The sequence below is a fragment of the Herbaspirillum sp. ST 5-3 genome, from assembly GCF_004804275.1.
In the GTDB taxonomy this organism is placed as follows: domain Bacteria; phylum Pseudomonadota; class Gammaproteobacteria; order Burkholderiales; family Burkholderiaceae_D; genus Noviherbaspirillum.
Genome location: NZ_STGI01000001.1, coordinates 172,892 through 227,717, shown reverse-complemented (window position 1 = coordinate 227,717; position 54,826 = coordinate 172,892). Strand labels below are relative to the sequence as shown.

The following is a 54,826-nucleotide window of genomic DNA, read 5'->3' as shown; positions in this document are numbered from 1 at the left end:
CGGTCGAAGGCGGCCAGCTCAGGAAACCGAAGAAAGCCGCCGTCAGCGATGACGCGGGCGCGAAGAAGCTGCCGATACTGCAAGGCAGCAACCTGCCTTATCCCACGCTGCCGACCACGGAAAAACCCTTCGGCATCCTGGTGACGGGCGTTGGCGGCACGGGCGTGATCACCATCGGCCAGATCCTGGCAATGGCAGCGCACGCCGAAGGCAAGGGTTGCTCCGTGCTCGACATGAGCGGCCTAGCACAAAAGGGTGGGCCGGTGATGTCGCACGTGCGCTTGTCCGATCATCCGGATGAAATCCATTCGACTCGCGTCGGCACCGGCGCGGCCGATCTCGTGATCGGCTGCGACCTGATCGTCACCGCCAGCCGTGACGCCGTGTCGCGCATGGGCGAGGGGCGTACCTACGCGGCCGTCAATTCGACCGGCACGCCGACGGCTGCCTTCGTGAAGAATCCGGACTGGAAACATCCCGGTGCGGCGGCGGAGAACGATATCCGCACGGCTTGCGGCGACGGACGCGCGGACTTCATCGATGCGGGCAAGATTGCCACCGCGCTGATGGGCGACAACATCGCAACCAACATGTTCATGCTCGGCTATGTCTGGCAGAAAGGCTGGGTGCCGCTGTCGGAAGCCGCGGTGATGAAGGCGATCGAACTGAACGGCGTCTCGGTCGAATTCAACAAGCAAGCCTTCGTGTGGGGCCGCAATGCCGCGCACGACTGGGCTGCGGTTGAACGTCTCGCGAAGATGAACGATACCGCCGCGCAAGTGATCGAATTCAAGCGCGCGCCCTCGCTCGATGCGATGATCGACATGCGCGTCGATTATCTGGCGAAGTATCAGGATGCAGCTTACGCACGGCAGTATCGCGACTTCGTCGAGAAGGTGCGCGGCGCGGAACGCAAGGTGGTCGATCAGAAGCCCCTGCGCCTGACCGAAGCCGTCGCCCGCTACCTGTTCAAGCTGATGGCCTACAAGGACGAGTACGAAGTCGCGCGCCTGCATGCCGACATGGCGTTCAAGGCCAAGATCGAGGGCATGTTCGAAGGAGACTACAAGCTCAAGTTCCATCTCGCGCCGCCCTTGTTTGCGAAACGTGATGCGAACGGGCACCTCATCAAGCAGGAGTTCGGTCCCTGGATGATGAAAGCCTTCGGCGTGCTCGCGAAATTCAAGTTCCTGCGTGGCGGTCCATTCGATATTTTCGGCCATACCGCGGAGCGCAAGACGGAGCGTGCGCTGATCGGGCAGTACCGGCAAACAATTGAAGCGCTGTTGCCGAAACTGACGGAAGGAAATATCACAAAGGCTGCAGCGATCGCCAGCATTCCGGAAGACATCCGCGGCTTCGGTCACGTGAAGGAAAAGAACCTGAAGGCAGCCAGGGAGAAGGAATCTGCGTTGCTGACCGCATTTGATGCGCCAAATGCACCGAATGCAACGGTGAAGACCTCCCAGCAGGTTGCCTGAACCGGTTTAACCAGGCACAACCGCCATCCCGAACCCAAGCGGGATGGCGGTTTTTTTATTAGTCCGGACAAGCAAATGCAGCTGCAAATACTTCGCGAATGGATCGCCTCTGATCCGCTGCGCATGCGTGCGTTGCGCATCGCACGCGAGCTCGCCTTGCCCGACTGGTGCATTGCGGCAGGCTTCGTGCGCAATCTCGCCTGGGACAGGCTGCACCGCTTCGAAATTCCGACGCCGCTGACCGATATCGATCTGATCTACTTCGACCCCGAACGCGCGAGCAAGGAACACGAGCGCGAGATCGAGGTGCGCCTTGCGGCAATCGACAGGGAGCTGCCATGGTCGGTGCGCAATCAGGCACGTATGCATACACGTAACGGCGACGAGCCTTACAAGTCCACCATGGACGCAATGAGGTATTGGGTCGAGCTGGAAACAGCGATCGGCGCGAGGCTCGATGCGGGTGGGCGGATCGAGATCATCAGCCCGTTCGGCCTCGACAGCCTGTTCGCGAAAAAGGTCACCCCCAACCGAAAACACTACAAGCCGGCGGAGTTCTCACGAAGGCTGACGAAGAAGAACTGGCTCTGGATCTGGCCGGGGCTGAAAGTCGATGTGTGAGAGTGTACGCGCGCACCGTGCCGAAGCACGTGGCGCGCTGTGTCGTTGCGGAGCATCAAAGCCGGCATCAGGCATCCAGTAACTGGTAGCGCAGCGCCGAGAGTTCGATATGCGTGAGGATGACGGCGCTCTTCAGTTCGTAATTCATGCCGTCCGCGGGATGGATCTTGTTTTGCGCCTGGTCGCTGATGCGCGCCAGATCGTCGACACTCTGCCGCACACCACGTGCATCCCGCGATTTCAGCGCGCGTTGCGCCTGGCTGGAACGCTGGCCGAGCTGATGCACATAATCTTTCAATTCTTCCGGCACGCTGCTATCGGAGTGGCAGGCACGCATGGCGTGATAAATGGTGCGGTCGATGAAACCGAGCCGCTGCCGAATGTCTTCACTTTGCACGTTCATTCAAGACTCCTGTTCGAACCTTGGTCAAGGATCAATCGGTAAGCTCTGATGAAGTCTGAAATCGATTCGGTCAAGGTCCGAGGAATCAGAGAAACAGTGAAGGCTTCGTCAGAGCGCTGGTTTGATGATTTGTTAACAGCGAAGTTCCTGATGAAAAAATGTTCATTGTGGTGGACGTTCTTGGTCAATGCGCTCCCGGAATACAGTGATTCGGTCAGCCGCATCGTGGTGCTGAAAGACGCGGAAGGCCTATTCTGCACCTCGCTTCGTCCGGGATCAATTCGCACTGCACAATGTCTAACAGCCAATTGGGCAGAGGGAAATTGGTGCGCTGCGCAATGCGACCGCCTTGCCATACCGCGCGATGGGGACAGTTACATGGATGGGGATGTTTTGACGGAAATCGGCGCGTTCCCCTGGGCGGGTGAACTTTCCGGCGGCCCGTATATCGGCTGCGCGGGATGGAACTTGTCGAGTGCGGTGCAGGAATATTTTCCGAAAGAGGGCAGTCATCTGGAACGCTATGCAGCCGTCTTTCCTGCGGTCGAGATCAACACTTCGTTCTACCGTCCGCACCGTCCGGCGACGTATGCGCGCTGGCACGACAGCGTGCCGGATGCGTTTCGCTTTTCAGCAAAGATTCCGAAGGAAATCACGCATGAACTGAGCTTGCGAAACGTCGAGCCGGCGTTGAGGAAGTTCATCGGTGAAGTGAGCCACTTGGGCGAGAAGCTGGACCGTCTGCTGGTACAGCTCCCGCCCCGATTGCAATACGATGCGTCGACGGCCGAGCGGTTTTTCCATGCCTTGCGCGAGTTGACCCCGGTATCGATCGTCTGCGAGCCGCGTCATGCGACCTGGTTTTCCGATGCGGCTGCCGCGACCTTGGCCGGGCATGATATTGCCTATGTGACTGCCGACCCGCCGGTCGCTCCACCGCCGGAATGCGCGCACGCCGCACGCACGATCTACCTCCGGCTGCATGGTTCACCGCATGTCTATCATTCGGCCTATTCCGAGGAAGAACTGGATCGGATTGCGGATGGTATCGAGCACGATACGCTGGCCGGCAAATCCGTGTGGTGCGTCTTCGACAATACCGCCAGCGGCGCGGCTGTACCAAACGCATTGGCCTTGCTCGGTCGCTTGCGTCGCGCTCTGGCCTCAGGCGCCGGGCGCGTTGGCGCTGCTGCCGGCGCTCTTGACCACGGTCACCGTGCAATCCGCTTGCGCAACGACTTGCGATGACACGCTGCCGAGGTAGCGGCGCAACGCCGAGCTGCCGCGTGAACCGATCACGATGTGATCGACGTCATTGATCTTGGCGTAATCGACGAGCGCGGCTGCAGGATCGGGCGCCTCGAGTACGTGGAAGGTAATCTTGTCGTGCGGGATGGCAAGCGGGCGCGCCCAGTGTTTCAGTCCCACCAGATGCTTCACATGGAGATTGCGCCCTTGCTTGTCGACGAATTCGTCCATGCCGATGCGATTGGTTTTCTGCACCGTCACGCACGCGAGTCGCGCGCCCGGTTCGGTCTGCAATACGCGGCGCGCTGCGAGGCGCAACGCATCGGCCAGCGCTTCCGAATTGTAATTGAGGTCGATCGCCACCATGATGATCGGCGCGCGCATGAGTTGCTGCGAGGCGGATTGTTGCGGCATCGGCTCCATGCCGATTGCATGGAACCAGCGGCGCGTCACCGTCAGGAAACCGTCACGCGCCTGTTTGTAGGCCCGCTCGGTGAGTTGTACCTGCTCGGGGTTCTGCAGGTCAAAGGCAAGTTGCGCGGCAGTGTCATGACGTGCGGCCGGATCGACTTCCAGACAGCGCAATATGATTTCCTGCAACCACAGGGGAATCTTGTCGTTGAGCGCGTGCGGCGGCGTCGCATCGCGATACAGACGGCGGCGCAAACCGGACACCGAGGTCGGATTGCCGTGCGGCCGCTCGCCGGTCGCAAGGTGATACATCAGCACGCCGAGCGCGAACAAATCGCTGCGCGGATCGTTGCGGATATGCAGCACCTGTTCCGGCGAAATGTAGGGGCCGGTGCCCATCGGCAGGCGGAATTCCTCGGCCAGCAAATCGGGCAGCTTGTCATGGCGCGACAGACCGTAATCGATGAGGATCGCTTCGCCGGTCTCGCGGAACATGATGTTGCTCGGCTTGATGTCGAGATGGATCACGTTTTGCCGATGCAAGTCGTGCAGGGCAGAGGCCACCTTGATGCCGATGTCCACCACTTCCTCGATCGGCAAAGGCGCCTCGTCGAAGCGCGAGCGCAGCGATTTTCCCGAGATCAGTTCCATCACGATGTAGGGCTGACCGGTGAAGTCGCCGGCGGAAACATAGCGCGGTACGTGGATGCCCTTGAGCTTGGGCATGATCATCTGCTCGACTTCGAAACCGACGATCGCAGCCGGATCGTTGTGATCGCCGAGGATGGGGATCTTCATCAGCAGTGGTTCGGGCGGTGCGTCCTGGTCGGCATCGACGCGCACCACGCGCCAGAGCGTGGCCATGCCGCCCTTGTGAAGCCTTTCTTCCAGACGGAAATCGTCAATCACCATCCCCGCTTCCAGACGGTTATGACTCATGGCTAACGTCCGTGCTCAAGCCGGTTGCCGACGCTTTGCGGTAGTCCCGCCTCGCGAATCTTGGCGGCCGTGGTTTCGTAATCGTAAGGAACGCGGAAGTAGATCAGTTCATGCGTGACGTCGTCGAACAAGGCGTAGCATGCGGCCGGATTGCCATCGCGCGGCTGTCCGACCGAACCGGGAATGACCAGCCAGCGGCGCTGCGTCCCGAGCGGAATGCTGCTGTCGCCAGTCGGGACGAAGGACGAGACCTTGCCGGTCGGCGACAGGTTGTACAAGGCGGGTTCATGCACGTGGCCGCAAAAGGTGATGCGGCAGCGCGTCGCGTACATGCTCTTGATCGCTTCCAGCGTGCCGGCCACGTATTCCCAGCTGCGCGGCTCGGCGGCGGTCGCATGCACGAACAGGCAGTTGTTCCATTCATGCGTCAGGGGCAGCCATTCGAGAAATTTCAATTGCTTCTCGTTGAGTTGCGCCCGCGTCCATTCGACCACCTCGCGCGCCTGCGGATTCATGTGCTTGCTCGGCGCCTGCGTGACCGCAACGTCATGGTTGCCGAGCACTGCGAAGGCGCCGCGCTCGACATAGTCCATCACGGTGTCGACTACCCAGCCCGGATCGGCACCATAGCCGACCAGGTCGCCGAGGAAGGCGTAGCGTTGTGCCTTGCGCTCCTCCGCATGGGCAAGGCAGGCGGCCAGGGCTTCGCGATTGGCGTGGATGTCGGTGAGTACGGCGATCAGCATGGAATTCTTCAGAAAGAGATGTCTATTTTGCAAGCGGGCTTGCCGATACCTGCATCGTACTCCTCGATTCTTTGAGTTTGCTTACACTAGCCCAGCGTCATGATCTCGTTGGCATGCCGCAGCCGTTGCGACAGCAGCACCGCGATGTTGCGAAACAGCTTGGACGAAATGTCGGGCAGCGCAGCGATGTTGTCGCCGTCCAGCCGCAGCACGCGGCAATGATTGATCGCCTTGACCGATGCGGAACGGCTGCGGCACTCGATCAGGGACATTTCGCCGAAACACTCGCCCGGACCAAGTTCCTGCAACAGTTTCTGCACGCCGAACGAGCGCTTGTAGATGCCGGCCTTGCCCGACAGCAGAACAAACAGGTGGCGATCCTGTTCGCCTTCGCGAATCGGATACTCGCCGGCGCGGCATTCGACCAGTTCGGCCTGCTCGAGCAGTCGCGCGAGTTCCGCTTGCTCCAGGCCGCGAAACAAATCAAGCTTGAGCAAAAGCTGGTAAGTCTCGGGTGCGCAATGGACGGACATTGTTTCCCCTAGTTCCCGACGAATTGACGATAACCGCGTGCGCGCAACTCGCACGCCGGGCAGCTGCCGCAGCCATAACCCCAGTCATGCAGCGCGCCGCGCTCGCCAAGGTAGCAGGTATGCGTGTCACTGCGGATCAGGTCGACCAGCGCCTGTCCGCCCAGATCCTGCGCGAGACGCCAGGTGGACGCCTTGTCGATCCACATCAGCGGTGTCTCGACCTTGAGGCGGGTCGCCATGCCGAGGTTGAGCGCAACCTGCAAGGCTTTCATCGTATCGTCGCGGCAATCCGGATAGCCGGAGAAATCGGTTTCGCACATGCCGCCGACCAGCACATCCAGGCCGCGCCGGTAGGCCACGGTGGCCGCGACCGTCATGAACAGCAGGTTACGTCCAGGCACGAAGGTATTCGGCAATCCGTTGTCCTGCATCGCTATTTCCACGTCACGCGTGAGCGCCGTATCGGAAATGGTCGACAGCAGGGACAGGTCGATCATGTGATCTTCGCCCAGCCTGGCATTCCAGTCCGGCGCGAGGGCGCGCATCTTTTGCAGCAGGGTAGGGCGGACGGTCAGCTCGATCGCGTGCCGCTGGCCGTAGTCGAAGCCGATGGTTTCCACGCGCCCATAGCGGGCCAGCGCCCATGCCAGGCAGGTGGTGGAGTCCTGGCCGCCGCTGAACAGCACCAGTGCACCGTTGGAAAAAGTCATGTGAATACCGGATATCAAGGTTGCGGCACATCCATGCCGGGAGACAAGGGATTGTAGCCTGCGCGCGCGAGGGTGGGAATCCGTTGTGTCAGGAGGACTTCTTGCTGACGTTCTCCAGCGTCTGTTCGATGTAGTCGCCATCGCTTTCGGTATAGCGAATGCGCGCCGGATACCATTCCTGCTGCGGCGCCAGCCAGATGTCCAGTTGCTGGTCGCCGGAATCGGGCTCCTGCACGCGCGTCACGTGCAGCGTGTTGAGCGTGCCGAGCGCGGTCTCGATCTTTTCCTGCTTCAAGACCTTGAAGGTCCATGCATGCGCCTCGCTCCTTCCTGCCACGGAAAAGGTCCACTCCGATCCCGGCTTGAATTTTCCGTGCGCGGCGCGCGCGATGGCGATCAGTTGCCAGACCGCGCTGCTGCGGTCCTGCTCGCCGCCACTGAGCGGGTAAGTCTCCTCGGAACCGGAAAAGCGAATCACGCCGGCGCTGCGGTCGAACGAGGTGGTGGTCGCGCCCTTGCGAAAGCGTTTCTCCGTAAAGCTGGTCGGCGCCAGGCCGTAGTCGTCGATGACGCCTTCGCTGCGCGCATCGAGAATTTTCCCGACCAGCATGGCGCGCGCCTCATTCGCAACAGAAAATTTCTTGTCCGCAGCCTCCCATTTGACGACCGCCTCGCCTTCCACCGGAAAGCCTTTTTGCCGCGACATGATCTTGTAGCTCAAGTCCACGGATGGAGGGATGTTGACGTGGTATTTGACCGCATGGCCGGCCGCCAGTAGCGGAACGGAAATGCCAAGAGCGAGAATCGTGGCCAGGGCCTTGTGCAAGAGAGGAAGCTTCATGAATCTTTCAGGTAAAAATCGGTTTCAGTGTGCCAGGGGCGTGAGGGATGACAAGGCCATGTCAAGGAAGTCGCCGCTGGCATAGGTGTAGCGTACCTTGACCGGATACCATTCCCGGTGCGATGCCAGCCAGATATCGATTTTCTGGTCGTGCGATTCCGGACGCGGCGCGCGCACGACGTGCCAGGCGGCGAGCTTGCCGTAAGGCGTCTCGATTTCCTCTTCGCCGATCACCTGGATGCGCCAGGTATCCGCGTCGCGCGCGCCCGCGACTACCACGTCCATCTCCGCGCCGGGCTGGAACTGGCCGGGATCGCCGCGCCCGATGCTGGCCAGTTGCCATATGACGCTGGCGCGGTCCTGTTCGCCGCCCTTGTATGGGTAGACGGCCTCGGATGCGGAAAAACTGATCTTGCGCTGTTCATGCTGGAAATGGGTGCTGGTCAAGGACTTGCGCCACGGCTTCTCGCTGTACAGCACTGGCGCGATGCCGGTATCGTTGATCGTACCTTCGCTGGTGAAGTTCAGCACCGTGATCTTGAAAATGAGCGAGATGCTGGCTTCGCCCGTCACGCGATAGTTTCCGCCTGTCGACTCCCAGCGGAATGCGCCGCTGCCATACCACTTCTGCTCGTCACGCAGCGCGAACACGTCATAGGTCAGTTCGGCGGACGGCGGCGGGTCGACCTTGTAGGGCGCGGCTGCCTGCGTTTCGTTTGCGGGCGGAGCCGGTTCGGCACTCGCCTCGGGAGGCGGCGTCTGCGGCGTGTCGGCCGCCACGGTTTCGCTTGCCGCGTCTGGCTGAATGTCCGCCGGCTCGGATACGACCGGCGCCGGCACGGACTGCGCATCCTGGACCGGTGGCGGTGCGGTGCGGTGACGGCGCTTCGGCTTCGGTTTCGGTTTGACGATCCCCGGTGACGGCGGGGCAATGATCTTCTTCGGCTCGGTCAGCAGCGCCGTCGTGATCACGGTTTGAGTCTCGTCGCGCCAGGACGGCATGCCGATGTGGCCATTTGCCCAATTGAACGCCAACAGATGCAGCAGCAGCGATGCAAGCAGAATGACAACCCAGCGCCTGGATCGGACGTCGGCGGATTGCGGTTCTGTCATGGGGGAACGAATGAAAGCCATTCTGCTAGTGTAACAACCTCTGGCGGCCGATTGCAGAGGGATGAAATAGTTGCTTCAGGGCAATGCATCGGCCTTGCGCGGCAGCTTCAACAATACAGTCTCGAGCGGGCGCATTTTTGTGGGAGCGCAAGACGGAACCTATATCATTTTGACCACTCCACCTAATCTGCTACTCTCAGCGATATTTCGAGACTTGGAGAGAAATCATGGTGAAGCCGACAATGCCCAACATCCCGGGAATGGGAGCGATGACGGACACGATTGATTTCGTCAAGAACCTGTGGGGCAGCATGGGCGTCCCGGGCATGAACATGGCCAACATGAACATTCCGGGCATGCCGGGCATGAATATCCCGGGCATGGTCATGCCAAGCTTGTCCGTCGAAGAAATCCAGAAGAAGATCACCGACCTGAAGGCGGTTGAATCCTGGCTGAATCTCAACATGAGCATGCTGCGCAACACGATACAGGCGCTGGAAGTCCAGGCGGCCACGCTGTCGACGCTGAAATCGATGGGTGACAGCTTCACCGCGAGCATGGCTTCCGCCACGCAGCCGCATGCGCAACCGGCCGCCGCGCAACCCCAGACCAATGGCAGCAACGGCGGTGGCGCTGAACATGGAACGGAAAAACTGCATGGCGCTCCGGAGCCGACCAGCAAGGATGAAAACGATGCCGCCGCACTGACCGCACCGCTGGTCAATGCAGCTGCCTGGTGGAACATGTTGCAGGATCAGTTCAAACAAGCAGTAGGTAATGCAATGACGGCCGAAGTACCCGCTCCTGTCGCCGCAACCACCGAAAAGGCGAAAGCGAAACCGAAAGCAAAAACCGCCGGCGCAACAAGCCCTTCGACCACGACCGGTACGGCACGCAAGCGCAAGACATCAAGGTAAGCCGGCGTTCGCAAGTCGATTTATCGTTGCGGCGGCGCCGATGCAGGCGCCACTTTCAGATGGCTTGCCACCCACAGGCTCGCGATGCCGCACACCACCGCAATGTAGCCGACAATGTTGTAATGCTCGACCTGGCCTTGCGCATTGCGGCTGATGATCAACCCGGCCACGAGCGAGGCCAGCCCGGAAGAAAGCATCTGCACTGATGATCCGAGGCTCATGAAAGTGCCGCGCACTTGCGGCGCGGCGACTGCGGTCACCATTGCCATGCCCGGCACGACGCGACCCGGCACCAGAATGAAGAACACGGTCGAGTTCGTCAGCACCACCCACCACGGCACCGGTACAAGATGCGTCGTCACCAGCAAGGGGACAAAGGCGGCGGCCGCCACCCAATGGAAGGTACGCAGCTTGCCATGTCGGTCAGCCATTCGCCCGATCAGACGCGACGTGAAAAAGGTGGCCGCGCCGCCGACCAGATAAATGACCGTAATGAAACTCTCCGTCATGCCGACATTCGCGGTGTAGTACAGCGCGATATACGGAATCACGGTGAAGCCCGTCATCATCAGGAGCGAGACGAACAGATAAGCCTTCAGGTGCTCGGGATTCTTCGCAACCGCGTAAATCTGCTGGAACACGTTGCCTTCCCGCTCGCGCTCCAGATGTGCCGTCAGCGGCGGCAGCAGGCGATATGCGATGAAAAGGAACATCGCGCACAGCACCACGATAAAGAAGAAGGGAGCGCGCCAGCCCAGCGCGGGAATATGTTCCGCTAAAAACAGGCCGAGCGGCACGCCGGCCACCGTCGAGAGCGAGAACGCCGCCATGATCGTTCCCATCGCCTGCCCGCGCCGCTCGAACGGCACCACGTCCGCCACCATGGTCTGCGTCATGCCGCTCATGATGCCGCCGAAAGCACCTGCCAGCGCGCGCGCCACGAGCAGGGCGGCGTAATTGGGGGCCAATCCGCAAGAGAGGGTCGCCAACATGAACAAGACATATAGCGTGAGCATCAGCTTGCGACGGTCAAAGCGATCCACGTAGGTTGCCGCCAGCAGGCCGGAGGCCGCGGCCGTGAAGGTGTACGACGACAGCAACAATCCGAATTCCTGCGTGCTCAGATGCAGTACCCGGATCAATTGCGGCCCGAGCGGCATCATGATCATGAAATCGAGAATGTGCGTGAACTGAATGCCGGCGAGCGCCAGCAGGAACAGGCGTTCGTTCTTGACCGGCGTGAAGGAGGATTGCGCAGGGGCGGGTGGATTCATGGGCTTGCCACGCGGTGGCGCTTGGACCGTGGTTATTTTGTCGGTGAAGAATACTTCAACTGACGGCATCCTGCTTCGGCCAACGCAGCAGCAACAGCAACAGCACCAGCGCAGCGGTCGCGAACACGCCGCCGGCCTCGAAGGTCGCAGCCGGCCCCAGCCCGTCCCACAGCAATCCCGCCAATACGCTCGCCAGCAGCATCGCCACCCCGCTGCCAAGATTGAACAAGCCATATGCCGTACCCCGCAGTTCGGGCGGCGCGGTGTCAGCGATCATCGCCGCGAGCAGGCCTTGCGTTGCCGCCATATGCAGTCCCCAGAACACCAGGCCCGCCCCGATCCACGCCAGGCCGCCGTCATAGGCGAGCAGCATATCGGCAACGATCAGTGGCACGATTCCCACTGTCAGCAAGGTATGGTGGCTCATCTTGTCCGCCAGTATTCCCAAGGGATACGCGCCAACGGCGTACACGACATTCATCAATACCAGCACCAGCGGCACCAGCGCCAATGCCAGGCCGCCTTGTTGCGCGCGCAATACCAGGAATGCTTCCGAGAAGCGCGCAAGCGTCAGTGCCGCGCCCGCGGCTACCACCCACCAGTACGTGTTCGGCAGCAATTTCAAGGCTGCCCGCGATACAGGAAAGGCGACCTTTCCCGGCGGCCGTGCTCTTGCAGGCTCGCGTACCCCGAATGCGAGCAGCAGCACGGCCAACATGCCGGGAATGACCGCCACCCAGAAAACGGCACGAAAATCGTTGGCCCATAACAGCATCAAACCCATTGCCAGCAGTGGCCCGACGAAAGCACCCACTGTATCGAGCGACTGGCGCAAGCCGAATGCGGCTCCGCGCACTTCCTGGGGCGTCACATCGGCGATCAAGGCATCGCGAGGCGCGCCGCGTATGCCTTTGCCGATGCGATCCAGAAAGCGCGCGCTCAATACCCAGCCGGCGCCGGTTGCCAGAGCGAACAAGGGTTTGGTCGCGCCGCCCAGGCCATAGCCGATTACCGCGAGCCATTTACGCTTGCCGACATAATCGCTGATGACGCCGGAAAACACCTTTGTGATCAATGCCGTCGCTTCCGCGATGCCTTCGATCACACCAACCGTGGTCGCACTTGTACCCAAAACCACGGTCATAAATACCGGCAGCAGACTATGGATGATTTCTGACGAAATATCCATCAACAGGCTGACAAAGCCCAACACCCAAACTGTACGGGGGATGTGGGGTGTTTGTTCGAGAGAGGTGGTCATAGAAATCCGCGCTTGTTGAACAAATTTTGTTGCATCGGTGCACTACATACAAACCTGAATCCGGAGCCGAGATTCCGGATCAAACGCTTTTCTTGGTAGAATCAAACACTTAACTCAATTTTGAAGGTGCGTAATGCTGTACCCAGAACTATTCAAATCGCTCGAACAGGTCCGTTGGAACATGGAAAAAGACATTCCCTGGGACCAGTTTGACGGATCAAAGCTCACAGACGAGCAGGCGCAGACAATACGGATGAATGCCATTACCGAGTGGTCCGCATTACCTGCCACCGAGATGTTCTTGCGTGACAACCGCGGCGACAGCGATTTTTCCGCCTTCATGTCCGTCTGGTTTTTCGAAGAGCAAAAGCATTCGCTGGTCCTGATGGAATACCTGCGTCGCTTCCGCCCCGAACTGGTGCCGACCGAAGCGGAACTGCACAACGTGCGCTTCGAATTCGATCCCGCGCCGCCGCTGGAAACCCTGATGCTTCACTTCTGCGGCGAAATCCGCCTCAACCATTGGTACCGCTGCGCATCCGACTGGCATACCGAGCCGGTCATCAAAGCCATCTACAAGATTATCAGCCAGGATGAGGCACGCCACGGCGGCGCTTACCTGCGCTACATGAAAAAAGCGCTCAACGAGGTCGGCGACAGTGCACGTGCCGCCTTCACCAAGATCGGTGTCCTGATGGCATCGGCGCGCCGCACCGAAAAGCCGCTGCATCCGACCAACTTGCATGTCAACCAGGCATTGTTTCCGAATGATACCGTGCAAAGCCGTCTTCCGGATCCGAACTGGCTGGAGCGCTGGCTCGACGGCCAGATCAAGTTCGACGGCGACTGGGAAAAGAAAGTGGTCGACCGCATCCTGCACAACATGTCGCTGCTGATGGAGCGCACCTTTGAATCGGTGCAGGACCTCAATCGCTATCGCAAGGAAGTCACCGCGCGCCTCGGCCAGAGTTCTCTGAAGCCGGCAGCCTGATCGCCAATCTCCTTCCGACTCATGTAAGCTTAGGGCCGCCAGCAAACGCTGGCGGCCCTTTTACTTTCATCATGTCCAATTTCGAAAAGAAAATCTGTCCCCGCGCCGATCTCAAGGAACGCATCGCCCGGCTTCCAAAACCCGTGGTGCTGACCAATGGCGTATTCGACATCCTGCATCGGGGCCACGTCACCTATCTCGCGCAGGCACGCGAACTTGGCGCTTCGCTTGTGGTCGCAGTCAATACCGATGCATCGGTGAAGCGGCTCGGCAAGGGGGATGACCGCCCGATCAACACCTGCGACGACCGGATGGCGATTCTCGCGGCGCTGGAAGCTGTCAGCATGGTGGTGCCGTTCGATGAAGACACTGCGCTGGAAGTCGTGCAGGAAGCACAGCCCGACATCTACGTGAAAGGCGGCGACTACGACATGACCGCCATACCGGAAGGGCGTGCCGTTACTGCATACGGCGGGCGCGCCGTAGCGATCGATTTCAAGCACGACCGCTCGACCACTAATCTGTTGTCGAAGGTCCGAAAGGGGTAAAGCGATGAACTTCGCTCCGTTGGCGGAAGTCACGCGCGGCGCGCAGCCTGAGTCCATCCACACTGGCGCCGTCGCGGTTGTCGACCTGAGCGGCAAGCTGCTGTATTACGCCGGCGACCCGCATTTTCCGACCTTTACCCGCTCCACGCTCAAACCGTTCCAGGCCTTGCCATTCCTGCGCGCCGGCGGTCCTGCCAGGTTCGGCTTCAGCAGCCGCGAGATCGCGCTGATGTGCGCCAGTCATTCTGGCGAGCCGATGCACATCGATACCGTATCGACGATGCTGTCGAGGGCCGGCTGCGATGAGCACCACTTGCGCTGCGGCTGCCATGTGCCCATCCACTACAGCATCGAAAACAGACAACCCACGGCGGATCAAACCTTCAGCCAGCTGCACAACAATTGCAGCGGCAAGCATGCGGGTTTTCTCGCCTATTGCGTTCAGCACAGTCAGCCGCTCGACACTTACCTTGACCCGTCCCATCCACTGCAAACCTCGATACGCGCGTGTGTTGCGCAAGCGGCCGACATGCCGCAGGCCGATCTCACGATGGGCATCGACGGATGCTCCGCACCCAACTACGCGATGCCGCTGTCACGCCTAGCACTGGCCTATGCGCGTCTCGCGCAGGGAGGCAAAGATCCGGAATTCAGCCAGCAGTTTGACGACCTGTTTGCCGCAATGACCGCGCATCCCGAGCTGGTGTCGGGCAAGGGCCGGGCCGATCTCGCCTTCATGCAGAGCGCGCCGGGCGATTGGGTTGCGAAAGGTGGTGCGGAAGGGGTGCAGGCAATCGGCGTCCGCTCCGCCGGTCTGGGAATTGCGATCAAGGTTGCGGACGGCAATGCTCGCGCCTTGTATCCGGCCGCGACATCCGTGCTGCGGCAGTTGGGCCTGCTGTCATCCACGGATGCGACGCCACTCGCTTCCTGGGCGCATCCGCAGATTCATAATTTGAAGGGATTGCACACCGGCGAGATTCGCTCGACGGTGCGTCTTGTGAAAGCGTGAAAGCGTGACCTGAACCTCAATGACCGTGCGGCATGTTGTGGCCGCCGGCGGGCGCGGTGACGTCCTTCACCAGTACCGATACCTCGGTCTTTCCCGCCTTTTCGAAGGTCAAGGTCAACGGAAACTTGTCGCCGGCCTTCAGCGGCTGGTGCAAGCCGATCAGCATGACGTGATAGCCCCCACCAGGCTTCATCACCAGTTTTTCCGTAGGCTTCAGCTCGATATGCGGCACCTCGCGCATCTTCATCACGTTGTTTTCCATCGCCATGTTGTGGATTTGCGTCGATTTCGCAACTGTCGAACTGACCGCAATCAGCTTGTCCGCTTCCTTGCCCTGGTTTTCAATGGTGAGGTAAGCCCCGGCGGACGGCTGATTCGGCATGGTTGCCCGCGCATAGACATCTTCGATGCGCAGGTCCTTGAGCTTGTATTCCTGGGCGTTGGCGAAACTGCAAGCCAGCACGGCGATGGAAATGGGGAGTAGGTGGCGCAATTGCATGGTGTTCCCTTGACAAGTTGTTGAGACGATTAACTGCCGCCGACAAAACCATTCTGCCGCCAAGCTTCATAAACAACAACGGCCACGGTATTCGACAGATTCAGACTGCGATTATTCGGCCGCATCGGCAGCCGGATTCTCTGGGAAGCCGGAAACGACTCGCGCAGCGCCGGCACCAGGCCCTTGGTCTCCGAGCCGAACACAAACACGTCGCCCGGATGAAACGCAACCGATGCAAATGGCGTTGACCCGCGCGTGGTCAACGCGAACATGCGCTGCGGATCGGGTGCTTCACTGGCCATGTATGCATCCCAGTCGTGATGAACTTTCATCTTCGCATATTCATGGTAATCCAGTCCCGCGCGTCGCATTTTCGCGTCATCCAGCGGAAAGCCGAGCGGTTCGATCAGGTGCAGTTGCGCGCCGGTGTTGGCGCACAGACGAATCACATTTCCCGTGTTCGGCGGAATTTCAGGCTCAACCAGTACTACATGAAACAAGAGCTTCTCCTTGTTATTTTTGCACGGTGCGGGCGAACACGAGATTCGTCACGCGCGCCGCACCAAAACGCTTCAATGTCGCCGCCAGTTCGTTCAGCGTCTCGCCGGTGGTGATGACGTCATCGACTATGCCGACATGCAGCCCGCGCAAGCGATCGATCGCCTCAGGCCGGATGCCGAAGGCGCCCCGGATGTTTTTCCGGCGCTCGTCGGGATGCAGCAAGGCTTGCGCCTGCGTTTCCCGCTGGCGCAGTACAAGTTTTGTATCCAGTACAAGTCCGGCCTTGCGCGACAAGGGTTTGGCAATCTCCAGGGCCTGATTAAAGCCCCGTTCCACCAGCCGCTGCGGTCCAAGTGGCGTCGCAATCAGTCGCTGCGGCACCTCCAAAGACGGGGCGTTCATCAGCGCATCATGCAGCATTCCGGCGAATAAACCGGCAAGCTCCAGTCGATTTCCGAACTTCAACGCCAGCACAAGCTGGTCCGCCGGTGGCGCATAATCGGATGCGACGATTGTCGCATCGAACGCCGGCGCATGCTTCAGGCAGTCGCCGCACTCTTTGGATGACTTGTCTTCCAGCGGCATCGCGCAACGTGTGCAGCGGTGCTTGCGCTGGCCGAAGAACCGGGCACGGCATGCGTCGCATAACGCCGCAGTGCTGTCGCTTCCGCATAATGTGCAGGAACAGGGCAGCGCGGCAGGCAGGCGATCCCACCACTGTCGTGACCGGCTAAGCAAACCTTGGAACATGGAGCAAGCAACTCTTCAAGCGTGTACACTGCATCCATTATCTCATTGACATGGCTGGATTTTCTCGTGTCTTCCATTTCCGATTCCAAAGACAGCAGTTCAAGCAGCCCGATCGATATTCAACGTGTGCGCAAATTGTTCGCCGCGCCGGCCCGCATTGCCGAGTCCGAATTCCTGCGTCGCGAAATAGCCCGGCGTATGCATGAGCGGCTGACGCTCATCAAAATCAAGCCCGAGCGTGTGGCCGATCTCGGTTGCGGCGACGGGAGTGACATGCCGATGCTTCAGGAGCAGTATGCTGAAGCACAGGTCCTCGGGGTCGACGCTTCGCAGTCGCTACTGGGGCTCGCGCGCGACCGCCAGCGTGCCGCCAGATCATCCATGAACCGTTTGCTGAGCAAATGGCTTCCGGGCAAGATCGCCTCCGGTCTGGACGTGTCGGGCGGTTTGATCTGTGGCGATTTTGCGCAATTGCCTTTCCAAAACAACGCGATCGACCTGCTTTGGTCCAACCTCGCGCTGCACTGGCATCCCCACCCGGATCGCGTCTTTGCCGAATGGCGGCGGGTATTGCGCGTCGACGGCTTGCTGATGTTCTCCTGCTTTGGTCCGGATACCTTCAAGGAACTGCGAACCGCTTTTGCATCCGTCGACCAGGATGGGCATGCGCTCACGTTTGTCGACATGCATGATTTCGGCGACATGCTGGTCGATGTCGGATTTTCAACACCGGTGATGGACATGGAAACCATTACCGTCACCTATGATTCCGTCGACAGGCTCATATCAGACGTGCGCGCCTGGGGCGGCAATCCTCTCATTACCCGAAAACGCGGCCTCTTGGGACGCCAGGCATGGTCTGCGGTCACCGCAGCGCTGCAGAAAAACCGACGCGCCGACAACAAGCTTCCGCTTACCTTCGAAATCATTTACGGCCACGCATTTCGGCCCGCTCCGACAAAAACCGCGAGCGGCGAAGCAATTATTCGCTTCGATTTGCGAAAAAAATGATCTGGATCATTGTCGCTCAGAAATTTCTGTGCTTGATAAGCATGTCTGTTCCGGCATATACTTCCCCAGCTTACAACGGGCGCTACTCTTTTTTGCATGACGAATAGGTACTGATTTTCGTCAAGCAGGAATGATTTGTACGGCGTCATTGTTCATAGTCGCGCCAGAAAGTGTTGACGCGTATTGCTGTGACGCACGATCTCCTTGCTGGTCGCCGGTTTCCTGTCCTGTTTCAAGAGGGGGAAGCATTGGTGCACTTGGATTTCGCCGCGGGCATCGTGCAGCGACGGGCAACGGTATATCGATGCACGCAAGAAAAAGTCAGGCGGCTCGCCCCCGTTCCTTACCGGGCAGGTGGCGGATCGCGTGCAGCGGCTCTTGAGTTGATCACCCTCGAGCCCGATCAGAATGAAAAAGACGCGAACTTGCGCGGAGGTGCAGAGCGCTGGCGTCGACGAATTGAACAGAATTCCAATTTTAGGCTTTTGAGGAAACTATGAAACTTGCGCAGCGCCTTCAATCCTTGATGCTCGGTGTATCGCTTCTGGCGGCCGGCATGCCGTCATGGGCGGTGGTAGACAGTCCCGGCGGCCCTGCTGTCCGCGAAATGACCTTCCAGCCGCCGGTGACCCGGATTGCCGAGGAAATCTACTCCCTGCACAACCTGATGCTGATCATCTGCCTGGTGATCTTTGTCGCCGTGTTTGGCGTGATGTTCTACTCCATCATCAAGCACCGCCGCTCCGTCGGGCACCGGCCTGCGACCTTCCACGAAAGCACTGCCGTCGAAATTGCATGGACTGTCGTACCGTTCCTGATCGTCATCGGCATGGCCTTGCCCGCGACCAAGACGGTCGTTGCGATGAAAGACACTTCCAACGCCGACCTCACGATCAAAGTGACCGGCATGCAATGGAAATGGGGTTATGACTACCTGAAGGGTGAGGGCGAAGGCATTTCCTTCCTGTCTGCACTTTCCACGCCGCGCGAACAAGTCGTCGATCCGACCAAGGTAAAAAACGACAACTATCTGATCGAAGTCGACAATCCGGTTGTTGTGCCGGTCAACAAGAAAGTTCGACTGGTGCTGACCGCCAATGACGTGATCCATGCATGGATGATCCCTGCATTCGGCGTCAAGCAGGATGCAATTCCGGGTTTCGTGCGCGACACCTGGTTCCGCGCCGAAAAGACTGGCGTCTATCGCGGTCAGTGCGCCGAATTGTGCGGCAAGGAACATGCATTCATGCCGATCGTGGTCAATGTTCTCAGCGACGAAGACTACAAGAAGTGGGTCGATGGCAAGAAAAAGGAAATGGCGGCCAAGGCCGACGATCCGAACAAGACCTGGACCGTCGCGGAGCTAAAGGAGCGGGGCGAGAAGGTATATGCCGCCAATTGTGTTGCTTGTCACCAGCCGAACGGCAAGGGTGTTCCCGGCTCCTTCCCCGCGCTTGACGGCTCGGCAGTTGTGAATGGGCCGAAGGCTGTACAAATTGATCGCGTCATGAATGGCAAGGGTGCAATGCCGCCATGGAAAGGCGTGCTGTCGGATACCGACATCGCCGCCGTCGTGACCTTCACGCGGAATAATTGGTCCAACAAGGCTCAGGAAAACATTGTTCAACCGGCTGAAGTGCTGGCTGCGCGCAAGTAATTGAATTAGGAGATTGACATGAGCACCACTGTAGTTGATCACGCACACGATCACTCTCACGACCACGCGCACGACCATCCACACGGCTGGCAGCGCTGGTTGTTCGCAACCAACCACAAGGACATCGGTACGCTTTACCTGTGGTTCTCTTTCATCATGCTGCTGTCCGGTGGCGTACTGGCATTGATGATTCGTGCCGAGCTGTTCCAGCCCGGCCTGCAATTGGTGAAGCCGGAATTCTTCAACCAGCTTACCACCATGCACGGCCTGATCATGGTGTTCGGCGCCATCATGCCCGCCTTCGTCGGCTTCGCAAACTGGATGATCCCGCTGCAGATCGGCGCATCCGACATGGCGTTTGCACGCATGAACAACTTCTCATTCTGGCTGCTGCCGCCTGCCGCCATTCTGCTGGCGACTTCCTTCCTGGTGCCGGGCGGTGCCACGGCTGCAGGCTGGACCTTGTATGCGCCGCTGTCGACGCAAATGGGCGTCGGCATGGACATGGCGATCTTCGCGGTGCACATCATGGGCGCTTCGTCGATCATGGGCTCGATCAACATCATCACCACCATCCTCAACATGCGCGCGCCCGGCATGACGCTGATGAAGATGCCGATGTTCTGCTGGACCTGGCTGATAACCGCCTACCTGTTGATCGCTGTCATGCCGGTGCTGGCTGGCGCGATCACGATGACACTGACTGATCGCCATTTCGGCACCTCGTTCTTCAATGCTGCCGGTGGCGGCGACCCGGTGATGTACCAGCATATTTTCTGGTTCTTCGGCCACCCCGAGGTGTACATCATGATTCTGCCTGCGTTCGGCATCATTTCGCAGATCATTCCGGCCTTCGCGCGCAAGCAATTGTTCGGCTACGCCTCGATGGTGTATGCAACCGCATCGATCGCGATCCTGTCGTTCATCGTCTGGGCGCACCATATGTTTACCACCGGCATGCCGGTGACCGGTCAGTTGTTCTTCATGTATGCAACGATGCTGATTTCCGTGCCGACCGGCGTGAAGGTGTTCAACTGGATCGCTACCATGTGGAAAGGTGCGATGACGTTTGAAACCCCGATGCTGTTCGCGGTCGGCTTCATCTTCGTGTTCACGATCGGCGGCTTCTCCGGCCTGATCCTGGCCGTTGCACCGATCGATATCCAGATGCAGGACACTTATTACGTCGTGGCGCACTTCCACTACGTGCTGGTGGCGGGCTCCCTGTTCGCGCTGTTTGCCGGCTTTTACTACTGGGGTCCGAAATGGACCGGCCACATGTACAACGAAGGCCGTGGCAAGTTCCACTTCTGGGGTTCGATCATTACCTTCAATATCACCTTCTTCCCAATGCACTTCCTGGGATTGGCCGGTATGCCGCGTCGCTACGCCGACTATCCGGCACAGTTCACGGATTTCAACATGATTGCGTCGATTGGCGCCTTCGGTTTCGGCCTGATGCAGGTGTACTTCCTGTTTGCGGTAGTGCTGCCGTCGATCAAGGGTGGCCAAAAAGCAGCCGACAAGCCGTGGGATGGCGCAGAAGGGCTGGAGTGGACCGTGCCGAGCCCGGCACCGTTCCATACCTTTGAAGTGCCGCCGACTGTGAAATAAACAATGGCGGGCGTATGCCCGCCTTTAAAGGTTGTATGTCTGATCCAAGAAAACCGAATAACGTTAGGACCGCGTTGATTCTGGCGTCGATCGCCCTGATGTTTTTTGTCGGCGTGTTCATCAAGCGTATCTGGCTGAGTTGAAATGGACCCGCGAGAACAAGCGGCCACGGGCCGGACCGGCAAGCTGAATTCGCAAATGCTTGGCAAGCTTGTGGTTATTGCCATCCTGATGTTCGGCTTCGGCTACGCGCTTGTTCCGCTTTACAAGAAGATTTGCGAGATTACCGGCGTCAACGTCGTTACACAAAAAGACGCATCAGCGCAGGGAAATACGCAAATCGACAAGACCCGAACCATTACGGTCGAGTTCGATGCAAATGCGCAAGGTCCATGGCGCTTCCGTCCGACGATTGCGAGCATGCAGGTACATCCCGGCGAAATGGCGCAGGTTGTGTATGAAGTCGTGAACACGCAGGCGCGCAGCATCGACGCACAGGCGATTCCGAGTTACGCACCGCAGCAGGCGGCAGCCCACTTCAAGAAGGTGGAATGTTTCTGCTTCCAGCAGCAGACGCTTGCGCCGAATCAGGCAAAGCAGATGCCGGTGGTGTTTTATATCGATCCGGCGCTGCCGAAGGATGTCAAGACGATTACCTTGTCCTACACCTTCTTTGAAGTGGGCGGGTCCGGAAAGAAAGCAATCTGAAGCGGTGGGTAGCCCGATGGATGACTTGGAAAAGACAAAGCAGCGCAATGCATCTTTCGGCAAGACGATGAAGGCGGTGTTCTGGTCGTTTTTCGGTATCAGGAAGAAAAGCGATTATGAGAAGGATGCTCAGCAGCTCAACCCCGTGCATGTGATCATTGCCGGGCTGCTTGGTGCCATTATTTTTGTCGCGACGCTGATATTGATCGTGAAAAGCGTCGTCGGAAAGTAACTATTTAAAATTTGTATTGGGAGATGGAGATGAATGCTCATCAGCACGGTAATGCGCCTTATTACTTCGTACCCGGACCGTCCAGATGGCCGGTGCTGGCAGGAGCATCACTGCTATTGACGATGCTCGGCGCATCGGCATGGGTGAACGGCTACGGCTGGGGACCCTATGCAAATATCGCCGGCATCCTGGCCCTGATCGTGGTGCTGTACAACTGGTTCGGCGATGCGATCAAGGAATCCGAAGGAGGCTTGTACAGTAACCGCATCGACGTTTCCTATCGCTGGAGCATGAGCTGGTTCATCTTCTCTGAAGTGATGTTCTTCGCCAGCTTCTTCGGCGCGCTGTTTTACGCGCGAAGCATCACCATGCCTTGGCTTGCCGATATCGATCACAAGATTCTGTGGCCCGATTTCACTGCGCAATGGGGAAATACTCCGGGTGGCACCGTCGAGCCCTTCAGCAAGATGGGTCCGTTCCCGATTCCGACGATTAATACCGCATTGCTGCTGACTTCGGGTGTCACGCTGACCATCGCGCATCACGCACTGCGAGCCGGCGAGCGCGGCAAGACCGCATTCTGGCTGTTTGCGACGATCGTGCTCGGTGCCGTGTTCATGAGCTTGCAGGCCTACGAATACATGCATGCCTATCATGAGCTGAACCTCAAGCTTACCTCCGGCATTTACGGCTCCACGTTCTTCATGCTGACCGGTTTTCACGGTTTCCACGTGACGATGGGCGCCATCATGCTGGCGGTGGTGCTGGTTCGCCTGATGAAAGGCCACTTTACGCCTGATCACCACTTTGCATTCGAAGGCGCTGCCTGGTATTGGCACTTCGTTGACGTGGTGTGGCTCGGTCTGTACGTTGTCGTCTACTGGTTGTAAGCCGGAACCGAAGGCATAAAAAAGCCGCACTTCGGTGCGGCTTTTTTACTGATGTGTTACCGATATGTTATCGAATTCCGGTCGGCTGGATCCAGCCTTGGCTGTAAGCGATAAGTATCAGGACAAACAGCGCAATAGAGAAGCCAACGCGAAACGCAAGCGCCTGCACCGTGCGATTGCTCTTGCCTTTGTCGCGCATCAGGAAGACGAGGGCGGAGCCGAGACTGGCGAGGATCAGAATGAAGGCAATGGCGACAAGGATTTTCATGAGGGCACGGGGCAGGGAACAGGATGCGATCGCCAGTGACAATTGGCGGGAATGAGTAAAGAGATATTGTAATGCCAATCAAATTCCGCTTCCGCTGGATTCCATTCGTCGCCGCCGTTCTTGCCGCCGCGCTTGGTATTGCGTTGGGGCAGTGGCAGACCCGGCGTGCGCAGGAAAAGGAAGCGATCGAGGCAAGGCTGCTTGAGCGCGGCGCGGCACCGCCGGTTTCCATCGGTACTGTGCCATTGAATCCCGAAGAGCTGGAGTACCGCAGGCTTGTCGTAAAAGGGGAGTTCCTGCGCGATTGGACCGTTTACTTGGACAACCGGCCTTATGAGGGCGCAGCCGGGTTTTACGTCCTGACTCCCTTGAGAATCGCCGGCTCGGGAATGCACGTCCTGGTTGCGCGCGGCTGGGTCAAGCGCAATCCGTCCGATCGGGCTAAACTGCCGCCGATAGCAACGCCCGTCGGAATGGTGGAATTGCAGGGCATCGCAGTGCGCAACCCCGGCCATGTGCTCCAGCTCGGTACTCCCGAGCGGCTTCATCCGAACGCGATCATTCAGAACGTGAGTATTCCGGAGTACGCGCAAGCTTCCGGATTAGCGTTGCAAGCATTTATCATCGAGCAAGTGACTGATACTGGGGACGGATTGATTCGCGACTGGCCACGGCCTTCGCTCGGCGTGGAAAAGCACCGCGGATACGCATTTCAGTGGTATGCATTGGCGGCCATGGCGCTCATATTTTTTGTCGTGACGGGATTTCGACGTGGAAGAGAATAAGCAACAAAACGCGGGACGCTGGAAGCTTTTTGCGATCATTGCAGTGTGTGTAGCGCCGCTGATTGCATCCTATTTGACCTATTACGTTATCAAGCCGCAAGGACGCACCAACTATGGAACGCTGATCGATCCGCGTGCCCACCCGGTTCCTGCGCTCGGAGCAAGCACGCTCGACGGCAAACCGGCTGGGCTGGACGCCTACAAGGGTAAATGGTTAATGCTGCAGGTTGCGGATTCGGAATGCGATGCGTCCTGCCAGAAGAAACTCTATGACATGCGCCAACTGCGCCTGGCGCAGGGCAAGGACATGGATCGCGTCGAGCGCCTCTGGCTGATCACCGACGAAAAACCGCTCGAAACGCTGCTCATTCGCGAGTACGACGGCACCCACATGCTGCGGGTCAAGTCGGAGGCGTTAAAATCGTGGCTGCCGGCCGAGTCTGGCACAACGCCTGCGGACCATATCTATATGATAGATCCGCTGGGAAATCTGATGATGCGGTTTCCCAAGGACGCTGATCCCAACAAGATCAAGAAAGACCTCGCGAGGCTGCTCAAGGCATCCCGCATAGGATAAGACCTTATGCTGATACAACTTGCGGTCATGGGTATGCTGGCGGCGCTGTTGCCGCTGACTATCGTCTGGGTTTCCAGCGATAGCAACAAATACCGGAAACTGGTTTGGGTGACGGCGTTTCTCACCTTCGATCTCATCATGTTCGGCGCTTTCACCCGTCTGACAGACTCCGGCCTCGGCTGCCCCGATTGGCCGGGGTGTTATGGCCACGCCAACCCATTCCAGGCGCACGCGAGCATCAGTGCGGCCGAAGCGGCCATGCCGACTGGGCCGGTGACCGCGATGAAGGCATGGATCGAGATGATTCATCGCTATGTTGCAATGGGTGTCGGTGTGTTGATCGTTTCGGCCATGGTCATCGCCTGGCGCATGTGGCTGAAGTCGAAACGCCAGGACACGCGATTTTCGCCTTGGTTGCCGACTGGCCTGCTTGGATTCGTTTGCCTGCAAGGTGCGTTTGGCGCGTGGACCGTCACCATGAAATTGCAACCGGTCATCGTGACCACGCATCTGCTACTCGGCATGATGTTGCTGGCGCTCCTGTCATGGCTGGGCACGCGTCAGAACGAGCGGTCCCCGGTTTCGGAGGCGGCGTTGAACCTGCGTACCCCGGCAGCCCTGGCGATGGTGCTGCTGGTCGTGCAGATCGCGCTTGGTGGTTGGGTGAGCACCAATTATGCTGCGTTGGCATGTGCAGACTTCCCTCTGTGCCAGGGCACGCTATTGCCGGAGATGGATTTTAACAACGGGTTTGCATTGTGGCGGGACCTGGGCAAGACCAGCACCGGTGAATTCCTGCCTTTCCCTGCCTTGACGGCGATCCATTGGACGCATCGTGCTTTCGCCTTCCTTGTCGTGGTCTACCTTGCGTGGCTGGCGACAAGAGCCATGAAGATCGATGGTTTGCAGAAGACCGGACGCTGGCTGTTGATTGCGGTGCTGGTGCAATTCGCTACCGGCATGTCCACGATTTTCCTGAACTGGCCTCTGGCGTTGGCGGTCGTGCATAACGGTGGCGCCGCGTTCCTGGCTCTGATGCTGACCATGTTAAACTTCCAGGCTCGAATCCCGGCGCAAGCCGCTTCAGATCGAGCTGCAACGCGGTTTTCGGCCGCCTGAGGAGCGATTGTGAACACTCTGACTGTCCAACCAAACCGCATCGCGCAGTACTGGGCGCTGACCAAGCCGCGCGTGACGCAGCTCGCCGTATTCTGCGCAGTGATTGGCATGTTCCTGGCAACACCCGATCTTCCCGACTGGCGAATCGTCGTCGCGGGCACTATCGGTATCTGGCTGCTTGCCGGTGCGGCATTTGCAGTCAATTGCCTGGTCGAGCGAGAAATCGATTCCCGCATGGCGCGCACTGCGCGCCGCCCGATCGCGCGCGGCGAAATCAGCGCCGCGCAGACCTTGGTATTTTCCGGCGTGATCGGCGGTATCGGCATGTGGGTGCTGTTCAACTTCGTCAATCCGCTCACCATGTGGCTGACCTTTGCCACCTTTGTCGGTTATGCGGTGATCTATACGATGCTCCTCAAGCCGGCGACGCCACAGAATATCGTGATCGGCGGCCTGTCCGGCGCGATGCCGCCCGCTCTGGGCTGGGCAGCCATTGCAAATGACGTTCCGATGCAGGCATGGATCCTGGTTTTGATCATTTTCGTCTGGACGCCTCCGCATTTCTGGGCACTTGCGCTCTATCGTCGCGATGACTACGCTAAATCGGGACTGCCGATGCTGCCGGTGACCCACGGCTTGCAGTTCACCCAATTCCATATCTGGCTCTACACTATCGCACTGGTCGCCACCACAATGCTGCCGTATGCCGTGCATATGAGCGGTCTGATCTATCTGGCGAGCGCCGCGCTGCTCGGTGCGGTTTTTCTCTGGCATGCATGGCAGATCTACCGGCATTACACGGATCTCGTCGCGCGCAAGACTTTTGCTTACTCGATCGTCTATCTGTCGCTGCTGTTTGCCGCACTGCTTGTCGATCACTACCTCCTATTCTGAATCATGCGTTTTCTATCTGCAGTCCGCGTTTCATCCGTCGCCTTTGTCCTTGCTGTATTGTCGCTCGCCGCTTGTGACAGGCCGGGTGAGGGTACGCCGATGATTCTGTCGCCAGCGAAAACGGTGTTCAAAAACACTGATGTAACCGGGCTCGACTACGCAAAGGATTTTGCGCTGCCGGACTATACGGGGAAGATGCGTACTCTTGCGGATTTCAAGGGCAAGGCAGTGGTCGTATTCTTCGGCTACACGCAATGCCCGGACGTCTGCCCGACAACCATGTCGGAAATGGCGAACGTCATGCAGCAACTCGGGCCGCTTGCAGACAAGGTGCAGGTCTTGTTCATTACTGTCGATCCGGAACGTGATACGCCGGAATTACTGGCGAAATATGTTCCCGCTTTCGATCCGCGCTTCCTCGGCTTGGTCGGGGACAAGGCATCGACCGAAAAGGTCGCGAAGGAATTCCGGGTGTTTTATCAAAAGGTGCCGGGCAAGGAGCCGGGTAGTTACACGATGGACCATACGGCCGGAAGCTATGTATTCGACCCCCAGGGGCGGATCCGTCTGTTCATCCGGCATGGACAAGGGCCGGAGCCTATCGTGCATGATTTGAAACTGCTGCTGTCCTGAGTTGTTTCGTTGCCGGAAAAAGAAAAAGGCGCTCAACATTGAGCGCCTTTTTTATCGGCAATCACCGGCCTATGCGTAAGCTGCCAGCGCGCCCTTCATCTTCTTCAATGCCGCGCTCTCGATCTGGCGAATGCGCTCTGCCGAGACACCGAATTCGTCCGCGAGTTCATGCAGCGTGGAACCGGAGCCATCATCATTCGACAGCCAGCGCGCTTCGACGATGCGTCGCGAACGTGGGTCAAGCGCCCCGAGTGCCTGTTCCAGACCTTCGGACTGCAGGCGATCGTACTGCTTCGCCTCCAGTGCTTTGGTCGGCTCGGTAGCATCGGAAGACAGGTACGCAATCGGGGCAAACTTGTCGTCTTCGTCATCGCTCGGCGCATCGAGCGCGATATCGTGACCGGACATGCGAGTTTCCATTTCGATCACTTCTTCGCGCTTGACGTTAAGCGTCTTCGCAAGGTCGTCGACTTGCGCCGGCGTCATCGCGTCGAGGCTTTCCTTGTGGCTGCGCAGGTTGAAGAACAGCTTGCGCTGCGCCTTCGTGGTCGCAACTTTGACCAAACGCCAGTTCTTCAGGATGTACTCGTGTATTTCGGCCTTGATCCAGTGCATCGCGTAGGAAACCAGACGCACGCCCTGATCGGGGTCGAAGCGCTTGACGGCTTTCATCAGGCCGATATTGCCCTCCTGAATCAGGTCGGCATGGGGCAGTCCATAGCCAAGGTAACCGCGCGCAATCGATACCACCAGCCGCAGGTGCGACATGACCAGCTTTTGCGCCGCACCGAGATCGTTCTCGTCGCGCAAGCGATGGGCGAGCGAACTCTCTTCCTCATGCGTCAGCATGGGGATGCGATTGACCGCCGAGATATACGCCTCGATGTTGCCTAGATTGCCCGAAAAACCGAGCGTCAAGGCATGATTGCCTACAGGAACCAATGCAGACTGTGCTTTCATTCTTTCTCCTTGCCTCCTAGCTGAGACCGATTGGAATCAAATCCGCTTACAGAAATATATTAGCACTCTATTGCCTTGAGTGCTAATCAGCTATTTCAACTGGCCTTATAGGAAGTATCTATTAATTTATGGAAATTAATTGGTAATTCCTAGCTTAGAGTAATGGAAGCGCAAAAAGTTGCGAAGGCTCAAAGCGGTGTTCGAAACTTATTCGGCGGCGTCAATTCATGCGGGCCAAGTGTCTTTTGACTGAAAGCAAGGCTCCGACCAAGCCGAGACCTGCGCTGGCTGTCAACAGGGCAATGGACGTCACCGGGCTTAAAGGCGACAGCCGGAATTCGGACGCGTAGAGGCGGGCAAATTCGGCCAAGGCATTGTTAAAAGGCGGGAGTGCCAGCGCAACCAGTCCGAGCGCGCCCCCGCCAGCCACCAGCCCGAGCAGCGCGCCGGTATAGTAAAACGGGCGGCAGATAAAGCCGTCGGTGGCGCCGAACAACCGGCACACGGCGATTTCCTCGCGCTGCGTCATGACTTGCAGGCGAATGGTATTAAACACGACGGCCACCACAACTACGCCAAGGGTCGATGCAAGAAACAGCAACGCGAGGCGAAAGACTTGCATCAGGGCGGCGAGACGCTTCACCCACGCCGAATCGATCTGGACGTATTCGACCCCGGGCAACGCTTTCAATTGCACCGCCAGGCCTTCGACGCGAGCGGCATCGCGGGCGCTTTGAACCCCGGCGAGTTTCAGGACATAGCCATCCGGGAGCGGATTCTCGCCCAAGGCCGTGATTGCGTCGGATAAGCCGCTCTTGTCCTTGAGCAAGGATAACGCCTTTTCACGCGGGATGAATTCGAGTCTGGCCTTGTTTCCGGACTCCAGCACGATATTGCGGATCTGCGGCCCGAGTGCGGTCGCTCGCTCACGTGGGGTCTCCATCGCCATGAAGACGCTGATTTCCGGCTCGACGGCGAGTTGCTCCGATACCGGGCGAACGTTTTCGAGTACGGTGAACCCAGCGAATGGAAGCGCCAGCGCGATGCTGACCACCAGCACGTTCAGCGCGAAGCTGCCGGGCGTCCGGACGAGGTGCTTGAACGCATCGGCGAAGGCAAAAGCATGCAATCTCAGCCAGTTCATCATGCGGCCCCTTCGTTCATAGCGAGTTCCGCATCGACAAGACGCCCTTGCTGCAGATAGACGATGCGCTGCGCGTCGCCGAGAATGGCTTCGTCGTGCGTCGAAATCAGGCAGGTGACGCCGACGTCATGAAATGCCTTGAGTGCGTCCATCACCTTATTGGCGCTTGCGCGGTCGAGATTGGCGGTCGGCTCGTCGGCAAGGATGATCTGCGGACGGTTGACGATGGCGCGTGCGATTGCAACCCGCTGCTGCTCGCCGCCGGAAAGCGCGAGCGGGTCGAACGCCCCCTTGTCGAGCAAACCGACTTTGTCGAGCGCGGCGCGCGCACGTTTTTCGGCATCTGCTTTCGTGCTGCCTGCAACGAGCAGCGGCAGCATCACGTTGGAAAGGACGCTGCGGTCGTTCAGCAAGCATTGTTGCTGGAAGATCAGGCCGAGGTTGCGGCGCAGGTAGGGCAGGCCGGAGGCGTTGAGGCGGCCGACGTCCTGGCCATTGACCGACACGGTGCCGGAACTCGGTCGCTCGATAACCGCGATCATTTTCAGCAGGGTCGACTTCCCGGCGCCGGAGGGGCCGGACAGAAAGACCAGCTCGCCCTTGTTGATTGAAAGCGTAATGTCGGTCAGCGCGGCGGTATTGCGCGTGTACTGCTTGGATACGTGACGGAATTCGATCATGTCAGCTCAGTAGGGCATCGACGAATTCCTCTGCATTGAACGGCTGCAGGTCTTCAATCTTCTCACCCACGCCAATGAAGTACACCGGCACCGGTCGCGTCTTCGCAATGGCTGCGAGTACGCCGCCCTTTGCCGTGCCATCGAGTTTTGTCACGACAATGCCTGTCAATTGTAAAGCATCGTCGAAGGCTTTTACCTGCGCGAGCGCATTCTGACCGGTGTTGCCGTCGATGACCAGCAGGATTTCATGCGGCGCGCCTTCCATGCCTTTGCCAATGACGCGCTTCACTTTTTTCAGCTCTTCCATCAAGTGCAACTGCGTCGGTAGCCGACCGGCCGTATCGACCATCACGACGTTCAGGTTGCGTGCTTTCGCCGATTGCACGGCGTCGAAGGCGACCGCGGCCGGATCACCGGATTCCTGCGCAATGACGGTGACATTGTTGCGCTCCCCCCAGATTGTCAACTGCTCACGTGCAGCCGCGCGAAAGGTATCGCCTGCGGCAAGCAGCACGGATTGATGGTGGGCTTGCAGATGCTTGGCGAGCTTGCCGATGGTCGTCGTCTTGCCGGCGCCATTGACGCCGGCAATCATCATCACCAACGGTTGATGGCGTCCGAGGACGAAGGGTTTTTGCAACGGGCTCAGTATCTCGAGCAGCACGGTGCGCAGGGCGGCTTTGACTTGCTCGGCTTCGGTCAGCTTCTCGGCCTTGACCTTCTTTTTCAATGCATCGAGGATGAACTGGGTTGCTTCCACGCCGGCGTCCGACACCAGCAGCGCGGACTCGAGCTCTTCGTAGAGGTCGTCGTCAATCTTCGCGCCGACGAACAGCGTCGTCAGGTTCGACGACGTCTTGGACAAACCGGCCTTCAGGCGCTGCATCCAGGAGCGCTTTTGTTCCGCTGGCGGCGGAGGCGGCGGAACGATTTCTCCTTCGGGTTCCACCACCGGCGTCGCCAAGGGTTCAGCGGCAGTCGGTGGAGCTGGAAGTGGTTCAGGCGTGACGGGCGGAGCCGGAATCGTCGGCGATTCCTTCTTGAACAGGTTTAGCCAGGACTGCTTCTGTTCCGCAGGGGGCGGCGCGGAAGGCTCGATTACCGGTGCTACCGGAGCCTCCTGTGCGCTCGGCTGTGGCGCGGCCTCTTGCGGAGCCGCAGGCGTGTCTTTCGGTTTTTTCTTGAAGAAACTAAACATGGGGAGCTGAGCAGAAAGGCAGTCCGGGACGCTTGGGCGTCGCAGAAAGAAGATACAATCGGAACCTCATTTTGCAAGGCGTGCATGCGAAAACGCTTTCGCACCAAACAAGTCCACTATTTTATCAGAGCGGAGATTATGAAATTCCGGATCGCTGTATTGCTGTCGGCATGGCTGATGAGCTCCCTGCCTGCTGCCGCACATGCTGAACTTGCAAGGGAATTCATGTTGAAGAACGGCATGAAAGTTATCGTCAAGGAGGATCATCGCGCCCCGACCGCCGTCCAGATGGTCTGGTACAAGACCGGCGCGATGGATGAGACCAACGGCACTACTGGTGTCGCCCACGCGCTGGAGCACATGATGTTCAAAGGCACCAAGGCACTTGGGCCGGGTGAGTTCAGCAAGCGCGTCGCCGCCTTGGGTGGACGAGAGAATGCGTTCACCAGCAAGGATTACACCGCTTATTTCCAGCAGGTCGAGAAGTCCAAGCTGGAGAAGGTCATGGCGCTGGAAGCCGACCGCATGGCCAACCTGGTTTTCGACAAGGACGAATTTTCGCGGGAAATCCGCGTTGTGATGGAAGAGCGCCGCTGGCGCACCGAGGACCAGCCGATACCTTCGGTCTACGAGGCATTGAACGCTGCCGCATTTGAAGCGCATCCGTACCATCATCCGGTTGCGGGCTGGATGAGCGACTTGCAGAGCATGACCGTCAAGGATGCAAAGTCCTGGTACGAACGCTGGTATGCGCCAAACAATGCCGTCATGGTGGTGGCCGGCGACGTCGATCCCAAACGCGTGTACGCGCTGGCGGAAAAGTATTACGGCAAGATCCCGCGCAAGGACGTGCCTGTCACCAAGCCGCAGGACGAGCCGGAACAGCATGGCATCAGGCGGGTGACGGTCAAGGCGCCGGCAGAAAATCCCTATGTCGTACTGGCGTTCAAGGTGCCACGCTTGAAGGACGTTGAAAAGGACAATGAATCGCACGCCCTCGACGTTCTGTCGGCCATCCTCGACGGCTACGACAACGCGCGGCTGAATGCGAAGCTGGTGCGAACCGACAAGGTTGCCAATTCGGTGGGCGCGGGCTATTCGAACATCGGACGCGGACCGGTATTGTTCCTGCTGGACGGCACGCCGGCCAACGGCACAAGCACTGAACAACTCGAAAAGCTGCTGCGCGCAGAAGTGGAACGCATCGCGAAGGAAGGGGTTTCCGAAGACGAGCTCAAGCGCGTCAAAGCGCAGCTGATCGCAGGCCAGATCTACAAACGCGATTCGATTTTCGGGCAGGCGATGGAAATCGGGACGATGGAAATGGCGGGCATTTCGCACACAAAGATCGACCGTATCATCGAGAAGCTGAAGGAAGTCACTGCCGAGCAGGTGCAGGCGGTGGCGCGGAAATATTTCGGCGACGATGCACTGACTGTAGCCACCCTGATTCCATTGCCCCTGTCCGAGAAAAAACCGTCGGCACCGCCTAAAGGTTTGCGGCACTAAATGAGACGATCATGATGAAGCGAATTCTTTTTATCTTTGCATGGACCCTGATCGGGGTTGCGCCCGCGCACGCAGCGCTGCACATCCAGTCATGGACGCTCGCTAATGGGGCCAAGGTCCTGTTCGTCGAAAATCATTCGATTCCGATCCTGGACGTGAGCGTTGAATTCGACGCCGGCTCGCGCCGCGACCCGCAGGGCAAGTCCGGCATGGCGGCACTGACCAATGCGATGCTGGCGCGCGGTGTGCATGAGGCGTCCACGCCAGTGGCGGAACCGGCGATGACCGAAGCGCAGATCTCGGATGCCTTCGCGGATATCGCTGCCCAGCGCGGAGGAGGTGCTGGCTCGGATCGCGCCGGTGCCAGCTTGCGTATGCTGTCGAGTGCCGCCGAGAGGGATGCGGCAGTCGCGTTGCTGGCACGCGTTCTTGCGCACCCGAGTTTTCCGGAGAACTTTTTGGCGCGCGACAAGGCGCGCATGATTGCTTCGATCAAGGAAGACGAAACCAAGCCGGAGTCGATCGCCAGCAAGGCATTCTGGAAGCTGCTGTATGGCACCCATCCGTATGCGGAGCATGAAACGGTCGAGTCGGTCGAGGCGATTACCCGCGATGATCTGGTGGCATTCCATACGACGCACTATGTCGCCAATCAAGCCGTGATTGCAATGATCGGCGACGTCACGCGCGCCGAAGCCGACAAGCTCGCGCAGCAGTTGACGGTACGCCTGCCGCAAGGCGCCCCTCTGCCAGCCTTGCCGCCGGTACAAATCGCGCCCGCCAGGGAAGAACGGATTCCGCATCCCGCATCGCAAGCGCACATCTTCACCGGCATGCCCGCGATTGCGCGCGGCGACGTGGATTACTTTCCGCTCATGGTCGGCAATTACACGCTTGGCGGCGGTGGTTTCGTTTCGCGGCTGACGCGTGAAGTGCGCGAAAAGCGCGGCTTGTCCTACAGCGTGTATAGCTATTTCAATCCGCTGGCACAACCGGGGCCGTTCGAGGCGGGCCTGCAAACGCAAAAGGGACAGGCCGACGAGGCGCTCAAGGTAGTGCGCGATACGATTGCTGCCTTCCTTCGCGATGGACCGACGTCACAGGAATTGCAGGCGGCCAAGGACAACCTCATCGGCGGCTTCGCACTGCGCATCGATAACAACAAGAAGATTCTCGACAACATCGCCGCGATCGGTTTTTACAAGCTTCCGCTCGACTATCTCGACACCTGGACCGACAAGGTTGGAAAAGTCACGATCGACGATATCAAGGCAGCCTTCCAGCGCAAGATCGCGCTCGACAAGATGTCGACCGTGGTGGTCGGCGTCGCGAAGTAGTCCATGCAAAAGATGCGTCAATCAAAGGCCGGGTCGTCGGCGCGTCCGGGACGCCCCGCGCGCCAGGTCCGGATTATCGGTGGCCAATGGAAGCGCACTCCGCTCCGCGTGCTGGAGGCTGAGGGACTGCGCCCGACCCCCGACCGCGTGCGGGAAACGGTGTTCAACTGGCTGAATCATTTGCTCGACGGTAATTGGCAAGATGTCCACTGCCTCGATCTGTTTGCTGGAACCGGCGCGCTCGGTTTTGAGGCGGCAAGCAGAGGTGCGGCAAGGATCGTTCTGGTGGAGGACAATGCCGGCGCGATCCGGCAATTGGAGGCGAACCGGGATAAACTGAATGCTGAACAAGTGCGCATTCTTCGCGGCGACGCGTTATCGGTGGCGACGCGGCTGGCGGCCAGTGCCGGAGATGACGGCATGCGTTTTCACATCATCTTTCTCGATCCGCCGTACCACCTCGACTGGTTGTCAAAAATGCTGCCCTTGTGTGTGCGTCTGCTGGCACCTGGCGGCTTGGTATATGCTGAAGCGGAGATGCCGCTTGACCCGGAAAAGCCGCAGGCGTGGCTCGAAGGCTGGGAAGTAATTCGGGCCGACAAGGCCGGAATGGTGTTTTATCATCTGTTGCAGCGCAAAATCTCGACTGATTTTGAGGCATAATGCCCGTTCCGGAATTTGTTCACCATTGGTCAGGGAGCCACGATGGTCACAGCAGTTTACCCAGGAACGTTCGATCCACTCACCCGCGGTCATGAGGATTTGGTCCGCCGTGCATCGGGCTTGTTCGATAAATTGGTCGTCGGCGTCGCCGACAGCAAGAACAAGAGGCCGTTCTTCTCGCTGGAAGAGCGTTTGCTGATCGCCAACGAGGTGCTTGGACACTATCCGAATGTGCAGGTGGAGAGTTTTTCCGGCCTGCTGAAGGATTTCGTCCGCGCACATGACGCGCGCGTGATTGTCCGCGGCTTGCGCGCAGTGTCGGACTTTGAGTACGAGTTCCAGATGGCGGGCATGAATCGTTATTTGCTGCCTGATGTTGAAACACTGTTTCTCACTCCGTCCGATCAATACCAGTTTATTTCCGGTACTATCGTACGGGAGATCGCCACACTGGGCGGCGATGTTTCCAAATTTGTATTCCCTTCGGTCGAGAAATGGCTGAAGGACAAGATCGCGGCGGGCGATCAGTAAGAACCCATTTCAGTTTCACGGGTTTACGTAGCAGAGGTAGTTATGGCTTTAATGATCACGGACGATTGCATCAATTGCGACGTATGCGAGCCCGAGTGCCCGAACGACGCAATTTCCATGGGGCCGGAGATTTACGAGATCGACCCGAACAAGTGCACCGAATGTGTCGGTCATTACAGTGAGCCGCAATGCCAGCAGGTCTGTCCGGTCGACTGTATTCCGTTCAATCCGGCGTGGCGCGAGACGAAGGAAGAATTGCAGGCAAAATATGAACGCCTGCAAGAGGCATTGAAGGCATAGGTCAGCTTTCGCTGACGACGCGATTCCTGCCGCTCTTCTTTGCCTGGTAAAGCGCCTGGTCGGCGCGCGCCAGGAATTTCTGCGCGGTTTTCTCCACCGATTCATGGTCTTTGGGCGTTGCAAGTGACGCGACGCCGATCGAGACGGTGACATCGATCTGTTCGCCGCTGCCGAGTATCATCGGCTGTTCCGCGACACTTCTTCGAATGCGCTCCGCGACGCTGACGGCGTCATCGCGCTGCGCATCGATCAGCAGCACGACAAATTCCTCTCCTCCGAATCGACCCAATGCGTCCGAGAGGCGCAACTCCGCCTTGATGCGTGCAGCCACATCACGCAGCACTTCATCGCCGGCCTGATGGCCGATGCTGTCATTGATCTGCTTGAAGTGATCGATGTCGACATACATGCACGACAGCGGATATCCATGGCGCTGGCTGCGCCCGATTTCTTCGACCAGACGGCGTTCGACATAACGTCTGTTATTCACGCCGGTGAGCGTATCGGTCAGACCGATGTGCTTGAGCCGTTCGGTGTTGATCACGTTTTCGAGGCAGATCGCGAGGATCGCTGCCATGTGCTCAAGAAAATCCGTGCTCATGTGCGACGCAAAGCGCGTCGCGTCGTTGCTGCCAAGCCCGATGCAGCCGATCAGTGCGCCACGTCGAATGAGCGGCACGATGGCAACGCTGGCCGGTGGGGAAAGCGGTTCCGGGAACACATGGCCGTGCAATTGCTCGGAATAGCTGCCAAGGACCGGTCTGCTCAATTGAGTGGACAGTTCTCCGAACTCGGACTCATCCTGCAGGAAGAGCAATTGCGGCATTTCCGACAGGTGAACATTCAGCTCGACCAGGATGCGGCGAATGGCATATTCGGGGTCGAGCAAGGACAGCGTAAGCGTATCGAGCGAAGCCGACCTGGCGAACGAGTGAAAGATCGTGTCGATCAGTTCGAGGAAGCTGCCGGCACCGATGAATTGAAGGTCGAAAGTCTGATGGCGTTGCAGGATCTGCTGATTTTGCTGCGCCTGCGCAAGCAGTTGCGACAACTGCTTGCGCAGGCGCAGATTCTCTGCCAACAGTTCTTGCGACATCGGCATGGCTCCAGGGTATGGTTACCGGCATGGACATCCCGATGGCCGATACGTCGCTGGCGCGGGACGATAGTTGAACAAATACTACCGTGCGAGATCCTCGACTGCAATACTGCGAACCCACAAGCCTTATTCGAAGGCGAGAGTGACTTTCACTTCCTGCCCGACGCGCAGCACTTGTCCTTCGCCTTCCAGCAGAATGGTATTCATGCCGAACGCGATTCCGCCATCAATCCTGGCGTTGGCGCGGTAGCCTCGCAAGATGTCCAGCGGGTCCGGGCCGAATTCGCCTGTGGACTGGTCAATCGACGGGATCGGGCAGCGCGGGCAGGGCTTGACCGGCTTCAGCTTCGCCTCGCCAATGCTGAATGACTCCGCGTAATCTTCTTCGAATGCCGCTATATCGCTGACCACGATACTCGGACGGAAGCGATTCATCGGCAAGGCTGCACGCCCTTGCGCCAGGAGTTTGCCGTTCAGATCCGCGAGCGACGCTTCGGATATCACAAGCATGGGAAATCCGTCCGAAAACAGCGTTGGCGCCTCGACGCCATCGGTCCATTTGGTACTGGCGAAGCGCTTGGCGTTCGCATGGAAGCGAACCAGTCTGCAGCTTGTTCCAAGAAAATTGGAAAACCATGCGGCGGTCGTTTCGTCACAGTCGTACGCGGTGACATGGTCATCCCAGACCGTGACGTCGATGGTCTTTTCATCCTCGGGATCGGGCAGGCCGAGCGGGATTTCCAGCCGCAGCATGCCAGGAGCGCGCAGTTCCAGCGTGTCGGTCTTGATGCGCGGCGTAATCAAGGCCATCCTCGGGTGATTGCGTTGCGTCATGAACTCGCCATGCGCGTCCATCACCATCCATTCACGATCGTAGATATGCTCACTCATCAAACCAGCGGAGGTCAGCGTTGCCTCGCGCAATGCGACGCCTGCGCAGGATTTGATCGGATACAGGTTCAGTTCGGTCAGGATAGCCATGCTGGAAATGGAGAAAGATCAATTAGACGTTGAACAGGAAGTTCAGTACATCACCGTCCTTGACGATGTACTCCTTGCCTTCGGCGCGCATCTTGCCCGCTTCCTTCGCGCCCTGTTCGCCCTTGTAGGTGATGAAGTCTTCGTAGGAAATGGTCTGCGCGCGGATGAACCCGCGTTCAAAATCGGTATGAATCACGCCGGCCGCCTGCGGTGCGGTATCGCCGACATGGATGGTCCATGCACGGACTTCCTTGACGCCGGCGGTGAAGTAGGTCTGCAGTCCGAGCAGTTTGAACGCGGCGCGAATCAGGCGATTCAGGCCCGGCTCTTCCATGCCCATGTCTGCCAGGAAGGCACCCTTGTCTTCTTCATCAAGGTCGGCGATTTCAGCTTCGATTGCGGCGCAAATGGCGACCATTGGCGCGTTCTGCTCGTTCGCATAGGCTGCGAGCTGGTCAAGCAGCGGATTATTGTGGAAGCCGGTTTCTGCGACATTGCCGACGTACATCGCAGGCTTGGCGGTGATCAGGCAAAGGGACTTGATCAATGCCATTTCTTCCGCGTCCAGACCCATCGCGCGCACCGGTTTGGCATCGTTCAGTTGGGGCAGGATACGCTCGAGCAAGGCAACCAGCTTGATTGCTTCCTTGTCGCCGGCCTTGGCTTTCTTGCTTTCGCGCTGCAGGGCCTTTTCGACGGTGCCCATGTCGGCCAGTGCCAGTTCGGTCTGGATCACGGCGATGTCGTCGAGCGGGCTGACCTTGCCGGCGACGTGCACGACATTCGCGTCTTCAAAGCAGCGCACCACGTTGACGATCGCATCGGTTTCGCGGATATGGGCAAGGAACTGGTTTCCCAGGCCTTCGCCCTTGGAGGCGCCGGCAACCAGCCCGGCGATGTCGACGAATTCCACGACGGCGGGCACCACGCGTTCCGGTTTCACGACCTCCGACAGCGCAGCCAGCCGTGGGTCGGGCACTTCGACGATGCCCACGTTCGGTTCGATGGTGCAGAAGGGGTAGTTTTCCGCAGCGATGCCGGCTTTGGTCAGCGCGTTGAACAGGGTGGATTTGCCGACGTTAGGCAGGCCGACGATGCCGCATTTGAGACTCATGATGTGTGCTTCGCTAAATGTTTGGATTAACCCGCTATTTTACCGTACCGCGGGGTGGGATCAGATCGCTTGTACGCGGTCGGGGGACGGATTGGCGACAAATTCGGCCAGTTCGTCGCGCAAACGCTCGCCTTCGCCGATTGCCAGCTTCCAGTTGAGAATACGGAAAGCATTGTTGGCGCCGTAGTACAGAAAATCCTTGCGATCAGGAAGTTTGCTGCGCGACAAGGTTTGCAGGAATGTCTGAGAAGGTGAAACAACCACCACGTTGGTGAGCCAATCGCTGTTCCTGCCGAAGTTGGCGCGGCGCCAGGGCAGCGACTTGTCGAGCCAGCCTGGCACAATCTGATCGCTGAAATGCGGGTAAAGGACCAGGCCGCCTTCCGGATTGCCGGCGACGCGGGAATAGGGCAGTGCAAGGTGATAGTCAATCAACCCGCCGTCCCAGTAGGTGCCTGGCGGCGCCTTGGCTATGTCTCGCACCGGCTCCATGGTGAACGGAAGCGTGCCTGACGCCAGCAGGGCACCGGCCAGATTGTCCGGCGTCAGCGGCGCGAATTGCGTGTCGAACGCGTCGAATTTTGCCTTCAGCCAGAACGCCGGGTCGCGCTCGTCGCCGATAACGACGCGAGCCAGATGGTTAGCCAGCTGCGAGCGTGAGGCCAGATTGCCAATCACGGCAAGACCGAAACCGGCGGTCAGTGAAATATTGCCTCGTGGCGCCTTCAGCAGTCGCCGGCCGCGCGAAGCGAGAATTTGCAGACGATGGTACGGGTGGCTGGTGATTTGCTTTTCTCGTCCTCCGATGAATTCGGCGAGAAAGCGTTCGCAGGATTCGGTCACGTAGCGCGCCGTCGGACGATGCGGGTAAGTCTGTTCGCAATACAAGTCGCCCAGGCGCTCGAATGCGTCCACCGGATCGGCATGACAGGCCGCTGCCATGCGCCACGCGCCGATCGACGCGCCGATCAACGTCCGCTCACGTGGGGCCGACGGGAGCCAGCTGCCGAACATCCATTGATCCATTTTCTGGAAAATCAGGCCTTTCGGTCCGCCCGCGGCTGCGGGCACGATCGTAATGTCTCGTGCCCGCAGGCCATGCTCGCGGATATGCGCGAGGGCCTTGGGACCGGCGTGGATCGAAAGGGCGTGCCCGGTCATTTTGCCGTGGAATGCAGCTTCATCATCGCCGCCTCGAACTTTCCCTCGCAGAGCAGCGGCATCACATCCAGACTCTTTTCGATGGCATCGTTGATCAGCGTCTGCTCCTCCTTGCGCGGGCGATGAAGGACAAAGTCAACGACCGCCTGCTGCAGATTCATGCTGCGCGGATGGCCGATCCCGATACGCAGCCGCCAGTAGTCTTGCGTGCCGAGCGCAGCCGTAATGTCTTTCAGTCCGTTGTGCCCGCCGGACGATCCGCCTTTCTTGATCTTTGCGGCACCCGGAGGCAGGTCAAGCTCGTCGTGCACGACCAGGATCTCATCGGGAACGATCTTGTAAAAGCGTGCCAGTGCGCCGACCGACTGGCCGGACCGGTTCATGTAAGTTTGCGGCTCGAGCAGCCAGACTTCCTGACCGGCGACGACGGTTTTTGCCGCCAGTGCGTTAAAGCGGGCTTCGCGACGAAGCAGGTTCCTGGCTAGGTTGTCGACAAGCCAGAATCCCGCGTTATGGCGCGTTTGTTCGTATTCAGGGCCTGGATTGCCGAGGCCGACGATGAGGCGAATGGGCATGGGTTTGCATGTCCTGTATCGATGCCCGTGAAAATGAGTCCCGGGCGAAAGCCATGATTATCACGGATGTCGCGTTGCGCCGTCCAATCTGTTGAGAACAGATACAGGCGCCGCGAAAAACAAAAACCCCGCCACAGGGGCGGGGTCTGCTGATTTGGCATGACTGCCAATGTCGGGCAAATTACTTCTTCTCGCCTTCAGTTGCTTCGCCTGCTGCCGCTTCGTCAGCGGACACCTGGCCGGCCGGAACGCTCGCGGTAGCGATGGTCGGATTGTCGTGCGCGACGGCAACCACGCCCTTCGGCAACTTGATGTCGGACAGGTGCAGGGACGCGCCGGCTTCGATCGTCGACAGGTCGACTTCGACGAATTCCGGCAGATCGCCCGGCAAGCAGGTGATGTCCAGTTCGTTCATCACGTGGCTGACGATTGCGCCGCCCAGCTTCACTGCCGGTGCAACGTCCGCGTTCACGAAGTGCAGCGGCACCTTCACGTGGATCTTCTGGCTTGCATCGACGCGCTGGAAGTCAGCGTGCAGGACCAGCTGTTTGTACGCGTGCATCTGAACGTCGCGCAGCAGAACCTTTTCGATCTTGCCTTCGATTTCCATGTCGAGGATCGACGAATGGAAGGCTTCTTTCTTCAGCGCGTGGTACAGCGCATTGTGGTCCAGTGCGACGGTAACCGGCGCAGCGGCGCCACCATAGATGATGGCCGGGGTTTGGCCCGCATTGCGCAGGCGGCGGCTCGCTCCGGACCCCTGCTCTTTGCGTGGGAATGCGACAACTTTCATTTTTAAGCTCCAATGTATGCAAGGCGCAGCCTTGCGTTGAATCCCCCGCGACCAGGGGACCTGAAAACCCGTTCCTCGAAGAGCAACGGGGAAAACTTAATCGACGAACAGCGAGCTGACGGAATCGCCCTTGGTGATGCGCTTGAACGTCTCGGCCAGCAGGCCGGCGGCGGTCAATTGACGAATCTTGGTGCAGGCCTTTGCAGCGGCAGTCAGCGGGATGGTGTCAGTGACGACCAGTTCATCCAGCGGCGAGGTGATGATGCGCTCGATGGCCGGACCGGACAGCACCGGGTGAGTACAGTAGGCCACGACTTTCTTCGCGCCGCGTTCTTTCAAGACTTCGGCTGCCTTGGTCAGCGTGCCTGCGGTATCAACCATGTCGTCCATGATCACGCAGTTGCGGCCTTCGACTTCGCCGATGATGTGCATGACTTCCGAAACATTCGCCTTCGGACGGCGCTTGTCGATGATCGCGAGGTCGCAATTCATGCGCTTTGCTAGTGCACGGGCGCGAACCACGCCGCCGACGTCTGGCGAGACGACCAGCAGATCGTCGTAATTCTTTTCCACCAGGTCGCCCAGCAGGATCGGCGACGCATAGATGTTGTCAACCGGGATATCGAAGAAGCCCTGGATCTGGTCGGCATGCAGATCCATGATCAGGACACGATCGACACCGGCCTGCTGCAGCATGTTGGCAACGACCTTGGCGGAAATCGCAACGCGCGCGGAACGCGGGCGGCGGTCCTGGCGGGCATAGCCGAAATAAGGGATCGCAGCAGTGATACGACCAGCCGATGCGCGCTTCAGAGCATCGACCATCAACATGATTTCCATCAGGTGGTCGTTGGTCGGCGCACAGGTTGATTGCAAAACGAACACATCCTTGCCGCGGACGTTTTCGTTGATTTCCACCATGACTTCGCCATCGGAAAATTTCGATACAACGGCTTTGCCAAGCGGAATACCCAGCTGCTTGACTACCCCGGCGGCCAGGTCCGGGTTCGCGTTGCCGGTAAAGACCATCAGGTTCTCAAGCGCCATGACACACCTAAAGCAAACGGTTTAAAAGGATGAAAAGCCGCCAAAACTTGACTTGTCGTCTTGCGTTGGCGGCTTATTGGTTTCTTCTTTGTTTTAATGGCAGGGGAACAAGGATTCGAACCTTGGAATGCCGGAATCAAAATCCGGTGCCTTAACCAGCTTGGCGATTCCCCTACACAACCGGTTGTCTGCCGTTGCATCATGTTTCATGCAACGCCAAACGAATTCTTGAGTTACGACTCCAGCAAATACGAGAGCGGGTGACGCTCGATCGATTTGGCTTTCCAGGCTTTCCATTGCGCCGATCCCGTTTTGTGCACTTCTTCCAGCACTTCGTCTGCTTGCTGCTCTTGCGAAAACGCACAAAACACACAAGCTCCCGAACCGGTCATCCTTGCATCTCCGTACTGTCGCAGCCATTTTATGGCTTCTGCGATGGGAGGGAATAGCTTGGTAGCCACGACTTGCAGGTCGTTTTTTCCGAAGCCGGTAGATGCTTCAGGAAAGTCCGATATTCTGACGGGTTTCGTGTCTCTTGTCAAATCCGGATCGGAAAAAATCGCCGCGGTCGGCACCGATACGCCGGGCTCGATGACGACATACCAGCAATCGGGAGTCGCAACCGGCGCCAGCGCTTCGCCGATGCCTTCGGCAAACGCGTTTTGCCCAAAGATGAAAAACGGCACATCGGCGCCCAGTTGAAGGCCGAGCTTCATCAGCTCCTGACGCGTAAGGCCGGTTTGCCATAAATGATTCAGTGCGATCAGGGTGGTTGCTGCGTCGGACGAGCCGCCGCCAAGTCCGCCGCCCATCGGCAGTCGTTTTTCGATGCGAATGTCAACGCCGGGCTGTTGCATCGACTGGTTCACGGCGGCAGTTTTCAGCAGTTTTGCTGCGCGAACGATCAGGTCGGTTTCCTCGGGTACGCCTTCAATTTCCGTGATGCGCCGAACTATCCCGTCATCACGCACATCGAAGTGCAGCAGGTCGCCGTAGTCGATCAGTTGGAAAACCGTCTGCAGCAGATGATAGCCGTCAGCACGCCGGCCGGTGACGTGCAGAAAAAGATTGAGCTTGGCTGGAGCAGGGCAGTTGTTCAGTGAGCTTGCCATGAGTCGATGACGATACGAATGGAGACATCGCCGGCTTGCTCCGTGAGGCGCGCAAGGTCGATGCGTTTCGGACGGTATTGTACCTTCGAGGAAGCGTCGTCTTGCCAGTTGGCGTAGCGGATTCGCCATCCGTCTTTCGTCGTGACTTCCGGCGCACCGGGTGTCGCGACAAAGCGTCGGCCTCCGGCATCCAGCGCAAAACCTTGCAGCCACTCGCGCAAACCGGCAACCGGTAACGGCCAGCCCAGGGTTTGCGCGGTCAGATCGTCGACATCGGATGCACTGCGTAGCGTCTGCCCGTTTTCGGTCAGGGTCGCACCATCCGGCGTGACGTCGATGACCGCGATGGTTTGGCCCAAAGGCGACAGCAAGCTGACCTTGGTGCTCGCCGGCGTTTGTGACCAGAGGAAACTGCCGTGCAGGGCCTCTTCATTGCGCGGACCCTGGTATCGTACTGACAGCCGTCCAGTGAAGTCGATTGCGGCATGGTAAGGACGAGCGGCGGTCGGCCGGTCAACTGTGGCCGGGGGAGAGAGGCTTGCGCATCCGGCCAACAGCGACAGGGTCAGCGCGCCGGCAAATGCGCGCCGGGCAATGCGTTCAATCATAGGCTCACGTTCAGGCGCGCCAGCGTGTTCTTGAGCGTGTCGTTTTGTGGGTCCTTTGACTTCGCGTCGCGCCAGAGCTTCTGCGCGTCGTCCTTCTGTCCTTTCACCCACAGAACTTCACCGAGATGCGCCGCGATTTCGACATCCGGCCGCAACTGATACGCCTGGCGCAACAGATCTTCAGCTTCTTTCAATTTGCCGCGCCGGAATTGCACCCATCCCATGCTGTCCATGATGAACGGATCATCCGGTGCAAGTTTTAACGCCTTTTCGATCAGGGAAAGCGCCTCGTCGAGGCGGATATTGCGTTCCGCGAGCGAGTATCCGAGCGCGTTGTAGGCATGCTGATTGTTGGGCGCGAGTTCCATGATCTTGCGCAGCGTGGTTTCCATCAAATCCCACTGCGAACCTTTTTCCGCTGCCATCGCGTAGTCGTAGAGCAGGTCGGTATCGTTCGGAAACTGATGCAAGCCGTCCTTGAGCACCGCCATCGATTCCTGCAGCCGATTCGCATCACGCAGGAGCTGGCTTTCAGCCAGGATGAGCTGCGACTTTTCGCGTTCGCCGCTGGTATTGGTTTCGTGCAGCAGCTTGCGTGCGCCTTCAAGATCTCCGCGCTTGGCAACGACCTGTGCACGCTTGACTTGTGCGCTCAGGTAGGCTTCGCCGGGTTCGACTTGCGCCAGCCATTTGAGGGCGGCTTCGGAATCGTTGCGTTCTTCCGCAATCTGCGCAAGCAGTAGCAAGGCTTGCGTCGAATCGCGCTCTTCCTCCGGCTTGGCTGCGAGCACGTTCAGATAGGTGGTGAGGTATTTTTCGGCTGCCTTCAGGTCGCTGGTTTGCATGCACAATACGCCGAGCGCATACAGTGAGGTGAGATCGTCCGGCTGATTCTTGACCAAGGTTTCAAACTCGCTGCGCGCCTTGCCGTACTGTTTTTCTTCTACCAGCATGCGCGCATAGGCCATGCGCACGTCACGCGATTTCGGGTACTTGGCAAGGAACCTGACCAATAGTTTGCTGGCCTCGTCCTTGTCGGGCGTGACTTGTGCAAGCGCAAGGATGGCGAGTTCCGAATCGGGTTTGACCTTGAGTGCCGACAGCGCCTCTTGTTGCGCGCGCTCGGTGTCGCCTCTGGCATAGGCGCCCTGGGCAAGTGCGAGGTGCGCTTCCGGGAGGTCGAGATACGGGGTCAGCACTTCTTCCAGCAGCGAGAATGCCTCGGTCTTGTCCTTGGCTCGGGCGAGCAGGCGCTGCATCTGAAACGCCAGCAGTCCGCGAGTTTGAGGGCGCGCCTCTTTCATGCGCTCTTCAAGAATCGGCTTGGCTTCGGCGAGCCTGTCGCTCAGTATCACGAAGCTCAGATAGTATTGCGTCGCCTCGTCCGAATGCGGAGCCAGGGCGCGCCACAGACGAACCGCGGCAAGCGCTTCATCGGCCTGCTTGGCGGACAGAGCTATTTCTGCGGCGCGGCGTGCAATGCGGGGATCGCGCGTTTGTTGCGCAACGCCCAGCAGTGTCACATAGGCCGTTTGCCAATCGCCTCGCTGGAAAGCAATTTCCGAACTCAGCAGCTTGAAGAGCAGCTCTTCAGAGAGTTCGACCTCGGGCAAAGGATCTTCCACCTTGGGAGTGTCTGCAAGGGAGTCCGACTTGCGACTGACTGCTTGTTTTCTCGGCGAAAACTTCTCGTGGCTTGCTGCCTGAGCCGATGATCCGGCCATCGGCGGGAAGGTTTCGGGGTTCCATGTTGCGCATGCAGACAACGCGATCGACGCAGTTACAATAAGAAGAGTGTTTTTCAAGGGAAATTTCCAGCTATTCAAGCAAAGCTAATTCTACGCCCAACGGCGGGGCGTGCACATGCGCTCCGAGGCCTCATTGTACAAGTAGTGCTTCCTTAAGCCGGTGATCGCGCGCGCAACTATTTGTACAATGAAGATTAGTCATATCATGCATGTCTCACGTCAAGTTTGTCTTTCTGCAAAGAGTTTGCTCCAACAATGCCAGAATTGCCAGAAGTAGAAGTTACTCGCCGCGGCGTCGCTCCTCACCTGGAAGGGCGGGTCGTCAGCGCCGTGATCTTGCGCCACGAGGGCTTGCGCTGGCCGTTCCCTGCGGATCTTGATCGTCATATTTGCGGCCGCCGTATTCGCATCACGAGACGGCGCGGCAAGTATTTGCTGATTGAATTCGATCACGGCACGTTGATCGTGCATCTCGGGATGTCGGGACATCTGCGTGTCTTGCCGAAAGATACGCCACCACAAAAGCACGATCACTTCGACATGGAGGTCGATGGTCAGGTGTTGCGAATGACGGATCCGCGCCGTTTCGGCGCAGTGCTCTGGCATGGCCGCGAAGACGGAGCGATCGATGAACATCTGTTGTTGCGCGGTTTGGGAGTGGAACCGCTTGAAGAGGCGTTTTCGGCGCAGCTTTTGTATCGTCAGACACGAAAGCGCAGCGCGGCGATCAAGCAGGTGTTGCTGGCGGGCGACATCGTGGTCGGTGTCGGCAACATTTATGCGTCGGAGAGCTTGTTCAAGGCCGGCATCAACCCGAAGACGGCAGCAAGCCGTATAGGGCTGGCGCGCTATGAAAAACTGGTCGCGGCGATTCGTGAAACCCTGGCGGCGGCCATAGCGCAGGGCGGAAGCACGCTGCGGGATTTCATGGCCGTGAATGGCCAGCCCGGCTACTTTCAGCAGAGCTACTTTGTGTATGATCGGGCAGACCAGCCATGCCGCGTATGCGGCAACCCGGTGCGGCAGCTGAAGCAGGGGCAGCGCTCGACCTTCTATTGTCCGAATTGTCAAAAATGAGTACGGGTGTGCTAGATTCGATCCTGTCAGCAATTAAGTCGGGGATAACGTGAGCAATCTGGTCCAAAAGTTCCAGGAATACAGCAGCTGGCGTAGCGGGGTAATGTCTGCGCTTGAGCGCTACCGGGCCTGCGTCGGCGCATCTGATCTGGCTGATTCGGCGAGCGATCAGCGCTTCTCGCGCCTGCAGGCGCGCCTTGCGGACGACAAGTTGTCGATTGCTTTTGTCGCGGAATTTTCCCGCGGCAAGTCCGAGCTGATCAACGCAATCTTTTTCGCGGATTACGGCCAGCGTATTCTGCCCTCGTCTGCCGGGCGCACAACGATGTGTCCGACCGAACTCCTGTACGACGAAACCTTTCCGCCATCGATTCGGCTGCTTCCGATCGAGACGCGCGCGGAAGCTGCATCGACCAGCGATTTCAAAGAGCAAAGCCACGTCTGGAGTGTGTTGCCGCTCGACATTCATTCGGGCGAAGGCATGCTTGAGGCGTTCAAGCAGGTGAGCCTGACCAAGCGCGTCTCGGTCGAGGAGGCAAAGCGTTATGGTTTGTACCATGAGGATGATCCGGATGCGTCCCTGGCAATGGGTAACGATGGGCTGGTTGAAATTTCGCAGTGGCGTCATGCGATCGTGAATTTCCCGCACCCGCTGCTGAAGCAGGGATTGGTCATCATCGACACGCCGGGCCTGAATGCCATCGGTACCGAACCGGAACTGACGCTGAACCTGATCCCGAATGCCCATGCAGTTCTGTTCATCCTGGCGGCCGATACCGGTGTGACCAGGAGTGACATCGACGTGTGGCGCGACCATATCGGCGGTGGTCCCGCGCGTATGGTGGTGTTGAACAAGATCGACAGCATGTGGGATGAATTGCGCAGCGCGGAGGAGATCGAACAGCAGATCGACAAGCAGGTTGCAAGTGTTGCACAGACCTTGCATCTCTCGCCGCAGCAGGTATTCCCGATTTCCGCGCAAAAAGGCCTGGTTGGCAAGGTCAACCGCGATCCTGAACTGTTGGCAAAGAGTCGTCTGCCGTTGCTGGAAACGGCCTTGTCCGGCGAACTGATCCCGAGCAAGCAGGAAATCGTGCGCGGCCAACTGAAGGCGGAGATGCAGGAGTTGACGGCGTCCAAGCAGCAGTTGCTGGCCGCGCGTGCGCGCAGCGTCGTGGAGCAGTTGGTGGAACTCAAGAGCCTGCGCGGCAAGAATCAGAACATCATCGAGCACATGATGAAACGCGTCGAACTCGAGAAAAAAGAGTTCGATGCCAGTCTGATGAAGCTCCAGGGCACACGCGCCGTATTTACCCGCTTGTCGACTGAGGTGTTCACCAGCCTCGGAATGGACATCCTGAAGGAAGACATTCGTCGCACGCGCGATGCCATGGAGAAGAGCCGCTTCTCGGCCGGATTGCGCACTGCAGTGAAGACCTTCTTCGAGCAGATTCAGAACAACCTGGATCTCTCCAATCGGAAGATCGAGGAAATCACGGCGATGATGACCGTGATGTATCGCAAATTCTCGACCGAACACGGCCTTGCACTTTCTTCGCCCATGCCTTTCTCGCTCGAGAAATACCGCAAGGAAATCGAGATGATTGAAGGCGTGTACCACAAACAGTTCGGCACCGCGGCGATCATGACCACTCCCCAAGTGGTATTGATGACGAAGTTCTTCGACTCGATTGCATCACGCGTGAAGCAAAGTTTCCTGCAGGCCAATCGCGATGTGGAAGCCTGGCTGAAGGTGGTGATGGCGCCGCTGGAGGCACAGATCTGGGAGCACCGTTCGCAGCTGAAGAAGCGCAAGCAGTCGATCGAACGCATCCACCTCGCGACCGACACGCTGGAAGAAAAGATCGAGACGCTGGAGAAGATGCAGGCCGAACTGGAAGAACAGAAGAAGACGCTTCTGATGCTGGAGGCCGAACTCAAGAAAGCCATTTCCGCCGAACTCGCCGCGCTCAAGGCGGCGGCCTGACAGCCTGACATGAAACGCATAGCACAAGCGCCGGCTGCGAAGGCAGACGGCGCCGAAACACTTTTCGATCCCACCTTTTCCGAAGCAGTGATCCGCTGGCAGAAACAGCATGGCCGGCATGCGCTGCCTTGGCAGAACACGCGCGATGCCTATCGCATCTGGCTGTCGGAGATCATGCTGCAACAGACCCAGGTGGCTGCAGTTATTCCGTATTACCAGCGTTTTCTGGCGCGATTTCCCGATGTCGCATCGCTGGCGGCGGCGAGTTCCGAAGAAGTGATGTCGCATTGGAGCGGCCTCGGCTACTACTCGCGTGCACGCAATCTGCATCGGTGCGCGCAAATAATCGTCGCTGAGTTCGACGGCAAATTCCCGGAGCATCCGGAGCTGCTCGCCGAATTGCCGGGCATCGGGCGATCGACTGCGGCTGCGATCGCCGCATTCGCCTACGGGGCACGCGCCGCTATCCTCGATGGCAATGTCAAGCGGGTATTTGCCCGGGTGTTCGGCATTGAGGGATTCCCGGGTGCGAAGCCGGTTGAAGACGGCTTGTGGCGACGGGCCGTGGCGCTCCTCCCGAGCAAGGATGTTGAAGCGTACACGCAAGGACTGATGGATCTGGGCGCGACGCTTTGCACACGCAGCAAACCCTCCTGCCGCCAATGCCCGCTGTCGCAGCGCTGTATTGCGCTGGCCAGCGACCGCGTGCATTCGCTGCCCGAACGCAAACCGAAGAAGGCGATTCCGGAAAGGGCTACCGCAATGCTGGTTGTCACAGACCGTGATCACGTATTGCTCGAGCAGCGACCGGGGAGCGGGATTTGGGGCGGTCTGTTGTCGCTTCCGGAACTAGAGGGAGAGGAGCGCGACCTTGGAGAAGGCAGACAGCGGTTTGACGAACTTGTTTCGCGCAAGCTCGCATCTTTCGGCCACGTTGTTTCATGCGAGCGCTTGCAGCCGTTTACGCATGTATTTACCCATTTCAAGCTGCACGTGTCACCGTATCAAATCAGGTTGGCGAGCCGTGCCCAGCTCGCGGCGGAGGCCAGTCACGTCTGGTATCGCGCCGAACAGTTGCAGGATGCGCCACTGCCCGCTCCGGTCAAGAAGCTTCTGCTCGCGGTGTTTCGCGGCGGCGACCTGCTAACGGCGTAGGAGTCTTCTCCCGTACGGACGCCTGCCTAGCCTATCTCGACCCACTCCACGCGGTTGCGTCCGCGTTGCTTGGCCTGGTATAGAGCGGAGTCGGCGCGTGCAATCAGATCGGTGATCTTTTCACCGCGGCGATATTGCGCTACGCCGATCGACAGCGAAATATGTTTTCGCTCCAGGATTTTTTGGAGGTCCAGGAAGTGCGCGTAGACGCGCAGGCGCTCGGCGTGCATTACCGCACCCTTGAGATCGGTGTCGGGCAGGATCTGCATGAATTCGTCGCCGCCGTAACGGCCCAGCATATCGGTGTCGCGAATGCTGTCGCGGGCCACTCTGGCGAACTCTTTCAGGATGGTGTCGCCTGTCAGGTGGCCGTTGTTGTCGTTGATCTCCTTGAAACGATCGATGTCGATGAGGCAGATGCAGAAAGGAACGGACAAGGTATCGGCCTGCAGCTTCGCCTGCTCGAGCTCGGCTTGAATCTGCCGACGATTGTAGAGGCCGGTCAGTTCATCCCGGACGGACTTTTCTTCGTAGTGTTCCAGCTGATAGCGCGTCGCCCTCAGAAGCTGTCGCAAGTTCTGGATCTGTTTGCCGACCAGGATCATTCCCGGCAAGGTCAGGACCAGTACGAACCATTGCACCAAATCGGCGCGAAATCCATAGCTATAACCTTCCCCATGGCCGCGGATAAAGATAATGCCGAGATAGGCACTCAGGCAGCCGATCGCCAGCAGGATGAGCGATACGGTCGACAAGCGGAAAATTCCGAACGAGAAGGCGATCAGGATGAACGGCACCAGCGCGATTTGTGTAGCGCGTTCCAGGTAGGCCACGACCAGCATGATGAGCAGCGAGGCGACCAATTGTGGCAGCGTCAGGCTGGGTTCATCGAAGTGCCTGTTAAGGCCGAGCCGGAACAAGCCATAGAACAGGATGACAACGCACAGCACCACGGCCGCTACATTGACGAAGGTCGCGCCGCTGATGAAGCCTTGCCGGTAAAAGATGAACAGGCTCAGCGCGTACAGCAGCGATATCAGGCTGATGGGAGAGATCTGAGGTACGCGCACGGGTTGCATATTCTTGCGGCGATTGACGGACTCTGACCGCATAGCCTCGCGTGCGTCATCCATTAACATACGATTAGCGCTCAAAGTAGTGCCAAGTAAATGCCTGCACGGCAGGAAGCAAGAGGGAGTTTTTCTCAGGACTGCCCCGGCGGGGAGCGCCGATGTCTTCTTCGGCGGATTTTGCCGCATGCCTTCTTGTTGCCGCATCGAAGCCATGACGCGGCATCCTTGCAGCTGGCCTGCAGCTCCTTCCAACGCAATCCACTGACACTCCCCGCCGGGAGAGGCTCGAACTGTGAGCCGACCCGTCATTTATCCTACGAATACCGGGAGTCGAATTTGCGCGGTGACAAACAGCTTGTAAAAAATGCTGATGCGATAGAGATCGCCGCAGCGATTCTCAAAAATGGCACAGCGTGCGACTCAAAACGGTGCAGGCTCTATTGTCGTTTATGTAATTGCGCGCTTCGGTTCAGAGAATTTTGTGCTGCAGCAGATACTGATGAATGATCGACAGACGGCTTTGCGCATCCTTGAGTTCGAGCAGCTTCTGGCGCGCTTTCAGGGGAATGGGGAGGATCTCGCACCAGCGGTTGGCGACCCAGCTCGCGCTATCGAGCTGAATCGGCTGCGAAAACGGGCTGATGAAGCTTTCGCCATGTTCAGTCCGGCCCTTGGTATTGACGTCGTCGATCACGATCTTCAGGGTCTTGGCGCAGGCCACATGGATGTCGCTGACAGGGATGTCGTCGTCAGCCGGGATCATCTCGACGCGCGCCTCGAGTCGCTGGTCGGGCAGCACCCGGGTGTCGGCAATGCGGAAGCGCTTGCCGCCGCGGATGCGCAGCGTCATCACGCCGAGCTTCTCCATGTCCCAGTCCGACATATGCGCCAGGCACCCGACGGCTTCCGGCTCCGCCGCGGCGCCGACTTCCTGGCCGGACTTGATCAGCACAACGCCGAATGGCGTATTGCGCCGCATGCACTCGCGCACCATGTCCATGTAGCGTGTCTCGAAAACCTTCAGCGGCAGTATCCCATCCGGGAAAAGCACTGTCTTCAGGGGAAATAGCGGGAGCCAGGAGTCGTCAGCTTGCATGGTCGGCGTAGGCGGTGCGTTCAGGAGAGTTCGCGATGGCGCAGCAGGACACGTTCGGTGGCGCCAAAGTGTTTCGCGAGTTGCTCGACCATGTAGACCGACCGGTGTTGTCCGCCGGTGCAGCCGATTGCTACGGTCAGGTAGCTGCGGTTGTCATTCTTGAATGCCGGCAGCCATTTTTCAATGAAGGTGCGTATATCGATAAAGAGTTCCGCGACATGTGCCTGCGCATTCAGGAATGCGACTACCGGTTCATCGCGTCCGGTAAAGGGCCGCAAAGTGGTGTCGTAGTACGGGTTGGGCAGCACGCGTACATCGAATACAAGGTCCGCATCCAGCGGTACGCCGAACTTGAACGCGAAGGATTCGAACAGCAGCGTCAGCGGCGTGCGCTCGGTTTCCACCAGGTCCTTGATCCAGCCGCGCAGCTTGTTGGCAGACAGGCCTGAGGTATCGATGACGTGGCCGATGCCTTCGATCGGGGAGAGCATCTCGCGCTCGCGCAGGATGCACTCGGTCAAGGTTGGCTGGTCGCCGGCGTCCTGGCTCGCGCGAACCCGATGCGACAAGGGATGGCTGCGCCGGGTTTCGGAAAAGCGTGCGATCAGCGATTCGGTCTTCGCCGTCAGGAACAGCACCTTGACGTCGTGCCCCTCGTCCTTGAGCAACTGGATATCGGCGGGAAGCCCCGCCAGTGAGTCCGCACTACGCGCATCCATTGCGACCGCCAATGTGTCGGCCCCTTCTTCCTGGCGCGTGGCGACCAGTTGGCGCAGCAGTTTGGGCGGCAGATTGTCGACGCAGAAGTAACCGGCGTCTTCGAGTGCATTCAGCCCGACCGATTTGCCGGACCCGGATATGCCTGTGATGAGGATAATGCGCATAGGCGGTAATCATACCGCATGGGAAGCGAAGTGACAGCCGAGGTGAACGGGATGAAGCGCCGTCCGAACTACTCGTTGCCCATGGCTTTTTGCTGACGCTCCATGAATTCCTTGAGCGTGTCGATTCCGCGCAATTGCAGAATGGTATTGCGCACCGCAGCTTCCAGCAGCACGGCGAGGTTGCGCCCGGCTTCGACGGGAATCACGACCTTGCGGATCGCCAGGCCAAGCACTTCTTCGGTCTGGGAATGCAAGGGCAGGCGTTCGTAATTTTCTTCCAGCGTACTGCGGCGCACCAGATGGACGATCAGCTTCAGGCGCATTTTGCGACGTACTGCGGTTTCGCCAAAGATGGTCTTGATGTCCAGCAGGCCGAGGCCGCGCACTTCGAGCAGGTTCTGCAGCAGGGGCGGGCAGCGACCCTCGATCATGTTGGGTGCGATGCGTGCGAACTCGACAGCGTCGTCGGCAACCAGACCGTGGTTACGCGAGATCAGCTCCAAGCCCAGTTCGCTCTTGCCCAGCCCTGATTCGCCGGTGATCAATACGCCGACTCCCAGCACATCCATGAACACGCCGTGCATCGTCACGCGTTGCGCCAGTTCCTTGGACAGGTACACGCGCAGGTAGTCGATCACTTGCGCGGCGGGCAGCGGGGTGGAGAACAGCGGGATATTCTTTTCGTCGCAGACTTCAAGGATGTAAGGCGGCGTTTCCAGCCCTTGCGCGATGATGAAGGCCGGCGGCTCGCCGATCACCAGTTCTTCGGTCTGGTATTTGCGCGAGGCGGGCGAGAGCTTGTTGTAATACAGAATTTCCTGATGGCCGAAGACCTGGATCCGGCCCGGATGGATCAGGTTCAGGTGGCCAACCTGATCGGCGGCAGAGGTGGCATCGCCCGAGATGCGCCGTTCGCCGCCCGGAAAACCGGCAAACCATCCTAATTGCAGTGCTTCACGCGTGTCGTCGTAGAGCTGCTGAATTGACAAGTGGGTAGTGGCAGGCATGGCGTCAGGACGTCAGGTCAGGCGTGTATGCTCGGCTGCCAGGCAGTCAGGCGGGCATGAACGGAAATCGCATCGGGATCCGTGGCCAGCTGGTTGCGGAACGCCTCGTCTGAAAACATTTCGGCGATTTCGGACAGGATTTCAAGGTGCTGCTGCGTCACATGGTCCGGAATCAGCAGGAATACCAGCAGCTTCACCGGATGTCCGTCGGGCGACTCGAAGGGGATCGGCTCCTTCAAACGAACAAACGCCGCGAGCGGCGCTTTCAAACCCTTGATCCGACCGTGCGGTACCGCCACACCATGTCCCAGTCCGGTCGAGCCGAGACGTTCGCGTGCGAACAGGTTATCCGACACTACCGAGCGGGCAATGCCGCAGTTGTTTTCAAAAATCAGTCCGGCCTGCTCGAAAGCGCGCTTCTTGCTCGAGACTTCAAGATCGAGCACGACATTGTTGGCCGACAGGATTCTGGCAAGGTTGGTCATGTTACGAAATGGCATGGTGCGATGCACAAATTGGGCAATCGAGTCGCATTATAGGCTTGTTTACCGAATGTGGAATGAGAAAGCATATGGCGGGTTCGGGAAACGATGTTGATTGTAAGCAGGGAACCGACAGGAAAGATTTAATAATGGCTTAGTGTGATGCAAGTGCCAATGAACTCCCAAATCGTGAAGCGCGTGCCAGTATGCCTCGGACTGCATACCGGATAAAAGGTTTCTCATGGGAATCGACTTTTACGCCGCGAACATGACAATATCCTGACAAAATCAAATAAATAACGCCAGTCCGATAGTGTC

Annotated in this window: 59 protein-coding genes and 1 tRNA gene (1 of these 60 only partly in view); 27 read left to right on the top strand and 33 right to left on the bottom strand. The window is 58.6% G+C overall.

Going from position 1 to position 54,826, the window contains the following annotated elements; translation table 11 throughout:
* Together E6W33_RS01105 and E6W33_RS01100 are read left to right on the top strand one after the other, a co-directional pair.
* Nucleotides 1-1,481: the final stretch of an indolepyruvate ferredoxin oxidoreductase family protein gene (locus tag E6W33_RS01105; protein ID WP_136413374.1), read on the top strand. It extends 2,134 nt beyond the left edge of the window; 1,481 of the gene's 3,615 nt are visible here — the last part of the coding sequence; its start codon lies off the left edge, out of view; it ends in the stop codon at nt 1,479-1,481.
* Between the two features lie 75 nt (nt 1,482-1,556).
* Entirely contained in the window at nt 1,557-2,102 is a 546-nt protein-coding gene (locus E6W33_RS01100; RefSeq protein ID WP_136413372.1) for a nucleotidyltransferase family protein, read from the top strand.
* Nucleotides 2,103-2,169: 67 nt separating this feature from the next.
* Here the strand turns inward: E6W33_RS01100 and E6W33_RS01095 are convergent, their stop codons facing one another.
* Nucleotides 2,170-2,505, bottom strand: coding sequence for a hypothetical protein (locus E6W33_RS01095; RefSeq protein WP_136413370.1), 336 nt, complete (start codon nt 2,503-2,505; stop codon nt 2,170-2,172).
* 378 nt (nt 2,506-2,883) lie between these two features.
* Between E6W33_RS01095 and E6W33_RS01090 the strand changes: the two genes are divergently transcribed.
* On the top strand, nt 2,884-3,753 hold the full coding sequence (locus tag E6W33_RS01090; protein ID WP_136413368.1) for a DUF72 domain-containing protein: 870 nt from the start codon (nt 2,884-2,886) through the stop codon (nt 3,751-3,753).
* Here the strand turns inward: E6W33_RS01090 and E6W33_RS01085 are convergent.
* From E6W33_RS01085 to E6W33_RS01060, 6 genes are all read right to left on the bottom strand, one after another.
* Nucleotides 3,670-5,103: a bifunctional serine/threonine-protein kinase/universal stress protein gene (locus tag E6W33_RS01085; RefSeq protein WP_136413366.1), complete on the bottom strand. Its 1,434-nt coding sequence runs from the start codon at nt 5,101-5,103 to the stop codon at nt 3,670-3,672. The two genes, E6W33_RS01090 and E6W33_RS01085, sit on opposite strands and share 84 nt — an antisense overlap.
* A 2-nt stretch (nt 5,104-5,105) precedes the next feature.
* On the bottom strand, nt 5,106-5,849 hold the full coding sequence (locus E6W33_RS01080; protein WP_136413364.1) for a metallophosphoesterase family protein: 744 nt from the start codon (nt 5,847-5,849) through the stop codon (nt 5,106-5,108).
* Between the two features lie 86 nt (nt 5,850-5,935).
* A complete protein-coding gene (locus E6W33_RS01075; RefSeq protein WP_136413361.1) occupies nt 5,936-6,382 on the bottom strand; it encodes a cyclic nucleotide-binding domain-containing protein in 447 nt (148 codons plus the stop codon).
* Between the two features lie 8 nt (nt 6,383-6,390).
* The gene (queC, locus tag E6W33_RS01070; RefSeq protein ID WP_136413359.1) at nt 6,391-7,092 is read right to left on the bottom strand and encodes a 7-cyano-7-deazaguanine synthase QueC; all 702 of its coding nucleotides are present in this window, start codon (nt 7,090-7,092) and stop codon (nt 6,391-6,393) included.
* A gap of 88 nt (nt 7,093-7,180) precedes the next feature.
* Nucleotides 7,181-7,933 carry a DUF3108 domain-containing protein gene (locus E6W33_RS01065; RefSeq protein WP_136413357.1) on the bottom strand — a complete coding sequence of 251 codons (753 nt, stop codon included), beginning with the start codon at nt 7,931-7,933 and terminating at the stop codon, nt 7,181-7,183.
* A gap of 24 nt (nt 7,934-7,957) precedes the next feature.
* Nucleotides 7,958-9,046, bottom strand: coding sequence for a DUF3108 domain-containing protein (locus E6W33_RS01060; RefSeq protein WP_136413353.1), 1,089 nt, complete (start codon nt 9,044-9,046; stop codon nt 7,958-7,960).
* A 227-nt stretch (nt 9,047-9,273) separates the two neighbouring features.
* Between E6W33_RS01060 and E6W33_RS01055 the strand changes: the two genes are divergently transcribed.
* Nucleotides 9,274-9,963 (top strand): PhaM family polyhydroxyalkanoate granule multifunctional regulatory protein, encoded by a 690-nt coding sequence (locus E6W33_RS01055; RefSeq protein ID WP_136413351.1) that lies wholly within the window; start codon nt 9,274-9,276, stop codon nt 9,961-9,963.
* A gap of 20 nt (nt 9,964-9,983) precedes the next feature.
* Here E6W33_RS01055 and E6W33_RS01050 read toward each other — a convergent pair whose 3' ends face one another.
* Complete coding sequence (locus tag E6W33_RS01050; RefSeq protein ID WP_136413349.1) at nt 9,984-11,237, bottom strand: MFS transporter; 1,254 nt, start codon at nt 11,235-11,237, stop codon at nt 9,984-9,986.
* A gap of 55 nt (nt 11,238-11,292) precedes the next feature.
* A complete protein-coding gene (locus tag E6W33_RS01045) occupies nt 11,293-12,498 on the bottom strand; it encodes an MFS transporter (protein ID WP_136413347.1) in 1,206 nt (401 codons plus the stop codon).
* A 133-nt stretch (nt 12,499-12,631) separates the two neighbouring features.
* Between E6W33_RS01045 and E6W33_RS01040 the strand changes: the two genes are divergently transcribed.
* From E6W33_RS01040 to E6W33_RS01030, 3 genes are all read left to right on the top strand, one after another.
* A complete protein-coding gene (locus tag E6W33_RS01040; RefSeq protein WP_136413344.1) occupies nt 12,632-13,489 on the top strand; it encodes a ferritin-like domain-containing protein in 858 nt (285 codons plus the stop codon).
* Between the two features lie 71 nt (nt 13,490-13,560).
* A complete protein-coding gene (gene rfaE2 / locus E6W33_RS01035; RefSeq protein WP_136413342.1) occupies nt 13,561-14,037 on the top strand; it encodes a D-glycero-beta-D-manno-heptose 1-phosphate adenylyltransferase in 477 nt (158 codons plus the stop codon).
* A 4-nt stretch (nt 14,038-14,041) separates the two neighbouring features.
* Nucleotides 14,042-15,049 (top strand): asparaginase, encoded by a 1,008-nt coding sequence (locus E6W33_RS01030; protein WP_136413340.1) that lies wholly within the window; start codon nt 14,042-14,044, stop codon nt 15,047-15,049.
* A gap of 16 nt (nt 15,050-15,065) precedes the next feature.
* Here E6W33_RS01030 and E6W33_RS01025 read toward each other — a convergent pair whose 3' ends face one another.
* From E6W33_RS01025 to E6W33_RS01015, 3 genes are read right to left on the bottom strand one after another with little or no spacing between them, the layout of a single operon-like run.
* Nucleotides 15,066-15,548, bottom strand: a complete 483-nt coding sequence (locus E6W33_RS01025) for a copper chaperone PCu(A)C (RefSeq protein WP_136413337.1) — start codon at nt 15,546-15,548, stop codon at nt 15,066-15,068.
* Between the two features lie 29 nt (nt 15,549-15,577).
* Nucleotides 15,578-16,048: a tRNA (uridine(34)/cytosine(34)/5-carboxymethylaminomethyluridine(34)-2'-O)-methyltransferase TrmL gene (gene trmL, locus E6W33_RS01020; protein WP_136413335.1), complete on the bottom strand. Its 471-nt coding sequence runs from the start codon at nt 16,046-16,048 to the stop codon at nt 15,578-15,580.
* Between the two features lie 13 nt (nt 16,049-16,061).
* A complete protein-coding gene (locus tag E6W33_RS01015; RefSeq protein ID WP_136413333.1) occupies nt 16,062-16,799 on the bottom strand; it encodes a ComF family protein in 738 nt (245 codons plus the stop codon).
* Nucleotides 16,800-16,865: 66 nt separating this feature from the next.
* On the opposite strand from E6W33_RS01015, the gene E6W33_RS01010 reads away from it, so the two are divergent.
* From E6W33_RS01010 to E6W33_RS00985, 7 genes are all read left to right on the top strand, one after another.
* The gene (locus E6W33_RS01010; RefSeq protein WP_247869478.1) at nt 16,866-17,810 is read left to right on the top strand and encodes a methyltransferase domain-containing protein; all 945 of its coding nucleotides are present in this window, start codon (nt 16,866-16,868) and stop codon (nt 17,808-17,810) included.
* Between the two features lie 496 nt (nt 17,811-18,306).
* A complete protein-coding gene (gene coxB / locus E6W33_RS01005; protein WP_136413331.1) occupies nt 18,307-19,467 on the top strand; it encodes a cytochrome c oxidase subunit II in 1,161 nt (386 codons plus the stop codon).
* Between the two features lie 18 nt (nt 19,468-19,485).
* The gene (gene ctaD / locus E6W33_RS01000) at nt 19,486-21,081 is read left to right on the top strand and encodes a cytochrome c oxidase subunit I (protein WP_136413329.1); all 1,596 of its coding nucleotides are present in this window, start codon (nt 19,486-19,488) and stop codon (nt 21,079-21,081) included.
* Between the two features lie 14 nt (nt 21,082-21,095).
* A complete protein-coding gene (locus E6W33_RS27235) occupies nt 21,096-21,224 on the top strand; it encodes a cytochrome oxidase small assembly protein (RefSeq protein ID WP_348983142.1) in 129 nt (42 codons plus the stop codon).
* Between the two features lies 1 nt (nt 21,225).
* Nucleotides 21,226-21,789: a cytochrome c oxidase assembly protein gene (locus E6W33_RS00995; protein WP_136413327.1), complete on the top strand. Its 564-nt coding sequence runs from the start codon at nt 21,226-21,228 to the stop codon at nt 21,787-21,789.
* Between the two features lie 16 nt (nt 21,790-21,805).
* The gene (locus E6W33_RS00990; RefSeq protein WP_136414338.1) at nt 21,806-22,021 is read left to right on the top strand and encodes a DUF2970 domain-containing protein; all 216 of its coding nucleotides are present in this window, start codon (nt 21,806-21,808) and stop codon (nt 22,019-22,021) included.
* Between the two features lie 23 nt (nt 22,022-22,044).
* Nucleotides 22,045-22,911, top strand: a complete 867-nt coding sequence (locus E6W33_RS00985; RefSeq protein WP_136413325.1) for a cytochrome c oxidase subunit 3 — start codon at nt 22,045-22,047, stop codon at nt 22,909-22,911.
* A gap of 67 nt (nt 22,912-22,978) precedes the next feature.
* Here the strand turns inward: E6W33_RS00985 and E6W33_RS00980 are convergent, their stop codons facing one another.
* Complete coding sequence (locus E6W33_RS00980; RefSeq protein WP_136413323.1) at nt 22,979-23,179, bottom strand: twin transmembrane helix small protein; 201 nt, start codon at nt 23,177-23,179, stop codon at nt 22,979-22,981.
* 71 nt (nt 23,180-23,250) lie between these two features.
* Between E6W33_RS00980 and E6W33_RS00975 the strand changes: the two genes are divergently transcribed.
* From E6W33_RS00975 to E6W33_RS00955, 5 genes are all read left to right on the top strand, one after another.
* Nucleotides 23,251-23,964: an SURF1 family protein gene (locus tag E6W33_RS00975; protein ID WP_136413321.1), complete on the top strand. Its 714-nt coding sequence runs from the start codon at nt 23,251-23,253 to the stop codon at nt 23,962-23,964.
* The gene (locus tag E6W33_RS00970) at nt 23,951-24,541 is read left to right on the top strand and encodes a cytochrome C oxidase subunit I (RefSeq protein ID WP_136413319.1); all 591 of its coding nucleotides are present in this window, start codon (nt 23,951-23,953) and stop codon (nt 24,539-24,541) included. The genes E6W33_RS00975 and E6W33_RS00970 overlap by 14 nt, the downstream gene beginning before the upstream one ends.
* Before the next feature lie 6 nt (nt 24,542-24,547).
* Nucleotides 24,548-25,660, top strand: a complete 1,113-nt coding sequence (locus E6W33_RS00965; RefSeq protein WP_136413317.1) for a COX15/CtaA family protein — start codon at nt 24,548-24,550, stop codon at nt 25,658-25,660.
* A gap of 9 nt (nt 25,661-25,669) precedes the next feature.
* A complete protein-coding gene (cyoE, locus tag E6W33_RS00960) occupies nt 25,670-26,554 on the top strand; it encodes a heme o synthase (protein ID WP_136413315.1) in 885 nt (294 codons plus the stop codon).
* 99 nt (nt 26,555-26,653) lie between these two features.
* Nucleotides 26,654-27,187 (top strand): SCO family protein, encoded by a 534-nt coding sequence (locus tag E6W33_RS00955; RefSeq protein ID WP_247869477.1) that lies wholly within the window; start codon nt 26,654-26,656, stop codon nt 27,185-27,187.
* A gap of 69 nt (nt 27,188-27,256) precedes the next feature.
* Here the strand turns inward: E6W33_RS00955 and rpoH are convergent, their stop codons facing one another.
* The 4 genes from rpoH to ftsY form a co-directional block, all read right to left on the bottom strand.
* Nucleotides 27,257-28,147, bottom strand: coding sequence for an RNA polymerase sigma factor RpoH (gene rpoH / locus E6W33_RS00950; RefSeq protein WP_136413311.1), 891 nt, complete (start codon nt 28,145-28,147; stop codon nt 27,257-27,259).
* 220 nt (nt 28,148-28,367) lie between these two features.
* Nucleotides 28,368-29,294: a permease-like cell division protein FtsX gene (locus E6W33_RS00945; protein ID WP_211097202.1), complete on the bottom strand. Its 927-nt coding sequence runs from the start codon at nt 29,292-29,294 to the stop codon at nt 28,368-28,370.
* Nucleotides 29,291-29,971 carry an ATP-binding cassette domain-containing protein gene (locus E6W33_RS00940; RefSeq protein WP_136413309.1) on the bottom strand — a complete coding sequence of 227 codons (681 nt, stop codon included), beginning with the start codon at nt 29,969-29,971 and terminating at the stop codon, nt 29,291-29,293. The genes E6W33_RS00945 and E6W33_RS00940 overlap by 4 nt, the downstream gene beginning before the upstream one ends.
* A gap of 1 nt (nt 29,972) precedes the next feature.
* A complete protein-coding gene (gene ftsY / locus E6W33_RS00935) occupies nt 29,973-31,169 on the bottom strand; it encodes a signal recognition particle-docking protein FtsY (protein ID WP_136413307.1) in 1,197 nt (398 codons plus the stop codon).
* 138 nt (nt 31,170-31,307) lie between these two features.
* Here ftsY and E6W33_RS00930 point away from each other — a divergent pair, with 138 nt between their 5' ends.
* From E6W33_RS00930 to E6W33_RS00910, 5 genes are read left to right on the top strand one after another with little or no spacing between them, the layout of a single operon-like run.
* Nucleotides 31,308-32,678 carry a pitrilysin family protein gene (locus E6W33_RS00930; RefSeq protein WP_136413305.1) on the top strand — a complete coding sequence of 457 codons (1,371 nt, stop codon included), beginning with the start codon at nt 31,308-31,310 and terminating at the stop codon, nt 32,676-32,678.
* Nucleotides 32,679-32,689: 11 nt separating this feature from the next.
* Entirely contained in the window at nt 32,690-34,015 is a 1,326-nt protein-coding gene (locus E6W33_RS00925; protein ID WP_136413303.1) for a pitrilysin family protein, read from the top strand.
* A gap of 3 nt (nt 34,016-34,018) precedes the next feature.
* On the top strand, nt 34,019-34,678 hold the full coding sequence (gene rsmD / locus E6W33_RS00920; protein ID WP_136413301.1) for a 16S rRNA (guanine(966)-N(2))-methyltransferase RsmD: 660 nt from the start codon (nt 34,019-34,021) through the stop codon (nt 34,676-34,678).
* Between the two features lie 42 nt (nt 34,679-34,720).
* Complete coding sequence (coaD, locus tag E6W33_RS00915; RefSeq protein WP_136413299.1) at nt 34,721-35,209, top strand: pantetheine-phosphate adenylyltransferase; 489 nt, start codon at nt 34,721-34,723, stop codon at nt 35,207-35,209.
* A 42-nt stretch (nt 35,210-35,251) separates the two neighbouring features.
* Nucleotides 35,252-35,509, top strand: a complete 258-nt coding sequence (locus E6W33_RS00910; RefSeq protein ID WP_136413297.1) for a YfhL family 4Fe-4S dicluster ferredoxin — start codon at nt 35,252-35,254, stop codon at nt 35,507-35,509.
* 1 nt (nt 35,510) lies between these two features.
* Here the strand turns inward: E6W33_RS00910 and E6W33_RS00905 are convergent, their stop codons facing one another.
* The 11 genes from E6W33_RS00905 to E6W33_RS00855 form a co-directional block, all read right to left on the bottom strand.
* Nucleotides 35,511-36,605, bottom strand: a complete 1,095-nt coding sequence (locus tag E6W33_RS00905) for a sensor domain-containing diguanylate cyclase (protein ID WP_136413295.1) — start codon at nt 36,603-36,605, stop codon at nt 35,511-35,513.
* Between the two features lie 129 nt (nt 36,606-36,734).
* Nucleotides 36,735-37,589, bottom strand: coding sequence for an MOSC N-terminal beta barrel domain-containing protein (locus E6W33_RS00900; protein ID WP_136413293.1), 855 nt, complete (start codon nt 37,587-37,589; stop codon nt 36,735-36,737).
* 22 nt (nt 37,590-37,611) lie between these two features.
* Entirely contained in the window at nt 37,612-38,703 is a 1,092-nt protein-coding gene (gene ychF / locus E6W33_RS00895; RefSeq protein WP_136413291.1) for a redox-regulated ATPase YchF, read from the bottom strand.
* Between the two features lie 60 nt (nt 38,704-38,763).
* Nucleotides 38,764-39,864, bottom strand: a complete 1,101-nt coding sequence (locus E6W33_RS00890; protein WP_136413288.1) for a patatin-like phospholipase family protein — start codon at nt 39,862-39,864, stop codon at nt 38,764-38,766.
* Nucleotides 39,861-40,439, bottom strand: a complete 579-nt coding sequence (gene pth, locus E6W33_RS00885; protein ID WP_136413285.1) for an aminoacyl-tRNA hydrolase — start codon at nt 40,437-40,439, stop codon at nt 39,861-39,863. The genes E6W33_RS00890 and pth overlap by 4 nt, the downstream gene beginning before the upstream one ends.
* A gap of 181 nt (nt 40,440-40,620) precedes the next feature.
* Nucleotides 40,621-41,232, bottom strand: coding sequence for a 50S ribosomal protein L25/general stress protein Ctc (locus E6W33_RS00880; protein ID WP_136413283.1), 612 nt, complete (start codon nt 41,230-41,232; stop codon nt 40,621-40,623).
* 96 nt (nt 41,233-41,328) lie between these two features.
* Nucleotides 41,329-42,279 (bottom strand): ribose-phosphate pyrophosphokinase, encoded by a 951-nt coding sequence (locus tag E6W33_RS00875; RefSeq protein WP_136413281.1) that lies wholly within the window; start codon nt 42,277-42,279, stop codon nt 41,329-41,331.
* Between the two features lie 97 nt (nt 42,280-42,376).
* Nucleotides 42,377-42,453: transfer RNA gene (locus tag E6W33_RS00870), tRNA-Gln, on the bottom strand.
* A gap of 59 nt (nt 42,454-42,512) precedes the next feature.
* Nucleotides 42,513-43,391, bottom strand: a complete 879-nt coding sequence (ispE, locus tag E6W33_RS00865) for a 4-(cytidine 5'-diphospho)-2-C-methyl-D-erythritol kinase (protein WP_136413279.1) — start codon at nt 43,389-43,391, stop codon at nt 42,513-42,515.
* Nucleotides 43,376-43,999 (bottom strand): lipoprotein insertase outer membrane protein LolB, encoded by a 624-nt coding sequence (lolB, locus tag E6W33_RS00860; protein WP_136413278.1) that lies wholly within the window; start codon nt 43,997-43,999, stop codon nt 43,376-43,378. Before lolB ends, ispE begins: the two co-directional genes overlap by 16 nt.
* Entirely contained in the window at nt 43,996-45,804 is a 1,809-nt protein-coding gene (locus tag E6W33_RS00855; protein WP_247869476.1) for a tetratricopeptide repeat protein, read from the bottom strand. The genes lolB and E6W33_RS00855 overlap by 4 nt, the downstream gene beginning before the upstream one ends.
* Nucleotides 45,805-46,002: 198 nt before the next feature.
* On the opposite strand from E6W33_RS00855, the gene mutM reads away from it, so the two are divergent.
* The 3 genes from mutM to mutY are packed head-to-tail and all read left to right on the top strand — an operon-like array spanning nt 46,003 to nt 49,966.
* Complete coding sequence (gene mutM / locus E6W33_RS00850) at nt 46,003-46,824, top strand: bifunctional DNA-formamidopyrimidine glycosylase/DNA-(apurinic or apyrimidinic site) lyase (protein ID WP_136414331.1); 822 nt, start codon at nt 46,003-46,005, stop codon at nt 46,822-46,824.
* A 49-nt stretch (nt 46,825-46,873) separates the two neighbouring features.
* Nucleotides 46,874-48,811: a dynamin family protein gene (locus E6W33_RS00845; RefSeq protein ID WP_211097201.1), complete on the top strand. Its 1,938-nt coding sequence runs from the start codon at nt 46,874-46,876 to the stop codon at nt 48,809-48,811.
* 9 nt (nt 48,812-48,820) lie between these two features.
* Complete coding sequence (mutY, locus tag E6W33_RS00840; protein WP_136413276.1) at nt 48,821-49,966, top strand: A/G-specific adenine glycosylase; 1,146 nt, start codon at nt 48,821-48,823, stop codon at nt 49,964-49,966.
* Nucleotides 49,967-49,992: 26 nt separating this feature from the next.
* Here the strand turns inward: mutY and E6W33_RS00835 are convergent, their stop codons facing one another.
* The 5 genes from E6W33_RS00835 to E6W33_RS00815 form a co-directional block, all read right to left on the bottom strand.
* On the bottom strand, nt 49,993-51,045 hold the full coding sequence (locus E6W33_RS00835) for a GGDEF domain-containing protein (protein WP_247869497.1): 1,053 nt from the start codon (nt 51,043-51,045) through the stop codon (nt 49,993-49,995).
* A 463-nt stretch (nt 51,046-51,508) separates the two neighbouring features.
* Nucleotides 51,509-52,135: an LON peptidase substrate-binding domain-containing protein gene (locus tag E6W33_RS00830; protein WP_136413274.1), complete on the bottom strand. Its 627-nt coding sequence runs from the start codon at nt 52,133-52,135 to the stop codon at nt 51,509-51,511.
* Between the two features lie 20 nt (nt 52,136-52,155).
* Nucleotides 52,156-53,019 (bottom strand): RNase adapter RapZ, encoded by an 864-nt coding sequence (gene rapZ / locus E6W33_RS00825; RefSeq protein WP_136413272.1) that lies wholly within the window; start codon nt 53,017-53,019, stop codon nt 52,156-52,158.
* A gap of 68 nt (nt 53,020-53,087) precedes the next feature.
* Nucleotides 53,088-54,026 carry an HPr(Ser) kinase/phosphatase gene (gene hprK / locus E6W33_RS00820; protein WP_136413270.1) on the bottom strand — a complete coding sequence of 313 codons (939 nt, stop codon included), beginning with the start codon at nt 54,024-54,026 and terminating at the stop codon, nt 53,088-53,090.
* 17 nt (nt 54,027-54,043) lie between these two features.
* Complete coding sequence (locus E6W33_RS00815) at nt 54,044-54,511, bottom strand: PTS sugar transporter subunit IIA (protein ID WP_136414325.1); 468 nt, start codon at nt 54,509-54,511, stop codon at nt 54,044-54,046.
* Nucleotides 54,512-54,826 lie beyond the last annotated feature (315 nt).

What these genes read in the sequence shown, in the direction of transcription:
- coaD (WP_136413299.1), top strand. Translation starts at nt 34,721, where the DNA reads ATGGTCACAGCAGTTTACCCAGGAACGTTCGATCCACTCACCCGCGGT.
- E6W33_RS01015 (WP_136413333.1), bottom strand. Translation starts at nt 16,799, where the DNA reads ATGTTCCAAGGTTTGCTTAGCCGGTCACGACAGTGGTGGGATCGCCTG.
- E6W33_RS00995 (WP_136413327.1), top strand. Translation starts at nt 21,226, where the DNA reads ATGGACCCGCGAGAACAAGCGGCCACGGGCCGGACCGGCAAGCTGAAT.
- E6W33_RS01080 (WP_136413364.1), bottom strand. Translation starts at nt 5,849, where the DNA reads ATGCTGATCGCCGTACTCACCGACATCCACGCCAATCGCGAAGCCCTG.
- E6W33_RS00910 (WP_136413297.1), top strand. Translation starts at nt 35,252, where the DNA reads ATGGCTTTAATGATCACGGACGATTGCATCAATTGCGACGTATGCGAG.
- queC (WP_136413359.1), bottom strand. Translation starts at nt 7,092, where the DNA reads ATGACTTTTTCCAACGGTGCACTGGTGCTGTTCAGCGGCGGCCAGGAC.
- ctaD (WP_136413329.1), top strand. Translation starts at nt 19,486, where the DNA reads ATGAGCACCACTGTAGTTGATCACGCACACGATCACTCTCACGACCAC.
- E6W33_RS01040 (WP_136413344.1), top strand. Translation starts at nt 12,632, where the DNA reads ATGCTGTACCCAGAACTATTCAAATCGCTCGAACAGGTCCGTTGGAAC.
- E6W33_RS01050 (WP_136413349.1), bottom strand. Translation starts at nt 11,237, where the DNA reads ATGAATCCACCCGCCCCTGCGCAATCCTCCTTCACGCCGGTCAAGAAC.
- E6W33_RS00940 (WP_136413309.1), bottom strand. Translation starts at nt 29,971, where the DNA reads ATGATCGAATTCCGTCACGTATCCAAGCAGTACACGCGCAATACCGCC.
- E6W33_RS01065 (WP_136413357.1), bottom strand. Translation starts at nt 7,933, where the DNA reads ATGAAGCTTCCTCTCTTGCACAAGGCCCTGGCCACGATTCTCGCTCTT.
- ychF (WP_136413291.1), bottom strand. Translation starts at nt 38,703, where the DNA reads ATGAGTCTCAAATGCGGCATCGTCGGCCTGCCTAACGTCGGCAAATCC.
- E6W33_RS01085 (WP_136413366.1), bottom strand. Translation starts at nt 5,103, where the DNA reads ATGAGTCATAACCGTCTGGAAGCGGGGATGGTGATTGACGATTTCCGT.
- rapZ (WP_136413272.1), bottom strand. Translation starts at nt 53,019, where the DNA reads ATGCGCATTATCCTCATCACAGGCATATCCGGGTCCGGCAAATCGGTC.
- mutM (WP_136414331.1), top strand. Translation starts at nt 46,003, where the DNA reads ATGCCAGAATTGCCAGAAGTAGAAGTTACTCGCCGCGGCGTCGCTCCT.
- E6W33_RS01095 (WP_136413370.1), bottom strand. Translation starts at nt 2,505, where the DNA reads ATGAACGTGCAAAGTGAAGACATTCGGCAGCGGCTCGGTTTCATCGAC.
- E6W33_RS00905 (WP_136413295.1), bottom strand. Translation starts at nt 36,605, where the DNA reads ATGTCGCAAGAACTGTTGGCAGAGAATCTGCGCCTGCGCAAGCAGTTG.
- E6W33_RS00930 (WP_136413305.1), top strand. Translation starts at nt 31,308, where the DNA reads ATGAAATTCCGGATCGCTGTATTGCTGTCGGCATGGCTGATGAGCTCC.
- E6W33_RS00890 (WP_136413288.1), bottom strand. Translation starts at nt 39,864, where the DNA reads ATGACCGGGCACGCCCTTTCGATCCACGCCGGTCCCAAGGCCCTCGCG.
- E6W33_RS00900 (WP_136413293.1), bottom strand. Translation starts at nt 37,589, where the DNA reads ATGGCTATCCTGACCGAACTGAACCTGTATCCGATCAAATCCTGCGCA.
- E6W33_RS01075 (WP_136413361.1), bottom strand. Translation starts at nt 6,382, where the DNA reads ATGTCCGTCCATTGCGCACCCGAGACTTACCAGCTTTTGCTCAAGCTT.
- E6W33_RS01025 (WP_136413337.1), bottom strand. Translation starts at nt 15,548, where the DNA reads ATGCAATTGCGCCACCTACTCCCCATTTCCATCGCCGTGCTGGCTTGC.
- E6W33_RS01055 (WP_136413351.1), top strand. Translation starts at nt 9,274, where the DNA reads ATGGTGAAGCCGACAATGCCCAACATCCCGGGAATGGGAGCGATGACG.
- E6W33_RS00880 (WP_136413283.1), bottom strand. Translation starts at nt 41,232, where the DNA reads ATGAAAGTTGTCGCATTCCCACGCAAAGAGCAGGGGTCCGGAGCGAGC.
- ispE (WP_136413279.1), bottom strand. Translation starts at nt 43,391, where the DNA reads ATGGCAAGCTCACTGAACAACTGCCCTGCTCCAGCCAAGCTCAATCTT.
- E6W33_RS00985 (WP_136413325.1), top strand. Translation starts at nt 22,045, where the DNA reads ATGGAGATGAATGCTCATCAGCACGGTAATGCGCCTTATTACTTCGTA.
- E6W33_RS00980 (WP_136413323.1), bottom strand. Translation starts at nt 23,179, where the DNA reads ATGAAAATCCTTGTCGCCATTGCCTTCATTCTGATCCTCGCCAGTCTC.
- E6W33_RS01100 (WP_136413372.1), top strand. Translation starts at nt 1,557, where the DNA reads ATGCAGCTGCAAATACTTCGCGAATGGATCGCCTCTGATCCGCTGCGC.
- E6W33_RS00975 (WP_136413321.1), top strand. Translation starts at nt 23,251, where the DNA reads ATGCCAATCAAATTCCGCTTCCGCTGGATTCCATTCGTCGCCGCCGTT.
- E6W33_RS00835 (WP_247869497.1), bottom strand. Translation starts at nt 51,045, where the DNA reads ATGCAACCCGTGCGCGTACCTCAGATCTCTCCCATCAGCCTGATATCG.
- mutY (WP_136413276.1), top strand. Translation starts at nt 48,821, where the DNA reads ATGAAACGCATAGCACAAGCGCCGGCTGCGAAGGCAGACGGCGCCGAA.
- E6W33_RS00990 (WP_136414338.1), top strand. Translation starts at nt 21,806, where the DNA reads ATGGATGACTTGGAAAAGACAAAGCAGCGCAATGCATCTTTCGGCAAG.
- ftsY (WP_136413307.1), bottom strand. Translation starts at nt 31,169, where the DNA reads ATGTTTAGTTTCTTCAAGAAAAAACCGAAAGACACGCCTGCGGCTCCG.
- E6W33_RS00830 (WP_136413274.1), bottom strand. Translation starts at nt 52,135, where the DNA reads ATGCAAGCTGACGACTCCTGGCTCCCGCTATTTCCCCTGAAGACAGTG.
- coxB (WP_136413331.1), top strand. Translation starts at nt 18,307, where the DNA reads ATGAAACTTGCGCAGCGCCTTCAATCCTTGATGCTCGGTGTATCGCTT.
- rsmD (WP_136413301.1), top strand. Translation starts at nt 34,019, where the DNA reads ATGCAAAAGATGCGTCAATCAAAGGCCGGGTCGTCGGCGCGTCCGGGA.
- pth (WP_136413285.1), bottom strand. Translation starts at nt 40,439, where the DNA reads ATGCCCATTCGCCTCATCGTCGGCCTCGGCAATCCAGGCCCTGAATAC.
- E6W33_RS01030 (WP_136413340.1), top strand. Translation starts at nt 14,042, where the DNA reads ATGAACTTCGCTCCGTTGGCGGAAGTCACGCGCGGCGCGCAGCCTGAG.
- E6W33_RS00955 (WP_247869477.1), top strand. Translation starts at nt 26,654, where the DNA reads ATGATTCTGTCGCCAGCGAAAACGGTGTTCAAAAACACTGATGTAACC.
- E6W33_RS01060 (WP_136413353.1), bottom strand. Translation starts at nt 9,046, where the DNA reads ATGACAGAACCGCAATCCGCCGACGTCCGATCCAGGCGCTGGGTTGTC.
- E6W33_RS00815 (WP_136414325.1), bottom strand. Translation starts at nt 54,511, where the DNA reads ATGACCAACCTTGCCAGAATCCTGTCGGCCAACAATGTCGTGCTCGAT.
- lolB (WP_136413278.1), bottom strand. Translation starts at nt 43,999, where the DNA reads ATGATTGAACGCATTGCCCGGCGCGCATTTGCCGGCGCGCTGACCCTG.
- rfaE2 (WP_136413342.1), top strand. Translation starts at nt 13,561, where the DNA reads ATGTCCAATTTCGAAAAGAAAATCTGTCCCCGCGCCGATCTCAAGGAA.
- rpoH (WP_136413311.1), bottom strand. Translation starts at nt 28,147, where the DNA reads ATGAAAGCACAGTCTGCATTGGTTCCTGTAGGCAATCATGCCTTGACG.
- E6W33_RS01045 (WP_136413347.1), bottom strand. Translation starts at nt 12,498, where the DNA reads ATGACCACCTCTCTCGAACAAACACCCCACATCCCCCGTACAGTTTGG.
- E6W33_RS00945 (WP_211097202.1), bottom strand. Translation starts at nt 29,294, where the DNA reads ATGATGAACTGGCTGAGATTGCATGCTTTTGCCTTCGCCGATGCGTTC.
- hprK (WP_136413270.1), bottom strand. Translation starts at nt 54,026, where the DNA reads ATGCCTGCCACTACCCACTTGTCAATTCAGCAGCTCTACGACGACACG.
- E6W33_RS00925 (WP_136413303.1), top strand. Translation starts at nt 32,690, where the DNA reads ATGATGAAGCGAATTCTTTTTATCTTTGCATGGACCCTGATCGGGGTT.
- E6W33_RS00965 (WP_136413317.1), top strand. Translation starts at nt 24,548, where the DNA reads ATGCTGATACAACTTGCGGTCATGGGTATGCTGGCGGCGCTGTTGCCG.
- E6W33_RS27235 (WP_348983142.1), top strand. Translation starts at nt 21,096, where the DNA reads ATGCCCGCCTTTAAAGGTTGTATGTCTGATCCAAGAAAACCGAATAAC.
- E6W33_RS00875 (WP_136413281.1), bottom strand. Translation starts at nt 42,279, where the DNA reads ATGGCGCTTGAGAACCTGATGGTCTTTACCGGCAACGCGAACCCGGAC.
- E6W33_RS01090 (WP_136413368.1), top strand. Translation starts at nt 2,884, where the DNA reads ATGGATGGGGATGTTTTGACGGAAATCGGCGCGTTCCCCTGGGCGGGT.